We start from the raw sequence: 56,802 nt of genomic DNA, 5'->3' as shown, positions 1-56,802 counted from the left end.
CCTGCGTGATCGCCCTGGGCGGCGGCGTGGTCGGCGATCTCGCCGGGTTCGCCGCGGCCTGCTGGATGCGCGGGATCGATTTCATCCAGGTGCCGACCACGCTGCTGGCGATGGTGGACTCGTCGGTAGGCGGCAAGACCGGCGTGAACCTGCCCGTGGGCAAGAACCTCGCTGGCGCGTTCCACCAGCCGCGCGCGGTGGTAGCCGACACCGACCTGCTCGCGACCCTGCCCCAGCGCGAATACCTCGCCGGCGTGGCCGAGATCGTCAAGGGCGCGGCCATCGGCGACCTGCCGTTCTTCGAATGGCTGGAGACGAACGCGGACGCGCTCGCACGCCGCGAGAGCGGCGTGCTCGTGGAGGCCATCGCGCGCAAGTGCCGCTACAAGGCGGGCGTGGTGGCCCGCGACGAAACAGAACAGGGCGAGCGCGCGTTGCTCAACCTCGGCCACACGTTCGGCCACGCGCTGGAAACGGCAGGCAACTACAGCGAGATCCTGCACGGCGAAGGCGTCGCCATCGGCATGGTGCTGGCGGCCCGCCTGTCGGAACGCCTGGGCATGGCGCCGGAGGCGGATACGCGTCGTCTCGTCGCCCTGCTCGAACGGCTGGATCTGCCGGTGGCGCCGTCGAAGGTGCATACCGCGAGCCGCCTGCTCGACCTGATGCGCCTGGACAAGAAGAACACGGCCGGGACATTGCGTCTGATCCTGTGGCGCGGCATCGGCAAGGCGGAGATCGTGTCGGGCGTGAGGGACGACGACGTGCTCGGTGTGCTGGGGGCCTGAGAGCCGTAGCGACACGTTCGCCTGACCGAATGCCCGGCGCTGGATCCCGGCGTACGCCGGGATGACGATGAGGCAATCCATGACGTCGCGCCGTCGGCGCGCGTGCGGGGCCATCGAGCGTGCGGCGTGATCTACTCCCTCAAGCGCAGGGGATGTATCCGAAACCTCACGTCGTTCCCGCGCACGCGGGACCCGGGGAGGGCATGCGGTTTTCGCCGGGACGACACACGGAAATGCCCTACAATGGCGGGCCCTGCGCCAGCGCGGATCGCCCGATGCGGATTTACCTGCAAACCATGCCCGAAGCCGGGAACGAAGCCCCCCGCTTCGTCCAGATCACCCTCGAGCAGGATCTGTTCGGCGGTTGGACGCTCTACCGCGAGAGCGGCGTGCAGGGTGGCAAGACCACGCTCAAGCGCGAGGTTTTCCTCGAACGGGACAAGGCCCTGGACGCTTTCACCAAGGCACGCGACGCGCAGACCAAGAAGGGGTTCAAGGTGATGTTCTCGCAAGGCCAGGAGTCCGCGCATGGCCGCTGATGTCCTTCGCAACGATCGCTTCCTGCGCGCCCTGCGCCGCGAGGCCACCGACACCACGCCGATCTGGGTGATGCGCCAGGCCGGCCGTTACCTGCCGGAATACCGTGCCACGCGCAGCAAGGCCGGCAGCTTCATGGGCCTGGCGACGAATCCGGCATTCGCCTGCGAGGTCACGTTGCAGCCGCTCGAACGCTTCGAGCTCGATGCCGCGATCCTCTTTTCCGACATCCTCACCATTCCCGACGCGATGGGCCTGGGCCTGTCGTTCGCGCAGGGCGAAGGCCCGCGCTTCGCGCATCCGGTTCGCGACGCGGCCGCCATCGAACGCCTTGCCGTCCCCGACATGGACGGCGAACTGCGCTACGTGATGGATGCCGTGCGCCTGATCCGCAAGGAACTGGACGGCCGCGTGCCGCTCATCGGCTTTTCCGGCAGCCCCTGGACGCTCGCCTGCTACATGGTCGAAGGCGAGGGCTCGCGCGATTTCGCGCGGGTGAAGGCCCTGGCCTGGAACGACCCCGCCCTGGCCCACCGCCTGCTCGACACGATCGCGCGTTCGGTGGCGGCGTACCTGATCGCCCAGGCTCATGCCGGTGCGCAGGCCTTGATGGTGTTCGACACCTGGGGCGGCCTGCTCGGCCCCGCGTCGTTCCGCGAGTTCTCGCTGCGCTACATGGCGCAAGTGGTCGAGGCATTGAAGGCCGACGCGGCCAGCCGCGACCTGCCCGTGATCCTCTTTTCGAAGGGAGCCAACGGGCACCTCGAGTCCATCGCCGACACCGGTTGCGACGGCGTGGGACTGGACTGGACCATCGACATCGGCGAGGCGCGCCGCCGCATCGGCGAGCGCGTGGCGTTGCAGGGCAATCTCGATCCGTCGGTGCTGCGCGCATCCCCCGACGTGGTGCGGCGTGAAGCGCGCGCCGTGCTGGATGCCTTCGGCAACCACCCAGGGCACGTATTCAATCTGGGCCACGGCATCACGCCGGAGGTGGACCCGGAGAACGTGAAGGTGCTGGTGGATACCGTGCACGAGCACGGTCGGGTGATTCGGGGCGGCTGAGGCCAGCCCCTTTCGCCGATACGATCGGCTCCCACACCTTCGGTAGCAACCTCACCGGGTTGAACCGACAGCATTGCCCACCCTTCCGTTAGCTAGCTCTATCGGAGGGGTGGGAGCCGATCGCATCGGCGAATCAAGGCATCAGAAGCGATTGGGACCCGCGATGTGGCATTTGCCCAATTCGGAGCGCGCGGCCATCGCGCCGGTCTGGTCGTTGGCGACCATGCGCATTTCGTACACCGTCTGCCAGTTGCGCGCGCACAGGCTGCCCGACTTCGGGCCCATCTCGAACGATTGCTTCGCGAGCTTCTCGGCCGACGCGTAGTCCTGCTTGCGTACCGCGACTTCGGCGCGGTCCTGGATGAGTTCCGGCGCCTCGGGCGCGAGCTTCAACGCCTGTACGAGCTTGGCGTCGGCGTCGTCGTACTTGCCGGCTTTCTCGTCGGTCATCGCCGACTTTTCCAGACCCTGCACGCCCGGATCGCGAAGCGGCGCGACCTCGATGGCCGACTTCTCGCGTTCGCCCGCGGCGCGGATCTGCGCAACGATGTCGTAGGCGGGTTGGGTGGGACGGGTGGCCTGCGGCGGGGCGGGCTGGCTGCAGGCGGCGACGAGCGCAATGGCGGCGATGGCGCAAAAACGAAGGCGATGCATGGGTCAATCCGTAGGATTACTGGGAACGGCCGGCGCGGGTTCCGCGTCGCCGCTGCCGAAAATACCCTTGATTCGTTGCCAGAAACAGCCCTCTTCGCTTTCCGGTACGTAACCCGATGCAAACGGGAACTGCCGCGCGCCCTCGCAGGAGGGGTCGGTGCGCTTGCCCGACTGTGGATCGACGAACGCCATTTCCAGACCCTCGCCCAGCGTAGGCGACAGCGGCCGGGTGGGCAATTTGCGGAAGAGTTCCTGCCAGATGCGCATGCTGCCCGTGGCGCCATAGAGCCCCGTGGGCTTGTTGTCGTCGCGGCCCATCCAGACGACGGCCAGGTGCTCGCCGGTGAATCCGGCGAACCAGCTGTCGCGCTGGCTGTCGCTGGTGCCGGTCTTGCCGGCCGCGTGCAGCCAGGACAGGCCGGAGTTGCCGATGGCCGCGGCGGTACCGCTGTTGACCACCTGCTGCATCGCCCAGGTGGTGAGACGCGTGGCCGTCTGGTATTCGCCCTCGCCTCCCTTCACCTGGTAGCGCTTGATGGTCTGGCCCTTGGCATCGACCACACCGCGCACCGCCACGAGCGGCAGCGCATGGCCGTCGGCGGCGATGTATTCGTAGAGCTGGGCCACCTGGAACGGGGAAAGATCCACCGCGCCCAGCAGCAGCGACGGGCTGGGGTTGACGTTCTGCAGGCCGAACGACTCGAGGAAGCCCTTGATCTTCGCCACGCCCACCTGCATGCCCAGGTTCACCGTGGCGAGGTTCCACGAATGCACCAGGGCGTCGAGCATCGGCACCTGGCCGTGGATCTGGCGGTCGTCGTTCTGCGGCGTCCACGGCGTGCCGTCGGGCTGGCGCATGTTGATCGGCGAATCGTCGACGATCGAGGCCAGCGACCATTTCGAGGGCTGCGCCAGCGCCACGAGGTAGACCAGCGGCTTCACCAGCGAGCCGATCGGCCGACGCGCGTCGAGCGCGCGGTTGAAGCCCTGCTCCCCCGGTTCGCGTGAGCCGACCATCGCCAGCACGCTGCCGTCGGCGGTGTCGGTGACCACGGCGGCGGCCTGCGCGGCCGCCCCGCGCTTGCCCAGCGCCTTGGTGGTGGTGAGGATGGCCTGCTCAGTGTAGAGCTGCGCGGCGGGATCGAGCGTGGTGAACACGCTGAAGCTGCCGTCGCGCAAGGCCGCTTCGTCGAAGTCGGCGGTGATCTGCGCGCGCACGAGCTGCATGAAGGCCGGGAAGCGGTTGTGCGGCAACTGCGCGTTGGCGGCGATGCCCAGCGGCGAGGCCTGGGCGGCCTTCATCTTCGCGTCGTCGAGCAGGCCCGTCTCGTTGAATTGCTGAAGCACGAGGTTGCGCCGCGCCAGCGCCCGGTCGGGATAGCGACGCGGATCGTAGTAGCTGGGACCCTTGACCAGTCCGATCAGCAGCGCGATTTCCTGCGGGCGGAGATCCTCGAGCCGCCGGCCGAAGAAGAACTCCGCGCCGGCGGCGAAACCGTGCACCGCCTGGTTGCCCTGCTGGCCGAGGAACACCTCGTTGACGTAAGCCTCGAGGATGCGGCTCTTCGGGTAATGCGCTTCCATCAACAGCGAGAGGATCGCCTCGTTCACCTTGCGCAGCATGTTCTGGCTGCGGTCGAGGAAGAGGTTGCGCACGAGCTGCTGGGTGAGCGTGGAGCCGCCCTGCACCGTGTGGCCCGCGCGCAGGTTGGCGAACGAGGCGCGGGCGATCGCGGAGAAGTCCAGACCGATGTGGTTCTTGAAATCGCGGTCTTCGACGGCCTGCAGCCCCTGCACGAGCAACGGCGGCACGTTGTCCAGGCGCACGATGCGGCGCTCTTCCTGGGCGGCGCCATAGAAGGTGGCGATGCGCGCCGGGTCGAGATGGATCGACTTAATCTCCTTGTTGTTGGTGTCGTCGACCACCGAGGTGACCTGGCCGTTGCCCAGCGCGACGCGGATGCGATGCGGCAGTTCGCCGCCATCGGGGCCCGAGTAGCCGTGCGAGGCGATGACGAAGCGCGAGCCGTTCTTCGAGTAGCTGCCCTGCACCTTGCCGCCGCCCTCGGGCGTGTAGCCGGCGAAGGTGAGTTCCAGTTCCAGCGCCGCGGGCGTCATCGCGCGTCCCGGCTCCAGCAGCAGCGGGCGCGCGTAGACGCGGGTGGGCACCGCGAAGACCAGGTCGTTGAAGCGATCCTGCAGGCGGGCGTTGAGGATGAGCGTGTAAGGCAACAGGAAGCCGAACAGCAGCCCCATCACCAGCCAGAAGGGGATGCGCAGCCAGGGCCATGCGCTACGCAGGAGGGCACCGAGACGGGTCAGGAAAGCCAACGCGGAAGAATCCTGGGGAAGAAGAGGGCTGCGGGGATGATAGGGGCAGCGGCGGGCGCCCATCTGAACGGACGCTGGCGGATCGATGACGCGACCGTGTCAGCCCGGGCGGCGCCAGGTGGAGGGGTCGGGCCGAAAGGGGCGGGGATGGACCTCGAGAAGACTCTCCAGGTCGGTATTGTCGGCGATCAGGTCGCTATCGAGTCGGCCGACCGAGCCCTTGATCCGGGGCCATGCCAGCGCGGCCAGGCCAAGGAACACGCGCGGCAACGGGAGGGGCAAGGTCATCGTGCCCACGCTGCGATGCACGCGGCGGAACATTTCCGTCGCCGTGAAGCGGTCGCCGCCGCCGATGGGAAAGACATGGCCTCGGGCGCGCGCGCATCCCAGGGCGGCGAACATCGCCTGGGCGATATCCTCGGCATGCACGGGCTGACGCCTGCCCTTGCCCATCGGGTAGGGGAAAATCCGGCGCCGGGCACCGCCCCGCACCATCGGCGTGAGGCTCTGGTCCATGCCCGCCCCGTAGACCAGCGTGGGCCGGAACACCGTCCAGGGCATGCCTCTCGAGGCGCAGGTGGCGGTCAGCACGGTTTCCGCATCGCGCAGCACCTGCGCCAGCTCGCGCTCGGCCGGCACATCGGAATGGCGCTTGGTCTCCGCGCTCATCGACGAGGTGGCGATCACGTGGGGATGGCCCTTCAGGTGCGTGGCGGAGAGCCACGCCGCCAGGCAGTTCAGCGGACCGGCGCAGAGGATGGCGTCCAGGCGCGGCAGCTCGGGCATCGCGTCGGGCAAGCCGCCGCGAATCCACGAGGGATCGCCGGCCGGGGGATTCCGGCTGAGCAGGAGCATGTCGATGCCCGCATCGCGCAGCCGGGGGAGCAGGAAGTGACCGATCTGGCTGGTGGCGCCGATGACAAGAACCGTCATGCCGCGCTCAGCGCCCCGTCGCGATGCGTTCGTAGGTGCTTTGCAGGCGCGGATCGTCGGGCACGTAGCGGCGGGCGTGGTCGAGCGACTGGAAGGCACCCTGGCGATCGCCCTGCGAGGCGCGTTGCAAGGCGTTGTCGATCCACGCGCTGCCCAGGCGGTGGCGCATGTCGCCTTGCGAGGCGTCGCCCGGCGCGAGATCGGACAGCGTGGCATAGAGGTTTTCGGCGCGGCCGACGTTGCCGCTGGCCACGGCCTGGGTCATGAGTTTCTCGACCTGCGCCGGCAAGGCCTGCAAGCCGGCCCGGGCGGTGGGATCGTTGCCGTCGATGGAGAGCGCGTTGCGATAGAGGTCGTAGGCGCTGTCTCCGGGGGGATCCATGATGTCGCCACGCGAGGCGGCCTGCTGGGCGCGACGCACGAGGTCGGCCACGCGGGCCTTCTGCGCGGGGCTCACCGCCAGCGACGCTTCGGCGTCGTCGTCGCCCCCATCGCTCGCGCGGGCGACGGGCGATGGCGTGGACGAGGCAAGCCGTGCCCCCGCATCGGCCCCACCGGCGATACGAGCCCGCGCCGCGGCCAGTTCGGCCGACTTGGGCGCGAGCTTGGCGGCTTCGTCGAGCAGGCGCGCGGCGTGGTCGTCGTCTTCGCTGTCGATGGCCGCGTTGGCCTGGACGATCAGGGCCTGGGCCACCTGTCCCAGCCCCGCCTTGGCATCGGCGTTGTCGGGGTCGGCCGCGAGCGCGGCGCGGAAACGGGCCAGGGCCGTGTCGTCGCCGTCGCCGGTGAAGCGGCCCGCGCGCATGGCCTCGTTGCCCTGCTGGACGAGCGCGGCGACCGCCTGATCGTCCTGCTTGCGGCTCTCGGCGAGCGCGGCGCGCAGCGACGGGAGGTCGCCGTCGTTGGGTACCAGGATGGCGATGCGGTCGACCAACGCATTGGCCTTGGCCTTGTCGTTGGCCGCTATGGCCTGGCGCGCCTGGGCGGCCAGGCCGTCGCCGACCTTGTCCAGCCCGCGGGCGGCCACCGCGTTGCCCTTGTCGGCGTCGAGCGCGCGGCGGAAAAGCGGACCGGCGCCGTCGTCGCCATCCAGGCGGCCGGCGGCGAGGGCGTCTTGCGCCTGGCCGATCCACGCTTCGGTCTGGGACTGCGGATTGCGCGCCTTCGACAGGCGCTGGCCGAGCTGCTCCACGTCGGCGCCTCCGCCGAGGAGTTCGCGGGCGACGTTGAGCGCGGCCTCGGCCTCGTCGAGACGGCCGGCCGTGAGCGCGGCGTCCGCCCTGGCCACTTCGGCTTGCCCCACCCGGCGAAGTCCCTCGCGGGCCGGGTCGCTGTCCGGCTGCTGGTCACGGGCCTTTTCAAAGAGTTCGCGGGCGCTGTCGCCGTTGGTGCCGTCGAGCTTGCCGGCCTGGAGTGCCTGGTTGGCCTGGGCGAGCAGATCGTTGAGCTCGGTGCGCGGCACCATGGTGCGCAGCCGATCCTGCTGCAGGTACAGCGCCGTGGCCGCGCCGATGAGCACGAGCACCAGCACGGGGATGAGCCAGCCACGTTTGCGCGGCTGGGGGCCGCGCGAGCGCGGCGGCGGCATGGCGGCGCGACGGCGCGGCTCGTCCACCACGATGTGCGGCAAGCCGTCATCGACAGGCGCCTGCGCGGGTGCGTCGAGGTCGTCGATCCGTCCGAGGGTCGGTTCGGTGCGTCCGTGATGGTCGTGCGTGTCTTTGCGTCCGCTCATGGGGTTGCGTCGTCCATAGCTGTGCCCGAGGTTAACCATTCGGGCGTGAACGGGTCTTGAGGGCTTCCGCGAGAAGGCCTCAGAGTTCCACGCGGATGCGGCTGGCCGCCCGTTTGGCTTTCTCCAGCGCCTCGTCCACCGTGACCCCTCGCGCGAGCGTCACCGCCATGCGGCGACGGCCGCGCACCTCGGGCTTGCCGAAGATACGGAGCATGGTGCCGGTTTCGGCGAGCGCCTCCGCGATGCCGTGGTAGGTCGGCGCGCTGCCCTCACCTTCCACGAGCACGGCGCACGATGCCGCCGGGGCGAACGCATGGATCTCCGGCACCGGCAATCCGAGGATCGCTCGCGCATGCAACGCGAATTCCGAGAGATCCTGCGAAATCAGCGTGACCAGGCCGGTATCGTGCGGCCGCGGGCTCACTTCGGAAAAGATGACCTCGTCGCCACGCACGAAGAATTCCACGCCGAACACGCCCCAGCCGCCCAGGGCGGCCGTGATGGCGTCGGCCTGGCGTTCGGCGGAGGCCCGTGCGGCCGCGCTCATCGGCTGCGGCTGCCACGATTCGCGGTAATCGCCGTCTTCCTGGCGATGGCCGATGGGGGCGCAGAACGACACGCCGTCGCGATGGCGCACCGTGAGCAGCGTGATCTCGTAATCGAAGTCGATGAAGCCCTCGACGATGACACGCCCCCGCCCGGCGCGACCGCCCGACTGCGCGTATTCCCACGCGGCGTCGGCGTCTTCCGCGCGGCGAACCACGCTCTGGCCCTTCCCCGACGAACTCATCACCGGCTTCACGACGCAAGGCGTGCCCAGTTCGGCCACGGCGGTGAGAAAGGCCTCGCGCGTGTCGCAGAAGCGGTAGGGCGACGTCGGCAGGCCCAGTTCCTCGGCGGCGAGACGGCGGATGCCTTCGCGGTCCATGGTGAGCCAGGCGGCCCGCGCGGTGGGGATCACCTTCAGGCCCTGCTTCTCCAGTTCCACCAGCGTGGGCGTGTGGATCGCCTCGATCTCGGGCACCACCAGATGGGGTTTCTCCTTCTCGATGAGCGCGCGCAACGCGGCGCCGTCGAGCATGTCGATCACGTGGCTGCGATGCGCCACCTGCATCGCGGGTGCGTTGGCATAGCGATCGACGGCAACCACCTCGACGGCGAAGCGCTGCAGTTCGATCGCCACCTCCTTGCCGAGTTCGCCCGAGCCGAGCAGGAGCACCTTGAGGGCGTTGGAAGCGTGTGGCGTGCCGAAGGTATGCATGGAAGAGGTCCTGGGAAGAAGCGGACATTGTAGCCCGCGCCCGGCGGGTCGCCGGACGGCATCGGCCATGACGGCACTTGACTCCGCCGATGAACGTGGTGTGATGCGGTTGTCCCCATCCAACCCGGACGTACGCCCATGAGACGCTGCCTGGTCGTTCTCGCCGTACTGTCGTGCCTGGTCGCCGCCCCCGCGTCGGCCGAACGGCGCTGGATGACCGTGCTGCTCGACGGGCGCAAGGTCGGCAGCCTGCAGATCGACCGCGACCTGGGCGACGAAGGCGTGACCACGACGCAGACGCTCGATCTTCGCCTCACCCGCATCAAGACGCCCCTGCAACTGCGCACCACGGTAAAGACCGTGGAGTCCCCCGACGGGGCGCCCCTGGCCTTTTATGCGAGCAGCAACATGTCGTCGAAGGAAAACCTCGTCGAAGGCCGCGTGCGGCCCGACGGTGCGTTCCAGGTGGCCAACACCGTCGGCGGACAGTCGAAGGTCAACCTGCTGATCTGGCCCAGCGGTGCCTCGCTGGTCGAAGGCCAGCGGCTTGCCACCCTGGCGCACGGCTTCAAGCCCGGCACCACGTACCAGGTGCGCAATTTCGATTCGGTGAAGCAGCAGGTCGCCAACGTGCAGGTCGACGTGATCGGCGACGAAATCATCGAGATGCCCGACCAGAGCCGCGAAACGCTGCATCACCTGCGCCAGTCCCTGGTCAACGTGGAGGGCGCGCATCCGGTCGACGTCTGGGTCGACGACCACGGTTATGTCCGTCGTGGCATCTCGCCGCTGCTGGGCTTTCGCCTGGAGATGGCCTCGTGCAGCGAGTCCTGCGCCAAGGCGCCCGACCAGGACGTCGACGTGCTACGCGCCGCCATGATCGATTCGCCGCGCCCGCTCACGCCGAATTTCCGCGTGGCGCCGATGCGCTACACCCTGACCGTCAAAGGGGGTTTCCCGCATCCCTTCGTCGACACCGACGAGCAGCACGTGACCTCGCTGGGCGACGGCATCTTCGTCGTCGACGTGGGCTTCGCTCGCCGCGGCAAGGAAAGCGTGCCATCCGGTGACGACACCGCACCGAGCCCCTGGGTGCAATCCGATTCCCCGCGCGTCGTCGAACTCGCGCGTTCGGTGGTCGGCGATGCGCGCAACGACCTGCAACGCATGCGCCGCCTTCGTGCCTGGCTATCGGATTACATCGATCGCAAGGGCCTCGACGTGGGCTACGCATCGGCCCTGGAAACCCTCGACAGCCGGACGGGCGACTGCACCGAACACGCCGTGCTGCTCACCGCGCTCGCCCGTTCGCTGGGAATTCCCGCACGCGTCGTCACCGGCGTCGTCTACGTCGACCGCCTGGGCGGCGCATCCCGCGTGTTCGTCCCGCATGCGTGGTCGCAGGCTTTCGTCGATGGACGCTGGATCAGCTTCGATTCCGCCCAGCGTCGCTTCGACTCGACGCACATCGCACTGGGCACCGGCAACGGCGACCCATGGCGCTTCTTCGCCGCGATGAGCACGCTGGGTCACATCCGGATCGACCGGGCCGTGCCCGCCTCGACCATGTTCGACCTGCCGCCGCCCTCCGGTGACGGCGGCGGCTTCGTCGGCGCGGCCGGCTCCGGCCCGGGACGCTGATCAGCCCGCGTCGCGCCCCCGGATCAGCGCCCCGCCGAGCGCCAGCCATCCGGCAATGAAGCAGAGCCCGCCGAACGGCGTAATCGCGCCCGTCCACCGCGGCGCACCCAGCGCCAGGGCGTAGAGGCTCCCCGAGAACAACAGGATGCCCAGCGGAAAGAGCGCCAGCGCCGCCTTTCGCCACCGGCCTTCGGGCAAGCCCACCGCCGCCACGAACAGCGCGAGGGCGTGCCAGAAATGGTATTCGACGCCGGTATGCCATACGGCCAGCGCATCCGCGCCGATGCGCGTGCGCAGGGCATGGGCACCGAAGGCGCCGAAGGCCACGGCCGTGGCGCCGGTGACGGCGACGAGGAAGGCGATGGCGCCCGGGACACGTTGTCGCATCGGAAAGGATTCCCGTGGTTCGGCGTATGCTTCGAAAGGATATTTTGCGGAGTGTCGCATGAAGCCGTCTCTTTTCCGCCGGGTGACGCTGGCCCTGCTCGCTTTCGTTGCCGTGGCCTGCATGGCCGGGTGCCAGCGCGAACCGCAGCCCGAGTGGCGGCTCAACGACGTGTCCGGCCACCTGCCCGACCTCGACTTCCACCTCGTGGACGACCACGGCAAGGCCGTGACCGGCGCGGACTACAAGGGCAAGGTCGCGGTACTTTACTTCGGCTATACGCACTGCCCCGACGTGTGCCCGCTCACGCTCACACAGCTGCACGTGGTGCTCGGCAGGCTCGGTCCCGCCGCGGAGAAGGTGCGCATCCTCTTCGTCAGTGTCGATCCCAAGCGCGACACGCCTGCCGTGATGCACGACTACGTCCATGCCTTCGACCCGCGCGCGGTCGGGCTGAGCGGCACCGATGCGGAACTGGAAAAACTCGCCAAGCGCTACCGTTCGGCGTTCAGCCGCGAACCGGATCGCGGCGACGGCAACTACGAAGTGAGCCACAGCTCGGCGATCTACGTCTTCGACACGCAGGGCAAGGCCCGCCTGCTCGCCACGCCCTCCGCCTCGCAGGACGACATCGTCCACGACCTCACCCTGCTGACTACGCTGGAGCCGCGCTCGTGACGATACGCTCGCTTGCCTTCGCCCTGACCCTCGTTCTCGCGGCGGGCGCCGCCCGGGCCGCCGACACGGCGCCGGTGAAAGCGGCCGACGGATGGCTGCGCGTGCTGCCCGGCAGCCTGCCCGCGGGTGGTTACGTGACGTTCGAGAACACCTCCGATCGCGCGCTGTCGATCGTCTCGGCGCAGAGCGGGGATTACGCCGACGCGATGATCCACCGCAGCAGCACCGAAGGCGGCATGGGCCGCATGGAGATGGTGGACAGCGTGCCGTTGCCGCCGAAGGCGACAGTGGCCTTCGCGCCGGGGGGTTACCACGTGATGCTGATGCAGCCGAAGCATTCGGTGAAGCCGGGCGATACGGTCACCGTGACGTTCACGCTGTCGGACGGCGAAACGCTCCCGGTGAAGCTGCTGGCGCGGCCGGCGAATGCGAACGGGCCGAAGGACTGAGCCTGTCGCCCGCGTGATTCGCCGATACGATCGGCTCCCACCCCTCCGGTAGCGGCCTGACCACCAACGGGGCGGGGCCGATGCGATCGGCGAATGTCACTTCACGAGAAAATCCGAAGGCGCATCGTGCGCGCCGATGTCCTCGCGAAACAGTTCCTCGACCGTCGCCGAGGGCGGCCCGTCGTGCAGCCATGCGTCGAGTTCGTCGAGGGCTTTCGCCTCGCCGTAGGCCAGCACCTCCACGCTGCCGTCGATCAGGTTGCGCGCGTGTCCGGTGATCCCGAGCGCTACCGCCATCCCACGCGTGGACGCACGGAAAAACACGCCCTGCACCCTGCCCCTGACGATGAAGCGCACGGCGTTCATGTCATTTTCCCGCGGCGATGGCGTCGCCCAGTTTCTTGCCGTCCACGCCACCGACGAAACGCTTGGCGACATGACCGTCTGGCGCGATGAGGAAGGTGGTGGGGAGACCCTTCGGCGCACCGAAATCCTTCGGCGGCTCGGTGGGATCGAGCTGGGCGATCGGGTAGACGACCTTGTGCGCCTCGAGGAAGGTCTTCACGTCGGCCACGTCGGTGTCCTCGAAGGCCAGGCCGATCGCCGTGACGTCCTTGCGCGACTTCACGAAGTTCGAGATGTCGGGCATTTCCTTGATGCAGGGCACGCACCAGGTGGCCCAGTAGTTCACGATCACCCATTTGCCGCGCTGGGCGGCGAGGTCGAACGCCTTGCCGTCGAGCGTGGTGACCTTCAGTTCCGGCATGGCTTCGGAAGCCAGTGCGGGAACGGCGGCGAAAGCGAGAGTCACGGCGGCGATCAGGCGCGAAATCATGCGGGGGTGTCCTCGGCGGGGGAACGCACGGTGGGGGGAGGAAAAAGTGTATCCAGTCGCGCACCCAGCGTCTCGTCCAGGGCCTGGGCGAGGCGATCCATCTGTTCGAGCAGGTCGGCGGGCAGATCGATACCCAGGCGCGTTACCTGTTCGCGCGGATGCAGCGGCAGGCGATAGTGCGTGCAACGGTACACCCGCAGCAGTTCGGTGGCGTCGAGACTGCGACTGAGCAGCCACCCCGTCTCGCCGCGCTGGATCATGTCGGCTTTCTGCAGGTCTTCGAAATAGGTGGCGATGTCCTTCGCCGGAAGGTAGGGCTCTCCAAGCCGCACGGCCGCCGGCTCCACGCATTCGCCCGTGCGCTGGGCGTCGACGAAGTGACGCAACACCACGAGCAGGCCGATGAACTCGGCTCCTTCGGGCAAGGCCTCGTGCGGCTTGACGTAGTCGAACGCGGAGATCGACGCCGCGATGGATGCGCCGAGGATCACGATGATCCAGGAGAGGTATATCCACAACAGGAAGATGGGGATGGCCGCGAGCGCGCCGTAGATCTCTTCGTAATTGGGCGAGCGGCGGATGAACTGGGTGAAGCCCCAGCGGCCGATCTCGAACAGGATGGCGCCGAGCAAGGCGCCGATGGCCGCGTGCCGCCACGACACCCGCCGGTTGGGCACCATCGTGTACATCAGCATCAGCGTGACGAAGGTGATCACGAAGGGCAGCACGTTGAGCAGGCCGGAACCCGTCGCCAACTGGTCGGCCGCCTGCTGGAGCATGGGCATGGCCGTGAGATAGGAGGACAGCACCAGGCCGCCGACGACGAGGATCGGGCCCAGGGTGAGCGCGGCCCAGTACAACAGGAGCCGCGAAGTCCAGCCGCGCGACTGGCGCACGCGCCAGATGCGGTTGAGGCGATCCTCGATGCTGATCATCATCGACACGGCGCTGAACAGCATCACCAGCACGGAAATGCCCGTGAGCTGGCTGGCCTTGTCGGCGAAGGCGAGCATGTATTCCTGGATCTTCGCTCCCGTGGCGGGCACGAAGTTCTGGAAGGCGTAATCGGCGAGGCTGCCGCGCCACTCGGCGAACACGGGAAAGGCCGAGAGGATGGCGAACACGGCCACCGTCAACGGCACCAGCGAGACCAGCGTGGTGTAGGAGAGCGCGCCGGCGGTCTCGAAGCACTTGTCGTCGACGAAGCGCTGCCAGGTGAAACGGGTGAAACTCAGGGCGCGGTCGCGATCGAAGCGCAGCGGCATGGCATCCTTCTTTTTCCCGACCGATTGGGAACAGGGGGCGTGTTCTGCGAGACTTGGCGCCATTCGCAAACGGCGGCCATCCATGTCCCACGACGTTCTCGTACTCTACTACAGCCGCAACGGCCACACGGCCCAACTCGCCCGCCTCGTCGCCCGCGGCGTCGAAGAGGTGCCCGGCATGCGCGCCCGGCTGCGCCAGGTGCCCCCCGTGGCGCCGGTCACCGAAACGGCCATGCCCCCGGAACCGGAGGAAGGCGCGCCGTACGTTACCCGCGACGACCTCGCCGAGTGCGTAGCCCTCGCCATGGGCAGCCCCACCCGCTTCGGCAACATGGCCGCGCCGCTGAAGCACTTCCTCGATACCACGGGCGCGGAATGGGCCTCGGGTGCGCTGGCGGGCAAGCCCGCCGCGCTGTTCACTTCCACCAGCACGATGCACGGCGGCCAGGAATCCACGCTGCTGTCGATGGCCTTGCCACTGCTCCACCACGGCATGCTGCTGGTCGGCATTCCGTTCACGGAGCCCGCCCTCAGCAGCACCGTCAGCGGCGGCACGCCGTATGGCGCCAGCCACGTTGCCGGCCATCGCGGCGACCAGGCCATCACCGATCACGAGCGCGAACTGGCCCGCGCGCTCGGCAAGCGGCTGGCCGACGTGGCGCGACGGCTGGGCACCCCCGCATGACACCGATGCAGAAGACCGGCCTGGCCGCCTGGGCCGGCCTGCTGGCCGTGCAGGTGCTCTGGTATTCGCTCTACGCGCCCGTATCGATCCCGCGCTGGGTGGCCTTCGCGCTCACCGTGCCGCCGCTCCTGCTGCCGCTGCTCTCGCTGCCGCGGATCAACCGCGTGTTGCTGTGGGTGGGAATTCTTTCGTTGTTCTACTTCTGCCATGGGGTATCGGAGGCGTGGAGTTCCACCGGAGATCGGTGGCTGGCCTGGCTGGAGATTCTTTGCACGCTGTTGTTGATCGGTGCGTTGGGGGCGAGCGTTCGGCGTAGGGGGTAGATCGCTTCCCCGAACGCGAGGCCAAGAAATGCACCGGCGCGCATAAACCATGGTTGCTGCGAAAGAAGGAGCCCGACGCCTTGCACGTGGTTTTCGCAACGATGACCATGCGGCTCTTGGCAATAACCTCCCGACAGGCGCACGCTTACGGCGACCACCGGAATCGAGAGGACGCCCATGGCCTTCCTGCAGGAGTCGCCGCGACTGGCACATCCGTTCCATACCGACCGGGTGCTAGGCGCATGGCTGTCGAACGTGCTGCCGCGGGAGCGCCTCGCCGCCGCCACGCCCGACCTCGCCGCCCTCGGCGACTACGCCGTCGATGCCTGGGAACGCCGCCAGCGCACGCCTCGTACGGAGCCCATCCTCACCCAATGGGACGCCTGGGGCGCCCGCGTCGATCGCATCGCCCTGACGCCCGCCTGGGACGACGGCCCCCACGTCACCACGCGCCACGCCGTGCTCGCCGCCGGCCATGACGCCTCTCCGCATGCCCGCGTCGAACAGTTCGCCCGGGTCTACCTCTATCACGTCGCCAGCGAGTTCTACTGCTGTCCCCTGGCGATGACCGACGGCGCGGCCACGGCGATACGCGCTTCCGGCAACGCCGCGCTGATGGAACGCGCCCTGCCCCGCTTCCTCAGCCGCGACGCATCCACCTTCTGGCTTTCCGGCCAGTGGATGACCGAAACGCCCGGCGGTTCCGACGTGGGGCGCACCGAAACCGTGGCCCGTCGCGACGACGATGGGCAGTGGCGCCTGCACGGCCGCAAGTGGTTCAGCTCGGCCGTGGTCGGCGAGGCCGCCCTCGCCCTCGCGCGCCCGGAAGGCGCCGGGCCGGGCACCTCGGCGCTCGCGCTGTTCTACGTCGAAACCAGGGACGCGCAGGGGCGCTGGCAAGGCGTGACCATCGACCGGCTGAAGAAGAAACTCGGCACACACGAATTGCCCACCGCCGAAATCCACCTCGACGGCCTGCCCGCCACCCCGCTGGGCGAACTCGCCCATGGCGTGCGCCAGGTGGCGCCCATGCTCAACATCACGCGCACATGGAACGCGGTGTGCGCCGTCGCCAGCATGGCGCGCGCCATCGCGCTCGCACGCGATTACGCCACGCGACGCAGCGCGTTCGGCACCCGGCTCGCCGAGCAGCCGTTGCATCTGCGCACGCTGGCCGACATGCAGGCCGAATTCGAAGCGGCTTTTTCGCTCACCTTCCACGTGGCCGGCCTGCTGGGCCGCGTCGAACAAGGCGAAGCCGCTCCGCACGACACGGCCTTGCTTCGCCTGCTCACGCCGCTGGCCAAGCTATGGACGGCCAAGGTGTCGATCCGGATCACCTCCGAAGCGCTCGAATGCTTCGGGGGCGCGGGCTACATCGAAGATACCGGTCTGCCCCAGTTATTGCGCGACGCGCAGGTCTACGCGATATGGGAAGGCACCACCAACGTGCTTTCCCTCGACATGCTGCGCGCGCTCGGCGCCACCGGCGTCGAACCGCTGCGCCAGGCGGTGGATACGCTCGTTCCGGCGAGCGCTCCCGAACGGCGCGCCATCGTCGCGGCACTCGATGCCACCGAGGCTTTGCTCGGCGAGGTCTCGGCCGACCGCGCGGCGCTCGAAGCCTCGGCGCGCGGCATCGCCTTCACCCTGGCGCGCACGATGGCCGCGGCGCTCCTCGTGCGCTCGGCCGGCTGGAGCCTGTCGGCGGGCGATCCGACGCCCGCGGCGGCGTGCCGCCGGTTCCTCGCCCGCGGCCTCGACCGCCTGGCCTTGCCCGCCGGAGACGACGATGCGCTGCTGGCGGGGTGAGGTCGGGTAGACTATCGCCCCCCGCTACGCCCATCCCCGGATCGCCCATGCAGAACCTCACCATCGTCACCACCGGCGGCACGATCGACAAGGTCTACTTCGACGACAAGTCGGACTACCAGATCGGTGCGCCGCAGATCGGCGAGATCCTCGAGCAGCTGGGCGTGGCGTTTCGCTTCGACGTGATTCCCATCCTGCGCAAGGACAGCCTGCACGTCACCGACGACGACCGGGCGCTCATCCGCAGCACCATCGAAGCCCAACCGCATCGCCACGTGCTGGTCACGCACGGCACCGACACCATGGTGGAAACCGCGCGCGTGCTCGACGGCATTCCCGGCAAGGTGATCGTGCTCACCGGCGCGCTGAACCCGGCGCGGTTCCAGGGTTCCGACGCCGTGTTCAACATCGGCTGCGCCGTCGGCGCGGTGCAGACGCTGGCCGACGGCGTCTACATCGCCATGAACGGCCGCGTGTGGGATCCGAAAACGGTGCGCAAGAACCGCGACGCGAACCGCTTCGAAGCCGTCTGAGCCCGCTCGGCGGCTAGCGCACTTCGTTGCGGCGCGCGAGGTCTTCCGCCACCGCGTCCACCGTGGCGCCCGCATCCATCACGCCCGCGCCGCATCCCTTCGGGCAGCGCCCCTGTAGCGGACGCGCATTGTCCACGAGCTGCCGGGCGATCTCGTCCACCGTGATGTCCGGATCCACCGAGCGCATCAGGGCCACCAGCCCGGCCACGAGGGGCGCGGCCATCGACGTTCCCGACGCGTAGCCGAAGGCCGCGCGCAAGCGCTGACGATCGCCCGAGTCGACCGTGGAAAGGATGTCGTTCGCCTGCACGCCCGAGCCCGAGCCGCCCGGCGCGGAGAGCGTCAGGCCGTCGCCATGGTTGGAATACCATGCCTGCGCGCCGTCATGCGCCAGCGCTCCCACGGAAATCACGCCGGGACAATTGGCGGGCGACGACGCCGACGCCTTGATGCCCTCGTTGCCGCCCGCGGCCACCACGGCGGTACCGCGCCGACGCGCGCCGTCGATGGCGTCGGCCATCGACGCGCCACAGGCGGAGATGCCGCCCAGGCTGAGATTGATCACGTCGGCGCGACGCTCGGGCGGTGCGACACCCGGAACGCTGCCGCCCGAGGCCCAGGTGATGGCGTCGATCACGTCGGATTCCCAGGCGCCACAACGGCCCAGCACGCGCACCGGCAGCAGCATGGCCTCCGGGGCGACACCGGCGATGCCCTCGCGGTTGTTCGCCGCCGCCAAAGCGAGGCCGGCCACGTGGGTGCCATGCCAGGAGGATTTCCTGGCCAGCGCTCCGACGCACTGGCCAGGCTCGATCCAGTCGCCCTCGTCGGTGGGGTCGTCGTCGCGTCCGTCGCCATCTCGTGCCTCCTCGGCGTCCGACAGGAAGTCGTAACCCGGGAGCAGGCGGCCATCGAACTCCGCGTGCGGGACGATGCCGGTATCGAGCACGGCGACCACCGCATCGGCACCTCGCGTGTATTTCCAGGCCACCTCGGCATCGACGCCATAACGCGGATGATGCAGGTACCACTGGCGCTTCCACAGCGGATCGGACACCGCCATGGGATAAAGGCGCCTGTCTTCCTCGACGCGGAGCACGCCCGGAAGTGCCGCGAGCGATTCCGCGGTGGCACCGTGCAGTTCGAACAAGGCATCGCCCGTGGCCAGGCGGCGGATCATGCGCATGGGGCCCGGCGCAGAGCGACGGGCGCGCGGCGAATGCGGCGTCGGCGAAGGCGCGTAGCCCTCGGCGAAACGGACGATGTAACGGGTGGCGGCGTGACTGGTCAGCGAGCACGCCAGAAGACCGAGGAATAGGGGAAACGATACGGAACGATGCATCAGACCGACCTTCGATGACGCGGCTTCGCCGCAGGTCGGGTCACGGTAGGCAGCATCGTTTTACGCAGCCAGACTCAACCGCCCGATGGATCTTGCCAGCATTCGAAGCGATCGCCGCGCAGGTATCGCGGACACGGCCCGCTTCCGCTCCTCCGATAGGCGAGGTGCCGAGAAATCCATTGGCCTGAAACGAGAAACCCTCCGGTAGCCACGCTACCGGAGGGCGGGGAGCCGATCGTATCGGCGATGCTTACTGCGTGGCTTTCACGCTGACGCCCGAGTACGACGAGTAACCGCGCACCTGCACGTAGTACGTGCCGGCGGTCGTGACGTTGATGGTGCACGTCTCGTTGTTGCCGGTGAGGTACGGACGGCAGTCGTAGGCCGTCGTGGTCGGGGCGGAGCCCTTGCGCACGTAGAGGTCGGCATCGCCGGTGCCGCCGCTCATCGTCACGGTGAGCGTCTTGTTCGCCGCGGCCGAGAGGGTGAAGTTCTGCACGCTGCCGCTCGCGCCGGACAACCCGGTCTTGTTCAACAGCACCGTGCCGCCACCACCGCCCGAGCAGCTCACGCCGACCGTGCTGAACGCGGAGACGACATCCGCCGAGCTGAAGCCGAGGTCGGTGGCCGCCGTGGCGACGCCGCACGAGCCGCTGTTGAACGTGGAGTTGGCCTGCCAGTAAAGCGCATTGGCGCGGGCGAACGCCTGGAACGCCTTCTGCGTGTTCCAGCCCGATTTGTGCGCCAGCAGGTAGAACGCCCGGTTATACACGCCCGAGGAATAATGCACGTCCAGGCCGTTGTAGTACTGGCTCGCGTTGTCGATCGACGCGCCGTCCTGCGAGGGCGTCTGCATGTAGCGCAGCGCGCCGTTGCCCTTGAAGATTTCCGGGCCGACGAGGAAGTCGTTGCTGCCCCGGTCGTAATACTCGGCCGCTTCACCGGCGATGTCCGAATAGGCCTCGTTCATGCCGCCCGACTGGCCGCTGTAGGTGAGGTTCGAGTGCTGCTCGGTGTAGCCGTGGCTGATTTCGTGCGAGGTCACGTCCAGCGCCACCAGCGGGTAGAAGGTGGTCGCGCCGTCGCCGAAGGTCATCGAGGTGCCGTCCCAGAAGGCGTTCTCGTAGTTGTTGCCGTAGTGCACCTTCATGAGCAGCACCTGGTTCAGCGGCGCCGCGCCCGTGTAGGCCACGTACATGTCGTGCACCACGCCACCGAAGTGGTGGGCGTCGTTGATGGGGCCATAGGCGCCGTTGACCGCGTCGCCGCTGGAGTTGCCCACGGGGGCGCTACTGTTCGGGCACGAGAACGTCCACAGCGTGCCGCTGCCCGACGTGGCGTGGTTCATGTTGTAGGTACGCACGTAGGTGTTCTGCATCGTGCAGCTGCTGCCCGACTTGGTGACGTCCAGGTATGGCAGGCTGTTCGCGCCCCAGGTGTACTGCCCGACCTTCTGGTTACCGCCCGGGCCGGTCGCGCTCGCGTAGGCGAGGCCGTCCCACTGGTCGACGATTTCGCCGGTGTTGGCATCGATGATCGCCGTCGGCCGGGTCGGATGATCGCCGCCGGAGAAGAACGAGGTCAGGTACACCAGGCGTGCCGGCGCGCCGTCCTGCGGGTAGACGTAGAGTTCCGCCTTGGCGTTTTCCGGCTTCACCAGGCCCTTCACGAATGAACTCGACTGCTTGGTGAGCAAGGCCAGCGCCTGGTCCTGTCCGAAGCGCGGCGTGACCGAGGCGATGTCCACCTGCAGGTCGGCCGAGACCACGCCGTTGGCGACGAGGGCATTGCCCTGCGCATCCTGTTCCACGGCGACGGTGTGACCGAAGACGGGCACGCCCTTGAAGGTCTGCTGCATGCGCACCGTGGTGGTGCCACGGACCGTGGGGGCCGACGCCGTCGCGACGAAGCCGTTATCGGCCGACAGGCCGAGCCGCGCGCTCAGCTGCGACACCGGCGCACTGCCCAGGCTCTGCGAACGCAGCGCCTGCTGGGTGGCGGCCGAGGCGACCGAGGTGGCCGCGATGGCCAGGGATGCGACGAGGAGTTTCAAGCGAAGATGACTTGCCATGACGTTCTCTCCCGGGAACGAGCCGCACGACGCCATTGCAGTCGTGACGACCACATTCCTTATCGTTATGAAGTCGCGCCGGAGCGCGATGCCCGTAGTGTTCGATCGACCCGCGGCCTCCCCGCCGCGAGTCATGGCGAACCTAGCGCAAGTCTTCGCGACGCACTACCTAGGGATTTCCCTAGATCGCCGAAAAAGGCGATGCTACGCACGAAAATCGGGGGATCGACTTGCCGAAAGGGGGCGTAACTTCATGACCGACGCTGCGGTCCACGACATCGACGCGAGCATCGACCTGCACGCTCCGCGCGTGCGGGCATCGTTCCGGCTCACCTCCGAACGGCACCTGCTCGACGGCCTTCGGGACGAACTGGCCATCGACGGCGCATTGAGCTGGCAGAAGGGCGATCCCGACGCCTCCCGCGGCCAGCAACGGCGCATGCACGGCTGGAGCCTGACGTTGCCGGACGCCCCGAGCTATTCGGCCGATACGGCGCTTTCCGAATTGCTCCTGGCATTGGCGCCGAAGCGCGAGGAGATCGTCCACGCCATCCGCTCGATGGAGCTGGATGCGCGCGTGTGCATCGAGGTGAGCATGACGGCGGGGCACCCGCCAGTGTTGCACTGCACGCCGGCGACGATCGGAGCGATCGCTTCGTATGGGGCGGCGGTGAGCGTGGTTTTCGAATAAGCGCGTTCGCCTGCCTGAGCGTCTAGGCGCTGGATTCCTTCGTGCGCAGGAACGACGTGAGGTTGCTTTCGACGCAACCGGCCATCTCGTAGCCCTGGGTTGCCGCGTACGCAGGAACCCACGGCGATGAGACAGGGGATCGCGTCAGAGCATCCCCGTCTCGAGCTTCGCCGCGTCCGACATCATCGAATGGTTCCACGGCGGATCGAACACGAGGTCGACGTCGGCTTCCATGACCGTCGGAATCATCTCCAGCTTGGTGCGCACGTCGTCGACGAGGATGTCGCCCATCCCGCAGCCCGGGGCGGTCAGCGTCATCTTGACGTAGGCCTTGCGGCCCCCTTCCTCACCGGATTCCAGGCTCACGTCGTAGACCAGGCCCAGCTCCACCACGTTGATGGGAATCTCCGGATCGAAGCAGGTGCGCAGCTGCTGCCAGACCAGCTTCTCCACGTCGTCGTCCGACGCGTTTTCCGGCAACTCGATGGGCCGGGGCGGCTCCTTGCCCAGCGCGTCGGCATCGTTGCCGGCGATGCGGAACAGGTTGCCCTCCACATACACCGTGAAGCTGCCGCCGAGGGCCTGGGTGATGTAGCCGATCTGCCCGGCCGGGAGCGTCACCGTCTCGCCCTGCGGCACCATGACCGCCTGGCAGTCGCGCTCGAGGGTGAAGGGTTCGCTGCTGAGGCTGAAGCCGCTCATGGATATCCTGTGGATGGCCGCCCGCGGCCGCAAAGTCGTCGATTATGCGCCCGCGGCCGCGCGCGGTTAAGTATTTTCCCAAGGTCGGGGCACCAGGGCCACGCCTCAAGGGCGCCAGGGTCTATGATGGGTGCTTTGCGTCGTTGCCTGCCCCATTCATGCCCGAGCGCCTTCGCCGTCTCCTGAACCTCCTGTTCGGCCTCCTGTCTTCCGCGATGTTCGGTCTCGCGGCGGGCGCCTTCTGGGTGTTGCCCACCCTGTTCACCGGCCGCTCGATACCCGCCCTGGCCCTTCCGATCGGCTGGCTGCTGGGCATCACGGTGCGCCGCTGGCTTCGCTACGACGGCTGGACCGGTGCCGCACTGGCCGCCCTGGCGACGCTGGTGGCGGCGATCTACGCCGCCTGCCTGACGGTGGGCGCCATGCTGTCGGGCGCGATGAGCATCGGCTTCGCCCAGGCGCTGGTCGACGCCGGCACCGACATGCTGCTGGAACTGGCCCGCCTGGCCCAGGGACCCAGCGACATCGCCCTCTACATCGCGGGCGCGCTGCTCGCCGCGATGACGGCGCTGCCCGTCGGCCGCGGGCTTCATCGTTCATAAATGCCGAAAACCACACCATCCCCGCAAGAAATCCCGTCAACCGGGACCCGTCGATCGCGTTTAGCGGAGTGAACCGAAGGTCGTATGGAGCACGAGGATGGCAAGAACGACGAAGCGGAGGATGCCGTGAGCGGCTCGCTCGCGCTCGACACCGCCTCGCTGGACGATGCGCGGGACGTTCCGGCGAACATGGACGCCTTTCTGGCGGCCATCGAGCGGCGCGCCTGGCGCATGGCCGAAATCCACCTGGGCAACCGTGAGGACGCGCTCGACGCCGTGCAGGACGCCATGCTGCGCTTGGTGCGGCACTACGGCGGCAAGCCGGCAGCCGAGTGGACGCCGCTGTTCTGGGGCATCCTGCGTCGCCGCATCGTCGACCTGCAGCGCCGCCGCAAGGTGCGCTCGATCGTGGTGGGCTGGATCGGCGGCGGTCGCGACGACGACGGTGACGAACTGCCCAGCTGGGATCCCGCCGACGACGCGCCCGACCCCTCGGCCCGCCTGCAGGATTCGCAGGCCTACGGCGATATCGTCGAGGCGCTTCGCCGGCTGCCGAGGCGGCAGCGCGAGGCCTTCACCCTTCGCATGATGGAAGGCCTCGACGTCGCCGAGACCGCCGCCGCGATGGGCTGTTCCGACGGTAGCGTGAAAACCCACCTTTCGCGCGCGATGCATGCGCTGCGCGACCAACTGGAGGCATGGCGATGAGCCAGAACGATCGACACATCGAGCGTCGCGCACGGGAGCTCTACGTGCGCGCCAGCCGCGACGTGGATCCGGTCACCGCCGGCCGCCTGCGCGCCGCACGGCGTACCGCGCTGGCATCCCCGCGCGACTCCCTCGTGCGCCGCCTGGCGATTCCCGCCGGTGCCTTCGCGATGATCGCCCTGGCCACGCTCATGGTCTGGCAGCCTGGCGGCTCCCCGTCCACGCCGACCGCCTTCGGCGAGCACGTGGTGGACACCGAACCCAACGACCTCCCGCCGGATGCCGACAGCGCCGACCCGGCGCTCTACCAGGACCTCCAGTTCTACAGCTGGCTGGCCTACAACGACACGAAGCCCTCTTCCCGGGAATGATCCGCATGCGCCGCCACCGTGCCGTCTTCGCCCTGATGCTCGCCCTCGCGATGCCGCTGGCCGCGACCGCGCAGGATCATCGCGCGCCGCCTCCACCCGCCGGCGAGGAGGGCCCCCTGCCCCCGCCGCGTCCGTGGAAGCAGCTCACGCCCGACGAGCAGGACATCCTCGCCCCCCTGGCATCCGACTGGGACACCTTTCCCGCCGCCCGCCAGTCGCGCATGCTGGAAAAAGCCCAGCGCTGGCGTGGCCTGCCTCCCGAGCGCCGGGCACAGATCCGCGAACGTATCGAGCGCTGGCAGCACATGACGCCCGAGGAGCGCGCGCAGGCGCGTGCCAACCGGCAGAAATTCCAGGACCTCAGCCCCGAACAGCGCGACAAGCTGCATGACGCCTTCGAGCGCTTCCGCAACCTGCCTCCCGAGCAGCGCCGGGCGCTGATGGACAAGTGGCGCGACCAGACGCCCGAGCAGCACCGCCAGTGGGTCGACAACCTGGGGCCGAACGACGCCGTCCCTCCCCCGCCGCCGCCGGGGCATTGACACCGGGAGTAAGATGGGCGGATGAGCCCATCCCCCCTCGACATCCTCAATAATCGCCGCTCGGTGCCTTCGCGCCAGCTCGGCGAACCCGGTCCCGACGACGCCACGTTGCGCCGCCTCATCGAGGCGGCCATCCGCGTGCCCGACCACGGCAAGCTCGAACCGTTCCGTATCCGCGTCTTGCGCGGCGACGCCAAGCGCGAGTTCGGCCGCAAGCTGGCGAAGCTCGCGGTGGAGGCCAACCCCGACCTGTCCGATGCCAAGCGCGACAAAGAGCGCAATCGCTACGAACACGCGCCGCTGGTGCTGGTCGTCTCGGCGAAGATCGACGGCGACAGCAAGGTCCCCGAGATCGAGCAGACCGTCACCGCCGGCTGCGTGGCGTACAACCTGTTGCTCGGCGCCCAGGCGCTCGGCTTCGGCGCGCAGTGGCTCACCGGCTGGGCCGCCTACGATCGCCAGGTGGCGAAGCTGCTCGACATGAAGAAGAGCGAGCATATCGTCGGCTTCCTGCACGTGGGCACGCCCACCATGGAAGCGCCCGAACGCGAACGGCCGTCGTACGACGACATCGTGAGCGTATGGGCGCCGTGAGCGGGGCCGACACCGTCCACCTCGTGGACGGCAGCCTTTACGTGTTTCGCGCGTGGCATTCGATGCCCGACGAATTCCATGACCACGACGGGCATCCGGTCAACGCGGTGCACGGGTTTACCCGGTTTCTCTGCGAGCTGCTCGAGCGCAGCCGCGCCGAGCACATCGCGGTGGCCTTCGACGCCTCGCTCACCACGTCCTTCCGCAACGCGATCTACCCTGCGTACAAGGCCAACCGTGACCTGCCGCCGCCCCAGCTGGAGCGGCAGTTCGCGCTATGCCGCGAGATATCCGCGGCACTGGGCCTCACCGTACTCAACGACCACCGCTACGAGGCCGACGACCTGATCGGCAGCGCCTTGTGGGGACTGCGCAGTCATGGCTTCCGCGGCGTGATCGTGTCGGCCGACAAGGATTTCGGCCAGCTCATCGGCGAACACGACGAGCAGTGGGATTTCGCGAAGAACCTGCGCTGGGGGCCGTCCGGCGTGTTCGAACGCATGGGCGTGCACCCGCACCAGGTGGCCGATTACCTCGCCCTGTGCGGCGACGCGGTCGACAACATCCCCGGCGTGCCGGGGATCGGCGCGAAAACCGCCGCCGCCCTGCTCGCCCATTTCGGCAGCCTCGACGCCATCCTCGAGCGCATCGATGAGGTGGCCTTCCTGCGCATCCGCGGCGCGGCCTCCTGCGCGGCGAAGCTGCGCGAACACGCCGACCAGGCGTTGCTGTGCCGGCGCCTCACGCGCATCGCGCTGGATATCGCCGTGGCGGAAACGGCCGATGCGTTGAGCCGTCGGCAGGGCCATGCCTCCACGGTGGACGATCTGTGCGAGCGCATCCGCTTCGGGCCGATGACGCGGTCGCGACTTCGGGCACTGCTGTAATCCCGTTCGCCGATACGATCGGCTCCCACCCCTTCGGTAGGAAGGCTGCTACCGGAGGGGTGGGAATCCAGGTGGCGCCACGGCAGGGTAGGCGTCCGTCACATCGCCGAGCTACCCTCGGAGGATACTTTCGCGCCTCGACAAGGAATCCCGCCATGCCCCACGCCTCCACCATCCCCGACGACGTCCACCTCGACGAACAGACCCTGCACCGGGGCAAGTGGCTCACCCTGAAGCAGCGCGGGCGCTGGGAATACGTGGAACGCAACACCACCGGCGGCGCGGTGATCATCCTGGCGGTCACGCCGGACGACAAGGTGCTTTTCGTCGAGCAGTACCGCGTCTCGATCCTGAAGAACACCATCGAGATGCCCGCCGGGCTCGTCGGCGACCTCGCCGATGCGGCGGACGAGGACGTGCTGGTGGCGGCCCGCCGCGAACTGGAGGAGGAGACGGGCTACGCCTGCGACGACATCCGGTTCGTTCACGAAGGCCCGTCGTCGGCCGGCATGAGCACCGAGATGATCGCGTTCGCCCGTGCGACGGGACTGCGCAGGGTGGGCGCCGGCGGTGGCGACGAGACCGAAAACATCATCGTGCACGAGGTACCTCGCGCCGAGGCCGGTCGCTGGCTGTTCGACCGCGCCGCGGAGGGGTTTTCGATCGATCCGAAGCTGTTCGCGGGGCTGTGGTTCATCGAGCATCCGGAGGCGCACGAGCGCTGAAGGGAACCCGCCCCTTCGCCCTGGGCTCCTGCGAAAGCAGGAGCCCAGCGCCCCGGTCCACAGGGCATCCGGCACGTCGAACCGGCTTTTCGCCCCTGTCAATTCTTGCCCCGGCACCCCCTGCCGGTTAGCCTTTCCGATGGCCTAACCAGGCACCGCCGCATGTCCGTCCGCTTCGCCCATCTCCACCTGCACAGCGAATACTCGCTGGTCGACTCCACCATCCGCATCAAGCAATTGATCGCGGCGTGTTCGCGTGCCGGCATGCCGGCGGTGGCGCTCACCGACGACAGCAACCTGTTCGGCCTGGTGAAGTTCTACAAGCAATGCACGGCGGCGGGCATCAAGCCCATCGGCGGCTGCGACATCTGGGTATCGAGCCCCGACGATCCGCGCCCCTGGCGGCTCACCCTGATCTGCCAGAACCGCGACGGTTACCTCAACCTCTCCCGGCTGGTGTCGCGCGCGTGGCGCGAAGGCCAGGGCAGCGGGCGGCCGCTGGTGGACGCCACCTGGATGACGCCGGACACCGTGCACGGCCTGATCGCCATCGCCGGTCGCGAAAGCGAAGTGGCCCGCGTGGCGCTGGGTGCCGGCGTGGTCGCCGCGGGCGCCCGGCTGGCCACGCTGCGCCGCCTGTTCCCCGAACGCCTCTACCTCGAACTGACGCGCACGAACCGCGAAAACGAGGAACACTGGATCCGCGCCGCGCTGGCGCTGGCCGGCGAGTACGAACTGCCCGTCATCGCCAGCAACGACGTGCGCTTCCTCGAGCGCGAGGGTTTCGAATCGCACGAAGCGCGCACCTGCATCAACCAGGGCCGCGTGCTCGCCGATCCCAAGCGTCCGCGCGACTTCAGCGAGGAACAGTTCTTCAAGTCGGCCGAGGACATGGCCGAGCTGTTCGCCGACATCCCCGAGGCGCTGGAAAACACCGTCGAACTGGCCCGGCGCTGCAACCTCGAACTCACCTTCGGCACGTATTACCTGCCGAACTTCCCCGTGCCCGAAGGCCATACCCTCGACACCTTCATCCGCGAGCAGGCGCAGAACGGCCTGGAAGAACGCCTCGCCACCAACCCGCTCGCACCGGGCAAAACCCGCGAGGAATACCAGGCGCGCCTCGACCGCGAGGTCGACGTCATCATCCGCATGGGCTTCCCCGGCTACTTCCTGATCGTGGCCGACTTCATCAACTGGGGTAAGCAGAACGGTATCCCGGTGGGCCCGGGACGCGGTTCGGGCGCGGGCTCGCTGGTGGCGTGGGTGCTCAAGATCACCGACCTCGACCCGCTGAAGTTCGACCTGCTTTTCGAGCGATTCCTCAATCCCGAACGCGTGTCGATGCCCGACTTCGACATCGACTTCTGCATGGATCGCCGCGACGAGGTGATCGACTACGTGTCGCGCAAATACGGGCGCGACCACGTCAGCCAGATCATCACCTACGGTTCGATGGCCGCGAAAGCGGTGCTGCGCGACTCCGGCCGCGTGCTCGGCATGGGTTACGGCCAGGTCGACCGCCTCGCCAAGCTCATCCCCGCGCGCCCGCTCGACCTCACGCTCTCATGCGCGCTGGGCCGTTCGGAAAAGGCGAAGAAGGAACCCGAGCGCGTCGTCCGCGAATTCTGCGACATCTACGAAAACGAGGAAGAATCGCGCACGCTGATCGACCTCGCGCTCAGCCTCGAAGGCCTCACCCGCAACGCCGGCAAGCACGCCGGCGGCGTGGTGATCGCGCCCACGCCGCTCACCGACTTCGCCCCGCTCTACTGCGAACCCAGCGGCGAAGGCGTGGTCACGCAATACGACAAGGACGACGTCGAAGCCGTGGGCCTGGTGAAGTTCGACTTCCTCGGCCTGCGCACGCTCACGATCATCGACTGGGCGGTGAAGGCGATCAACAAGCGCCGCGCCGTCGAAGGCGTGGAGCCGCTGAACATCGACACGTTGCCGCTGGACGATCCGAAGGTCTACGACCTGCTCAAGAAGGCGCAGACCGTCGCCGTCTTCCAGCTCGAATCGCGCGGCATGCAGGGCATGCTCAAGGACGCCCAGGCCGACCGCTTCGAGGACATCATCGCGCTGGTGGCGTTGTATCGCCCCGGCCCCATGGACCTCATCCCCAGCTTCTGCGCGCGAAAGCACGGCAAGGAAGCGGTGGAATACCCCGATCCGCGCGTCGAGCCCATCCTGAAAGAGACCTACGGCATCATGGTCTACCAGGAGCAGGTGATGCAGATGGCGCAGATCGTGGGTGGCTACACCCTCGGCGGCGCCGATCTGCTTCGCCGCGCCATGGGCAAGAAAAAAGCCGAGGAGATGGTGAAGCACCGCGCGACCTTCCGCGAAGGTGCCGCGAAGGACGGCATCGACGGCGACAAGGCCGATGCCATCTTCGACCTCATGGAGAAGTTCGCCGGCTACGGCTTCAACAAGTCGCACGCCGCCGCCTATGCGCTGGTCTCCTACCAGACCGCCTGGCTCAAGGCGCATTACCCCGCCGAGTTCATGGCCGCGACCATCTCCTCGGACATGGACAACACCGAGAAGGTGGTCACCTTCCTCGACGAGACGCGCGCCATCGGCATCAAGGTGCTGCCGCCCGACGTCAACGCCTCCGAATGGATGTTCGAGGCCGTGGAACCGCGCGTGGTGCGTTACGGCCTGGGCGCCATCAAGGGCGTGGGCCAGGGCATCTGCGAGGAAATCGCGGCCGAGCGCAAGGCCCGCGGCCCGTTCCGCGGGCTGGTCGATTTCTGCCAGCGCATCGGCTCCAACAAGCTCAACAAGCGCGTGATGGAAGCCCTGGTGCAGTCCGGCGCACTCGATGCGCTGGGCGAAAACCGCGCCACGCTGCTGATGCACATTCCCGAAGCGATGCGCGCCGCCGACCAGGAAGCCAAGAACCGCGCTTCCGGCCAGGTGGACATCTTCGGCAACGCCTTCGGCGCGGCCGAGGCGCCGAGCATCATCGAGCTGTCGGGCTCGGTGCCCGAGTGGCCGCTCGAACAGTTGCTGCAGGGTGAGCACGATACGCTCGGCCATTACCTGTCGGGCCATCCCACCGATCCGTGGCAGGCCGAGCTCGCACAGCTGTCGAGTTGCCCCATCGGCGAGATTCCCCAGCGTTACCAGCCGCCGAAGCCGCGTCGCAACGACGACGAGGAAGGCAGCCGCTTCCGCCGCGGCCCCGAAACGCCCTGGACCGTCGCCGGCATGGTGGTGGGCATGCGCAAGCGCGGCGACAGCGACGCCTTCGTGCAGATCGAGGACGCCACGGGCCTGCTCGAGACCAGCTTCTTCCGCGAGGTGTTCACCGAGGCCGCGCCGCTGCTCACCCGCGGCAACATGATCGTGATCGAAGGCGGCCTGCGCATCGACGACTTCGCCGGCGGCTACCAATTGCGCGCGCGCAAGGCGTATTCGCTGTCCGACGCGATGGAGCACTTCACCCGCCTGCTCACGCTGCGCCTCAATGGCGTGGGCCCCGATTTTCCGCAACACCTCAAGCAGGCGCTGATGGGTTATCGCGGCGGCCGCACCACGTTGATGCTGTCCGGCTACCGCAACACCGTGGCCCAGGCCAGCATGGAACTGGGCGACGCCTGGCGCGTACGCGCCCTGCCCGATCTCGTGCGCACGCTTCGCACCCTGCCGGGCGTGCTCGGCACCGAACTGCGCCTCGTACGCCCGGCGGACTGAGACGGGCTCAGCCGTCGTCCCGCGACAGCTCGACGGGCAACCGGCTGGTCGCGCTGCGCACGAGAACCACATCGTCCACGATCACCGGAACCGAGCCTGCCCCGGCCCGGATGGCGACGCCGATGCGGCTGGCCCGGGTACCGGCAGGTACCCGCAATGTCGCCACGAGTTCATCGCCAGGGCCATCGACGGTGGTCGTCTGCGCTTCCTCGACCACGTCGTGTTCGGGCCATCCGTCGGGAAGACGCAGCTGGATGGCCACCCGGGCCTGCCCGCCGGTCGAAGCGACATGGGCGTGCACGACGAAGTACGAGTCGTGCGGGCGGTCCGGGGTCAGCGGTATCCATTGATACACGTGATCGCTCGGCCGCCAGAGCGTGAGGCGCAGGTCCTGCGCGGGCCGTTCGAGATACGTGGCGACACCTCGTGAGGCGTATATCCAGGGTTGCAGGTGCGCGCGCACGGAATGCACGCCGCCGAAAAAACCGGCGAAGCTGGAGGTGCCGTGGTAATAGCCGTCGCCGTCGCCGCCGCTGAAATCGCCGTTGGGAAGATCGACCCGGCATGTGCGGTAGAGATCGACCTTCGCGCAGGAAGGCAGCTCGTGCAGCAAGGAATGACCCGCTATCGATCCGGACGCGGGGGACACCGGCGCGAACGCGGCCAGGCAGGCGACGATGGCCGTGCCGATCGTTTTTCCGTTCATGGTTCTTCGCCCTCGCGTCACCATGCCGGAACCAGTTCGGGCAGTGCATCTCCCACGGGCGTGCGCACGACGAAGACGTCGTCGACTACCACCTCGCTGCTGTCCCCCAACGCGGCGATCGCAAAACCGATGCGTTCGGCCGTCGAATCGGCCGGCACCGTGAGGGAAGTCACCAGTTCGCGGCGCGGCACGCCCAGAGACCGGGACTGGCTTTCCGCGGTGGCCTGGATGCCGTCTTCGCCGTATTCGGGCACCGCCACGTGAATGGCCGCCTTGGCCATGCCGCCGGTCGACCCGATGTGGGCGTGGATAGTGAACACCGTGTCCGCGTCACGGCCCGGGGTCAGCTTCATCCACTGGAACACGCGATCGCGTGGGGACTTGAGGAGCAATTGCGTCGACAACGCCGGCTTGTCCAGGTGCGCGCCGTCGACTTCCGTAAGGTAGGTCCATGGCTTGAGGTGGGCACCCATCGGGTGGGTCCGGGGCACCAGTTGCCCCCAGCTGAAAGTGCCATGGTAGAAGTCGTCGCCCGCAGGGCCGCTGAAGTCGCCGTTGGGCAGGTCGAGGCGGCAGCGCTCGCGCAAGGAGACATCGGCGCAATCGGGGAGCGCGTCCAGCGCCGCATGACCGGGTACCGAGGTGGCGAGGGCCGCGGGCGCGTGGGCGAGGCCGAGGCAAACGGCCAGGATGGCCGCGGCGTGCAGTTTCATATCCATGAGGTGTCCTCGTTCGATCCATGACAAGGGCGGCACCACTGCCGCCGACCCGCATTCAAGCAGATTCGCGAAAGCACAAGGGCGCCGCCTACACATGCCGAGGCAACCGCCTACACCTTGCCAATTCAAATACTTACGAGAGTGAGCCGATCCGTACGCCCGCGCACACCCACGACGGGGCTCCCCCGGTATAATGAACGGTCTTGTCCGGATGCTCCGTATTCATGAATCCCAACTTCCTCGATTTCGAACAACCCATTGCCGAACTGGAAGCGAAGATCGAAGAACTCCGCCATGCCAGCAGCGGGCAGGCGTTCAACATCGACGAGGAAGTGGGCCGCCTCCGTGAAAAGCTCAAGCTGAAGACCGCCGAGATCTTCCGCAACCTCACGCCGTGGCAGATCAGCCAGCTCTCGCGCCACCCGGCGCGCCCGTACACGCTCGACTACATCCAGGGCATGTGCGAGGAGTTCCACGAGCTCAAGGGCGATCGCATGTTCGCCGACGACCAGGCCATCGTGGGTGGCCTCGCCCGCATCAACGGCCGTTCGATCATGATCGTGGGCCACCAGAAGGGCCGTGATACCAAGTCGAAGGTCAAGCGCAACTTCGGCATGCCGCGTCCCGAGGGGTATCGCAAGGCGCTGCGCCTGTTCAAGACGGCCGAGCGCTTCGGCATTCCCGTATTCACCTTCATCGATACCGCCGGCGCCTGGCCGGGCATCAACGCCGAGGAGCGCGGCCAGTCCGAGGCCATCGCGCGCAACCTGCTCGAAATGGCCGAGCTGCGCGTACCGGTGATCTGCACCGTCACCGGCGAAGGCGGCTCGGGCGGCGCCCTGGCCATCGGCGTGGGCGATCGCACGCTCATGCTGCAGTACTCCACCTATTCGGTCATCACGCCCGAGGGCTGCGCGTCCATCCTGTGGAAGAGCGCCGACAAGGCGAAGGACGCCGCCGAGGTCATGGGCCTCACGGCCACGCGCCTGCTCGAGAACGGCCTCATCGACAAGATCGTCCGCGAGCCGCTGGGCGGCGCCCACCGCAACCCGCAGTCGATGGCCGTACGCCTGAAGGCCGTGCTGCTCAACCAGCTCGACGCGCTGGAGACCCAGCCCATCGACACCCTGCTCGAAAACCGCTACCACCGCCTGCGCGGATACGGGGCGTTCACCGAGTAACCACCCATGAGGTCGGCCACGGATTGACGCTCCATCGCGTCGACCATGCTCGGGTACCATCGACGCATTCCCAAGGGTGGAGTGCGCCATGGCCAACGACGTCACCGACAAGCTCGCCGTGCTGATCGATGCCGATAACGCGCGACCGGCCATCGTGGATGGACTGCTCGCCGAGGTGGCCAAGTACGGCACGGCGCACGTCAAGCGCATCTACGGCGACTGGACGGCTCCCAACCTCAACGGCTGGAAGAGTGCGCTGCTCGATCATTCCATCCAGCCGATGCAGCAGTTCGCCTATACCTCGGGCAAGAACGCCACCGACTCGGCGATGATCATCGATGCCATGGACCTGCTCTATTCGGAGCGGTTCGACGGCTTCTGCATCGTCTCCAGCGACAGCGACTTCACCCGGCTCGCATCACGCATCCGCGAAGCGGGGCTCATGGTTTATGGCTTCGGCGAAACGAAGACGCCGAAAGCCTTCGTGTCTGCCTGCGACAAGTTCATCTACACCGAGGTGCTCGTGGGCACCGAGGCCGACGAGGACGAGGTCGCACCCGCCCCCCGTTCGGCCAACGAATTGCGCGGCGACACGCGTCTGGTCAACCTCCTGCGCAACGCCATCCGGGCCGCGTCGGACGAGCATGGCTGGGCAGCACTGGGCGGCGTGGGCAGCATCCTCAGCAAGCGCTCCCCGGATTTCGATTCACGCAACTACGGTTATCCCAAGCTCAGCGGCCTCATCCAGGGCATTGGTCTGTTCGATATCGAAGAACGCCAGTTCGGCAACGCGAAACACATGTACGTGAGCCTGCGCGGCAAGGGCAAATGAGCCGCACGTTGTCCGAACACCTCCTCGCCGCCTTCGACGGCGAGACCGACGCCCCTCTCGTGGTGGCGTACAGCGGCGGCCCGGATTCCACCGCCCTGCTCCATGCCCTCGCCACGCTGCCGCGCCGCCCGTCGCTGCGTGCCGTACACGTGGATCACGGCCTCCATGCCGAAAGCGGTTTGTGGGCGATGCATTGCCGCCGCTTCTGCGAATCGCTCGACGTGCCGCTCGAGGTGGTGCGCGTCAGTGTCGACCTCAGTCGCGGCGAAGGCATGGAGGCTGCCGCGCGCCGTGCCCGGCGGGCCGCGTTCGTGGCCCAGCTCAGGCCGGGCGAACGCCTGGTGCTGGCCCACCACCGCGACGACCAGGTGGAGACCGTCCTGCTCAAGCTGCTGCGCGGTGCCGGGCCGGAAGGCCTCGGCGGCATGCGCGAACGGCGCCCCCTGGGGGCAGGCGAGCAATGGCGCCCGCTGCTCGATCTGCCGCGCGAGGCGCTGGCCGCGCATGTGGCGCGGCACGCGCTCGATACCGTGCACGACCCCTCCAACGACGATCCGCGCGTGGCGCGGGCGTTCCTGCGCGCCAGCGTGATGCCCGCACTGGCCGAACTCTGGCCGCAGGCGTCGCGAAGCATCGTGCACAGCGCACGGCTGTGCCGCGAGGCCGCGGATACGCTGCGCGAGGCCTGGACGCCCGCGCTCGCCGAGCTGAAAGCACGCGACGGCAGCCTCGACGCCACCGGCTGGCTGTCGCTTCCCGAGGCGCTGCGCTGGCCGGTGCTCGACCAATGGCTGCACGATGCCGGCCTGCAGGCACCCACCGGCGCCCAGCGCGATGCGCTTGAGAGGCAGGTGCGTGAAGCCGGCGCCGACCGGCTTCCGCAAATGGGCTGGCTCGATACCGAGGTGCGCCTGTGGCGAGGGCGGCTCTGGGCTCTGGCCCGGCTGTCGCCGTTCGCGGGGGACGGTGACATCCGCTGGCACGGCGAGCCGATCGACTTGCCGGGGGGAGGAACCCTGTCGCTGGGGGAAGCCCGCCTGGGCCATCCGCTCGTGGTGCGCTATCGCCGGGGTGGCGAGACGCTTCGACCCGCGGGCGACCGCCATACGCGCGAACTGCGCGACCTGTTCCAGCGGGGCGGCGTGCCGCCGTGGGAGCGACCGCGCGTGCCCATCGTGACTGGCGAAGACGGCCGGATCCTGGCCGTCGGCGATCGGTGGCTGAGCGAGGAGGCCGTGGGGATGTTCGAGGCGGTCGGGGGGTGGCTTCGTTGGACGCGCTAGGCCTCTCACCGAGCTAGCCAGCGTGTCGCGAATCCTTCGCCGATGCGATCGGCTCCCACCCCTTCGGTAGGCGGATTCCCGCCACTTCGCCACCGAAGGGGCGGGAGCTGTCGCCAGGCCGATTCCCGCAGCCTTGCTACCGAAGGGGTGGGAGCCGATCGTATCGGCGAACCCTACGGAGCGATCAATATTCGGGCTTCTCGCCCTTCTCCGGAACGAACGTCGGCGTGCCCTTCACCCCCGAATAGGTGATCACCAGCACCGCCGGCTCATCACCGGTGACGCCGCGGTGCACCTGCCCCACCTCCTCCGCGAACGCCTCGCCCGCATGGAACGCCTGCTTCTTCCCCGACGCCTTGTCTTCCACGGTAATCGAGCCGGAGAGCACGTAGGCCGCGTTCGGATTCGGATGGGTATGCCAGGGCAACGCCGTGTGCGCGGGGATGGTCATCTTCAGCATGGTCAGCTCGGGACGGCCGCCCGAATACGACGTATAGGGAACGCCGTTCCAGGACGACTCGGCCTTGACCAGGGTGTCGGCTTTCGCCGAGGAGGTCTGCTGGGCGTGGGCGGAGGCGGCGACGAGAGCCAGCGTCAGCGACGCCAGGGCGGTCTTCGGATTCATCGGCATTCGGTCCGGTGGCAAGTCATGCGCAAGCATAGTCACCCCGGCCGTGGCGGCGGCATGACGGCGCTCGCACATCCGCACGATATTCCTTTCGCATTCAAACATATGGGTCTCTCCCGGCTGTCCGGGAGATTGATCGAAAGCGCCATGTGAGCTAGTTTGCGCGCATGCCGAAGTCCTCCGACACCCCCGTACCCGCGTCGTCCATCGCCGAGTTCGAGCACTCGCTCGACGAGCTCGAACAACTGGTCACGCGCATGGAGGGTGGGGAACTCAGCCTCGACGAGTCGCTGAAGTCGTTCGAGCGCGGCATCGGCCTCTATCGCCACTGCCAGACGGCATTGGAGCAGGCCGAGTTGCGCGTGCGCCTGCTGCTCGACCCCGAATCCCCCGATAGCGCAGCCCCCTTTGATTCCTCCCCCACCGACTGACCTGCCGGCCCATCTCAAGGCGCTGGCCGGCCGTGCCGATGACGCGCTCGCGCGCGCGCTGCCCGGCGAAAACGATCCCCCCGTCGAACTGCACCGTGCCATGCGCTACGCCGTGCTCGGCGGCGGTAAGCGCATACGCCCCTTGCTGGTCTACGCGGCGGGCCACGCCCTGGGCATCGACGATGCACGCCTGGATGCGCCGGCCTGCGCCGTGGAGATCATCCACGCCTATTCGCTCGTCCACGACGACCTGCCCGCGATGGACGACGACGCCCTGCGGCGCGGGCGCCCCACCTGCCACATCGTGTTCGGCGAGGCCATGGCCATCCTGGCGGGCGACGCCCTGCAAGCGCTGGCCTTCGAAATCCTGGCGCACGACGAAGCGGGTATCGATGCCCATGCGCGCATCGCGATGCTGCGTGCGCTGGGCGCCGCCTGCGGCGCGGAGGGCATGGCCGGCGGCCAGGCCTTCGACCTTTCCGCGGTGGGCAAGCGCCTGACGCTGGCCGAACTGGAGCGGATGCACGCCTACAAGACCGGCGCGCTGATCCGCGCCTCGGTCAAGCTGGGTGCGCTGGCGGCGGGGTGCCGGGACGACGATCTCCTGAGCCGGCTCGACCGCTACGGCCATGCCGTGGGGCTGGCCTTCCAGGTACGCGACGACATCCTCGACATCGAGGGCGAGTCGTCGGTGATCGGCAAGACGGCGGGCAAGGACGCCGCGGCGGACAAACCGACCTTTCCCTCGATCATCGGACTGGAGCCGTCACGGGCGCGCCTGGATGCGCTCGTGGCCGACGCGCTCGATGCCATCGCGCCGTGGGGCGAGCGGGGGGAATGGCTAGCCGAATTGGCCCGCTATTCGGCGACGCGCGGGCACTAGGGATCGCCGATGAATCGGCTCCTGCCGAGCGGATGGCGCCATCCTGCTCGGCCTCGCCTGGTAGGAGCCGCCGAAGCCGTGAAGCGGTGACTCAGCTCACCAGCCGAAGCGCGAACGGATACCGGTAGCTCCCGTCCGAACTCACCTTCACCGCCGCGACGATGCAGAAGATGAGGTTGGCCAGCCAAAGCAGCGGCGTGAGGAACGCGCCGATGAGGATGAAGGTGAGGATCCAGCAGATCACGTAACCGATGAGCACGGTGAGCTGGAAGTTGAGGGCCTCCTTGGCTTCGGTGACCAGGTAGGCCTTGTCCGCACGGTCTTTATGGATGAGCCAGACGATCAGCGGCACGATCACGCTGAAGATGATGCCCGACAGGTGCGTGAGCATGGCCAGGTTCTTGTCGTCGGTGTTCGAGGCGGGAGGAACCGGCTCGTAAGGCGGCGGCGAGGGCGGCGGCGGAGGCGGGAACGAATCGGACGGCGTACTCATCTGGGCACTGCTCCGTGGGCGATGTCGGGCCTACTGTCCGATTCGCCCACGGCGCCTGTCAATCCGCCGAAGGTCACTCCCCGGCGATGGTCATCTTCTCGACGAGCCAGGAACCGGTCAGCACGTGGGACCGGTGGTCGACGTCGCTGCCCACGGCCACCAGGTTGGCGTACATGTCGCGCAGGTTCGCCGCGATGGTGATCTCTTCCACCGGGTAGGCGATACGGCCGTTTTCGACCCAGAAGCCCGAGGCGCCACGCGAGTAGTCGCCGGTGACGATGGATACGCCCTGCCCCATCACCTCGGTGACCAGCAGCCCGGTGCCGAGCTTGCCCAGCATGTCGGCGAAGTCGCCGCCGTTGGCCTTCACGTAGAGATTGTGGATGCCGCCCGCGTTGCCGGTGCTGGTGAGGCCCAGCTTGCGTGCCGAATAACTGCCCAGCACGTAGCGCTCGAGCACGCCATCGACCACCAGCGGCGATTCGACGGTGGCGACGCCCTCCGCGTCGAACACGGATGAACCCATGCCACGCGGCACCAGCGGCTTTTCGTCGATGCGGAACCAGGAGGGCAGGATCTGCTTGCCCGCGTGGTCGACCAGGAAGCTCGAACGCCGATACAGCGACCCGCCGCTCACCGCGCCGAGCAGGTGGCCGAGCAGCGAACGGGACACGTCGGGCGAGAACAGCACCGGCGCCTGGCGCGTGCCGAGGCGGCGGGCACCGAGGCGTGACAGCGTGCGCTCGGCCGCCTTGCGGCCCAGTTCGCCGGCGTCCATGAATTCGCGGGCATCGCGCACCGTGTCGTACCAGTAGTCGCGCTGCATGCCCTCGTCGTCGCCGGCGATCAGCGCCACCGACAGCGAGTGGCGGGTGCCGCGCTCGCGACCGACGAAGCCGTGCGAGTTGGCATACACCGAGAGGCTCTGGCCGGCGTTCACGCTGGCGCCGTCGGAGTTGGTGATGCCCGCCATGGCGCGGCCGGCGTCCTCGATGTCGCGGCCCAGCGCGATGGCTCGATCCACGTCGAGATCCCACGGATGCCACAGGTCGAGGTCGGGGAAGACGGTGGCCATGCGATCGGCGTCGGCGAGGCCGGCGGCCGGGTCTTCCTCGGTGAACCGGGCGATCGCGCATGCCTGGTCGATGGTGGCCTGGATGGAGTCGGGGTTGAGGTCGGCCGTGCTGGCCGAGCCCTTGCGCTGACCGACATAGACCGTGAGCGAGAAGCCGCGGTCGCGGGTGTGCTCGACGGTCTCCACCTCGCCCAGGCGCACGTTGACGTTCAGGCCCACGTCGATGCTGGCCGAGACTTCCGCCTGGCTGGCACCGGCCGCCCTGGCGCGGCGGATGGTGTCCTCGGCCAGTTCGGCGAGGCGGTCGAGGTCCTGGTGGCTGCTATCGAGGGTGGAAACGTGGCTCACGTGGGCTTCCCGGGGGCTCAGGGTTACAATATCGGGTCACAAGGCGACCTGCCCCATTCAGATGGGGGCGCGCCGCCCGATCAAAAGCAATGCACCGCCCATGGTGCCATGGAATCCATATGAGCATCCGTGTCGGCTACTACCGCCACTACAAAGGCATGCCTTACCGCGTGCTGGGCATCGCCCACGATGGCGATACCCTCGAAGAACTGGTGGCCTACAAGCCGCTTTATGGCGGACACGGGCTGTCCGTGCGGCCGCTGAGCAAGTTCACCGACATGGTCGAGCGCGACGGCCGGCTGCAGCCTCGCTTCGCTTTCGAGCGCGAGGCCGAAGACGTCCTCACGCCCTTCATGGAGCAGATATCGTGAAGCCGTTCGACCAAGCCCCCCGCGACGACGACGAAGAAGACTTCGGCCCGAGCCGCAGCGAGTTGCGCCGCAACGCGCTGGACATGCTGAAGCTGGCCAACCAGCTCGTCGAGTTGCCGCCGACGCGCATCCCCAAGCTCGGCCTGCCCGAAGACATCGTCGACGAGATCGGCCGCACACGAAAGGTCACCTCGCATATCGCGCGCAAGCGGCAGATGGCGTATCTCGCCAAGCAGATGCGTCGGCACGGCGACGAGGCGTTCGTGAACGCGCGTGCCGCCCTGGGCGAAGATCGCGATCGCCAGCGCCAGGAAGCCGCGCACATGCATCGCCTGGAGGCGGCGCGCGAGAAGTTGCTGGAAGGAGGCGACGTGGCGCTGGGCGAGCTGTTCGACAAGCATCCGGACCTGGATCGCCAGCATCTTCGCTCGCTCGTGCGCCAGGCCCGCGCGGAGCGCGAGGCGAACAAGCCGTTGCACGCGTTCCGGGAGATCTACCGGATCCTCAAGGAACTCGAAGCGGGCGAGTGACCGCACCGCGAGGCGCTGGGTTCTTGCATGGCCGGAACGACGAGCGACGAAATCCATCGTTGCCGAACGATCGCTTCACGTCGTTCCTGCGCACGCAGGAACCCCGCGCCTCGAGCATGGTTTTCGCGATCGCGGCCGTACGGCTTTTGTATCGGACCGTATCCGGAAGCCGGTAGATACAAAACGTTTCATACCCGCAAAAAACCGACACATCGCCACCCAACGCGGTTCCTAGACTGTGCCTCCACACAGTCCCGAACCCCGATGGAGAACGACCATGTCATCCGCCTACGCCCCGCCCTCTTCCCGCGCATCCATCGCCCGGCACGCCCTCGCCATCGCACTCGGCTTCGCCCTGCTGGGCCCGGCGGTCCATGCCCAGGCGGCCGACGCGGTGGCCGTCGCCGCCACGACCACCAAGGTCGACGAAAGCATCCGGCCCTTCCACGTGCACGTACCGCAGGAACAGCTCGACGACCTGCGCCGCCGCATCGCCGATACCCGCTGGCCCGACAAGGAGACCGTCAACGACGAATCCCAGGGCATCCAGCTCGCCCGCGTGCAGGAACTGGTGAAGTACTGGGGCAACGGATACGACTGGCGCAAGGCCGAGGCCCGGCTCAACGCCCTGCCCCAATTCGTGACGACCATCGACGGCGTGGACATCCAGTTCATCCACGTGCGCTCGCGCCATCCGCATGCCCTGCCCGTGCTCCTGACGCACGGCTGGCCCGGCTCGACGTTCGAGTTTCTCAAGACCATCGGCCCGCTCACCGACCCGACCGCGTACGGCGGTCGCGCGGAAGATGCCTTCGACGTGATCATCCCCTCCATTCCCGGTTACGGTTTCTCCGGCAAGCCCACCGACCTGGGCTGGGGTCCGGAGCGGACCGCCAGGGCCTGGGACGTGCTGATGAAGCGGCTGGGCTACACGCACTACGTATCGCAAGGCGGTGACCACGGCTCGGTCATTTCCGACGCGCTCGCGCGACAGGCGCCGAAGGGCCTGCTCGCCATCCATCTCAACATGCCGGCGACCGTTCCCGGCGACCTCGTCAAACCGATCAACGCCGGCGATCCGGCCCCGGCCGGCCTGAAACCCGACGAACGCGCCGCCTACCAGTCGCTGAGCACGTTCTTCGGCCGCAACGCCGCTTATGGCGCCCTGATGGTCACCCGCCCGCAGACCATCGGTTACTCGCTGTCGGATTCGCCGGCGGGACTCGCCGCATGGATGTACGAGAAGTTCGCCCAGTGGAGCGATAGCGACGGCGTGCCGGAACGCGTTCTGTCGCGCGACGAGATGCTCGACGACATCACACTGTACTGGCTGACCAATACCGGCGCGTCATCGTCGCGGTTCTACTGGGAAAACAACAACAATAACTTCAGCGCCGTGGCGCAGAAGACGCGCGACATCAAGGTTCCCGTCGCGATCAGCGTCTTTCCGAAGGAAATCTACCGCGCGCCGAAGAGCTGGAGCGAGCAGGCTTACCCCAGCCTGTATTACTACCACCAGGTGGCCAAGGGCGGGCATTTCGCCGCGTGGGAGCAACCGCAGGCCTTTGCCGAGGAATTGCGTGCGGCGTTCAGGTCGGTGCGCTGAGCCGGTGACGTCGCCGCCTCGCGCGGCGACGTCATGTCGCGCCCTGCGACTCCAGGATGCGCCGGGCGTGCATGCCGGGGGAATGGTTTCCCCCATAGCAGGCCTCGACCAGCTTCCAGACGTCGTCCTCTTTCTGGACGCCACGCGATTTCAGTTCATTGCGAAGTCGCAGCCATCGCTTGGCAACGGGCATCGAACGCCACTGGTCGGACAGGTATTGATCGTTGCTCCACCACACGCCGTAGAGGCTCATCAGCAGGTCGGCGATGGATTCGAACTTGTGCCTGTTCTGGAAGTCGCCGGCTCGCTTGGACACGAAGACCTCCAGCGCCCTCATTCCTCCCTCCGGGACGCCTAGACGCCGGCGCAGTTCGCTGGCCGGAAGCACCCTTCCGCCACGCGCCTTGTTGATGGCGCTCATGTGGTCGGTGTAGCTCACCAGGGAATGATCGATGACCTTTTTCTTCAACGTGTCGATGTGGGGCTGACGCAGGCCATACTGATCGGATGCCGCATGCACGTCCACGTTGATCGAGCGTAGGCCATCGCCTCCGAAGCGCTCGGGCGTCGCCGCGGTGGCGAACTCCACGTAATCCTCGGCGGGAATCGCATACTGCCGGATGATCGCCTGCCCCCCGGTGGCGTTGTACTTCTCGAGCCATTTGAGGGCTCGCAACGGCTGGCCGATGCTGACGAAGAAAATGCCGACGTAGTCCATCTTTTCGCCGTCGCGTCCCTCGTAGATCTGCACCTTGCCATCCTGGCCCTGTTGAACGTCCTTGAACTTGGCCGCGGCGCCGGCTTTCTCGTTCCAATTCGAGTCCGGATTTTCCCTGAAGACCGTGGTGTAGCACTGCACCACCTGCCTGCCGTCGAGCACCTCCCAGTCCATCGCGCCGTGATTGATCAGGATGGGGGTCGCACCGGGCTGCCTTTCCGTGGGCGGTTTGAACACCGGAGTGAGGTAGGTGATCCGGCTGCTGCCCGACGCCGACCCGCTGAAGGATCGTTGCACGGCGCTATCGAACGCTTTGGAGAGCGTATTCGACATCGTGTCGTAATCCGTCGCGATGGTCTGTGAAATGCGTGCCTGCGTGGCCCATGGCGCGACCACCTTGTCGATGAAGTCGTGCAGTTGAAGGAAGCTCTGGATAGCGTCTTTGCTCGATCCGATCTCGGGGGCTGGCATGGCGTTCGATCCGACGACGTCGTCTATTTCGGGTGGATCATCCTGCCCTCGCCCCGAGGTCCGCTTCTTTTACAAAACAGGCCTTCTTATGCGGTTATGTGACGGGGGTCGCACCAAACGAAAAAGGGCGGTGGATCGCTCCACCGCCCTTCTTCGTTTTTCACCTCACGGCATCGCTTACCAGCCGATGCCGATGTCCATGTGCTCCGGCTGCGGATCGGCGAGCAGCGACTCCTGGTCGTTGACGTCGTCGTACGCGAAGCCGTAGGCCTTCTGATCCACGCCATGGACATGCCAGAAGCGCGAATAGTAGTTGGCCGGGGCCTGCTGGTAGTACGCGGACGGGTCCTTCCACTTCGTGGTGTCTTCCATCACGTGGCGATTGAACGCCGCGCAGATCTGCGCCTCGAGCTGGCTTTCGAAGCCCCACGGGTCGTGGCCGCTGGCGAGGGCGTCCTTGCACTCGAACACGGCCTGCGTCGTCGGCTTGGACACGTTGAAGGCCATGCCTTCCGGCTCGTCGCCGTTGTGACCGTCGGCCCAGTTGGTGTGGTGGAACACCAGCGTGCCGTCGACCACCGTGCCTTCGAACACCTGGTTGCCGATGTTCATCGTCAGGGTGTGGTCCGTGTAATGGCTCCACACCTGGTCGATGTACGCATCGAAGTAGTGCGCCTGCGGCTTGCCGCTGTCGAACGCGTCCTTGCCCGGAGCGAGGATGCGAAGGGCATTCGTATCCGCGATCTGGAACTCGGCAGGCACTTCCTGGTTGTACTCGCTGAAGATCTGCGCACGCGTCTGGGTGATGCCCGAGTTGGCGTGGCGGGTCTTGTTACCGCTGTAAAGGTCGAGCGACAGCGGCAGCGAGAACTGGTCGACCTGCGTCGTGTTGACGAAGATCGCATCCTTGTTCCAGGTGTATTCCATCCAGTCGTAGGTCACGCCCAGGTTCGGGTCGGTACCGTTGAGCGGGTTGGGACCGGCGATGCCGATCGTGCCGTCGGCGGCCTCGAGCACCTTCATGTACATCGGCTCACCGACGGACACGTAGATGCGACCCGAATCCATCATCGGCAGCTTGGCCAGCTTGGCCTGGGCAAGCGTGAAGAAGTAGTTCGGGTAGTTCTGGCCGTTCTTGGTCAGATGGTTCGATGCGTCGTTGTCTTCCACCTTCATCGCGGTGAGCGTGCCGTCGGGTTTGACCCACGAGAACACGTTCTGCCCCGTCGCATCCGTCTTCGACGGATCGCGGCCGAGCACGGCGATGAAGATCTGGTCGTCACGCCACTTGCCGTTGGTGGCATTGCGCAGCGTCGTGCCGATGAAGCCCGGATACACGTCGTAGTCGAAGCCGGTCGTCGGGTCGTTGGTGGACGGATCCGTGGGCTGGCCGCCCGAGGTGTCGTCACCGCCCGAGCCGTAGACTTCGAACGACCACAGCGAGTAACCGTACTGGGTGCTGCGGTGTCCGCCATGCATGCGCACGTAGCGCGCCTGCTTGTCCGGGAACGTCAGCGTTTCCACGCCGCCCTGGCTTCCCGCCTTCGAGAAGGCCGTCTGCCAGGTGCTGCCGTCGACCGACACCTCGATCAGGTAATCGGTGGCATGCGCGTTCTCCCAGCTCAGCACGACCTTGTTCACGGTCTTGACCGAACCGAGGTCGACGCGGATCCACTGGTCGTCCGTGAAGCCCGACGACCAGCGCGTGCCGGCGTCGCCGTCGTTGGCGTTGGACGCCTTGAAGGCCACCGGGTTCTCCTCGTCCGAGGCGAGCACCGGACGGTTCAGGGCGAGGTCGCCGTTGGACGAACCCGTGCCCGACCCGTTGGAACCGCCGTCCGTCGGCTGCTGCTGCACCGGCTGCACGGCGAGGGTCGCCGCGTTGCTGGTCACGCTGTTGCCATTGGCATCGGACACCACGACGTCGTAGCTGCCGGCGTCGGCCAGCTTGGCGGCGAAGGTGAGGGTGCCCTGGGTGGCGTTGGCGATGGCGGTGCCGTCGTGGCGCCACTGGAAGCCGACATTACCGGCGGCCTGCGTACCCACCGTGAAGGTGGCCGTCTGGCCCTCGGTGAGGCTCTGCGACTGCGGCTGGCCCACGATCTGGATCGCCGGGGCGTACACCTCGAACTCGAACATCGAGTTGCCGTAGTCCGTGTTGCGCGCTTCGCTGTTCATACGCACGTAACGCTTGGTCACCGCGGCGAACTTCTGCGTCTCCACGCCGCCGTGGCCTTCGATCGGGCCCGCGACGGTCGTCCAGGCCTTGCCGTCGTCGGACACGTCGATCGTGTACCTGGCCGAGGACGCGTTCTCCCAACGCTCGATCACGTGGTCGAAGGTCTTCGGCGTGCCGAAGTCCACGGCCAGGTCGGCGGGATCCACCTTCGGGGTGGACGACCAGCGGCTGGTCATGTCGCCGTCGATGGCGGCCGAGGCACTCAGGTCGCCACGTTCGAAGCCGACGGACGAGAATGCCGTCGCACCGTGGGTGATCGTCTTGCCGCCCTTGCCGTCGGTACCCGGCTGGCTGCCGCCGGTCTGGTCGCCACCGGTGTTGCCACCGTTGTTGCCGCCGTCATTGCCGTTGCCCGGCTGTTGCGGAGCGGCACCACCGAAATCCGGATCGAACCCGGTGTTGGAGCCGTCCACGGTCAGCCTGATGTCGCGACTGGCCGTGAGCAGCCCCTTGGCACTGATCACGTTGACCCGGATGACGGTGCCGTTCTGCGCCGCCGTGAGGGCCTTCGTGTGATAGCTGCCATCCGGCGTGCTTTCCAGCGAGTTCAGCACGTCCTGGCCGTTGGCGTCCGTGGTGACCGTGTACCAGTCGTAGGTGAGCGGACCGTCGCCCGTCGCCGCGACGTCGAAGTGCGCGGAGCGGCCCACGCCAGCGGTCTGGTCGGTGGGCTGGGCCGTGATCGTCGGCGCCTTGACCTCGGCGCCGCGCACGCACACCACGTTGCCGGGGAAGTTGTCGAGTACCTGGGTCGACTTCGAGCCGTCCGATCCCACGATGGTGGCGAAGGTCGGATTGTTCGGATCGTTGCCCGCCGTCCAGGTTCTCCACGAACCGGGGAACGCCGACGTCGAGTTGTTGGTGCCGGCGATGGCCACCGCTTCGTCGATCGACGGCAGGCGCGCATTGACGGCGGTACAGGCCTTGATCGCCTCCAGCTGCGTGAACTGGGCGCCCTGGTCGGCGAAGCCACGCTGGAACTGATCCCACACCAGGCCGCTCAGGTTGTCCGTCACCAACTTGTTGGTCGCGTCGACCGAGTAGCGGTCGGCGGCAGTGCAGCAGCTGGGCGTGTTGTACACCTGGAACTCGTAAAGCGAGTAGCCGTAATCCGTATGGCGCTTGATGCCCTTCATGCGGACGTAGCGACCCTTCACCGGGGTATCGAAGGTGCGGTCGTCGGTGCCGCCACTGCCGTCGGTGACGTGCAGCGCGTCCTTGAAGCTCGCATCGTCGAGCGAATCGGAGTACTGGATCGCGTATTCGTCGGCGTAGGCGTTTTCCCACTTCAGCACGACGCGGTTGAAGGTGCGCGACGAACCGAGGTCGACGGTCATCGACTCGTCGTTCTCGTGCGCCGAGCCCCAACGGGTGGTGTCGTCGCCGTCCACGGCATGCCACGCCGCGAGGCCGACGTTGTCTTCCAGCGCCGTCGAGGTGGTCACCTTCTGCAGGGCGAGGTTGGCGCCCGGCGGAGCCAGGGTCAGCTGCGCGGACACCGGCGCCGCGGTACCGGCGATGTTGCTCACCTCGACCGAGTAGGTACCGACGTCACCCTGACGCACCGCCTGGATGGTCAGCTTGGGGCTGTCGCCACCGACGGGCACGCCGTCGTGCGACCACTTGTAGTGGAACGGCGAGCTGCCGGCCACGAGGTTGGTCGCGTCGAACGTCGCGGGCTGGCCCGGATTCGCGCGAACGCTGGCCAGCGTGTTGCTGACGACCGGCGGACGGGCGGCGTTCACCGTGAGGGTCACGGCCACCGAAGGCTCGCTGCTCTGCTGGTTGCTGACGACGACGGAATACTGCGCGCCGTTGTCGTTCGTCGAAAGCACCGGCGTGTCGTAGGTCGGGCCGTTGGCGCCCGCGATGGCGTCCGAACCCTTCATCCACTGGTACTTGATGGTGGGCGAACCCGAGGCCGTCACCGCGAAGTGGGCGGTCTGGCCCGCGTCGACGTTGACCGCCACCGGCTGCTTCGTAACGTGCACGGGCGCGAACGACACCACGCTCAACACCGCCGGCTGCGATTCCGGCGAGGCATCCTCACCGTGCACCACCACCGTGTACTTCGTGTTGTTGTCGGCCAGCGTCAGCGCCGGGGTGTCGAAGCTCGGACCCGTGGCCCCGGCGATCTCCACGCCATCCTTCTTCCATGTATAGGTCACCGCGTGGGAGCTGGAAGCCACCACCGTGAAGTGCGCATGGTCGCCCGTGCTCAGGCTCTGGCTGGTCGGGTTGGCGATGATCTGCGTACCGCCGGCCGCCGGGGGCGCCGGGATCGGAGCGATGGTGAACGACACCACGCCCGGCTTCAGGCCGGCCGACGTGGCGCTCACCGTCACCGTGCCCGGCGTGAACTTCGAACGCAGCGCGATCTTCTGCAAACCGCCCTCGAACTTCAGCTCGTGCGAACCCGGCGAATGGTAGTAGTGGTTCGGTTCCGGCATCGGGCCGTTGCGGTCGGTGACGACCACGCCCTGCCAGTCCACCAGCTGCTGCGTGCCACCGTTGAACGTCACCAGCGATTCGCCGCTGTCGACGTTGAAGGTCACCAGCTGTGAGGCGTCCGGCACGCGCACGCCATTGGCGTCCACGACCTTGGCGACGATGAACGTCGCGTCCGAACCGTTCGCGGTGACCTGGAACACCGAACCGTCGGGCTTGACGATCGGATCGGCCGTGTTGACCACGGTCAGCTCGATGTGGTCGGCCGCACCGGCGGTCTTCAACGTGTCGGCGACGTCCGCGCCGTTCTTCTGCACCACGAGACCGTCGGTGCCGATGCATTGCGCCACGGCCGAACCGGCCTGCCAGGTGACGTTCCAGTGGACCTGGCCCGGCAGCTTGGTGGTGGCCTGGGCGGTAGCCACGCCCTGGATGTGACCGGTGTCCTCGCTGACCGGACCGTTCAGCGCGTTGAACGCCGCGTCGTCGATCGAATCCCACGAGTTCGGCACTTGATCGGTACCCTGCTGCACGCCGTTGACGAGCAGGCGCACGGCCGGGCAGTTGCTGAAGGCGCTGACCGTGATGTCACCCGAACGGTTCCAGGTGTTGGCCAGCTTCACCATCGGCTTGACTTCGAACGGCGTCCACACCGATTCGTAGATGTAATACAGCATGCGCGGGAAACGGTTCGCGTCAGCCATCGACGCGTTGTTGCCGCGGGCATTGTGGGTGAAGTCCTTCACCTGCTTGCCATCGGGATGGAACGTCGGGTTGCCCTTGTCGTCGTGATGGAAAACCCAATGGTCGTCTTCCGTGCCGTCGACCAGCTCGATGACCTCGCCCGGGGTGTCGGCGAAATACCACTGCGCCATGCCGAAGGTACCCACCTTGCGGGCCTGCGACCACGGCGTGAGGTAGTTCAGCGCGAACGCCAGTTCGGTGTCGTAGCCTTCACGCTTGCCGCCCGGACCCCAGTATTCCGCGCCCCAGGCGGGCTTGTTCGGAAAATCCACCTGGTGCACGTGGGTTTCGCAACCGGCCTTCGAGCAGCTGAGGATGTCGCCGTTGGCCGCCTTCGGGGTACGGTCCGCGATGGCACGCGGGGCGATGTTGTCCCAATCCTTGGAGTTCTGGCCCAGTTCCTGCGCGAACGGCGTGTCCATCGTGCCGTTGTTGATTTCCCACGCCAGGATCGACGGGTGGCTGCGATCGCGGATCACCGTATCGCGCTGCACTTCGCGCTTGATCGTCCACATGTCGTTGCAGGCGCCGTCGCCGGCGGCGCAGGTATTGCCGAAGCCGCCCTCGCCGTCGCCGCTGGGCTGCACGAGGAACACGCCCAGCGCGTCCGCCGCCGCCACGAATTCGGGACTGGGCAGCGAGTGACCCACGCGGAAGAGATTGCCGCCCATCGCGGCCATGTCCTTCAGGTCACGCCACTGCTGTTCCTCGGGCACGGACGAACCCAGGCCCGGGTAGTCGTAGCGGCTCGAACCACCGTAGACGTATTGCTTCTTGCCGTTGACGTAGAGGAAGTCCTTGTCCCACGTCAGCATGCGGATGCCGAGCGTGCTCTGCTTGGCGTCCACCACCACGCCGTTGATGCTGACGGTGTGGAACACGCGGTAGAGGTACGGCTTGCCTTCCGTGCTGTTGTTCGGATACCAGAGCGTCGGGTTGTTCACCGTCAGCGTCTCGTCGAACACCGGCGTCTGGTCGCTCGGGATCACGTGCGGGGCCAGCGTCCTGTCCTGCTGGTCGCGCGCGACTTCGTTGCCGTTGGCGTCGACGATCTGCGTGACGAGGGTGACCGTCTGCGGCGTGTCGGTCTCGTTGACCACGTTGGTCTGGACTTCGACGGTGGCGGCCTTGAGGTCGGTGCTCAGCGACTTCGTGCCGACGTACGTACCCCAGGTGTTCTGGCCGGCGTAGACGTTCTCCGGGATGTGCACGAGGTTGGTCACGTGCAGGTAGGCCGGACGGAAAATGCCCGCCTCGGACTGTCCGAAGCGGAACGAGCCGGAGAAGCCCGGATCCTCGAAGAAACCGCCGCCGCTGCGGCTGACCTTCACCGCGATCACGTCGGTACCGTCGTAGCGCAGGTACGGCGTGAGGTCGACGATATGGGGGATGAAGCCGATGACGTGGGTGGCCTGCGCATCGGGCTGGCCGGGCTGGTTCAGCACGCCGGTGCCGGGAATGAACTGGCCGTTGACGTACACGCGGTCGCCCGTGTGCGCGCCTTCCAGCTCGAGCATCACCTTTTTGCCCTTCATCGACGCGGAGTCGGTCAGGCGGTTGCGATACCAGCTGGTTTCGCCGTCCAGGCTGCCCTGGCCACCGCCGGACTCCTGGTTGATGAAGGTGGTGAAGTCGTTCGCCGCGTGCGGCAGGCCGACGGTCAGCCACTTGCTGTCGTCGAAGTTGACCGCCGCGCCGGCGTCACCGTTGGGAACGTCCGCGTAGACCACGGGGTCGTTCGGGTTGGTGATGTGCTGCTTGGTGTACTTCCACGGCCGGGCGCCGATGTTGATGTCCTGGCGATCCGACGGAGCGAGCGTCACGGCCTGCGCCGAGACCGCCACGCCCATCAGGACCAGGGCGGCGACGGAAGCCAGTGGTTTCCGCCGCGTCCTGCTTGGGGGTGATGCGGGATGCTTCATTGGGTTTTCCCCTGGTTGAAGTCGATATCGGACAGGGGATGTCCCGAGCACACGACACGCCGCAGGCCGGTGAACGTGCCACCGGCCCTTGCCTTCGAATGCTTTCAAAAGAAGCGAATGAACCCGCTACGCCTGGATCAGACGTCCATACCCTGTCTTCGGCACGGATCATCCACGCAGTAAATGACCATCACAATACTAAATAGGGGTAGACGCGCGTCCCGCAGGGTGACGATTTTGCAATCCGTGATGGGCGTCGTGTTTAGGGGCGGCTGGATAGTTTTGGGCAAGACGCTCAGGCGGCCGTGCCGCCCACCGTCATGCCGTCGACGCGAAGCGTCGGCTGGCCCACGCCCACCGGCACGCTCTGCCCATCCTTGCCACACACGCCCACGCCTTCGTCCAGCGCGAGGTCGTTGCCGATCATCGAGACGCGGGTGAGCACCTCGGGACCGGAACCCACCAGGGTGGCGCCCTTCACCGGCGCGGTGATCTTGCCGTCCTCGATGAGGTAGGCCTCGCTCGCCGAGAACACGAACTTGCCGTTGGTGATGTCGACCTGGCCGCCGCCGAAGTTCACGGCATACAGGCCGTTCTTCACCGAGCGGATGATCTCTTCGGGTTCGCGCTGGCCGGCCAGCATGTAGGTATTGGTCATGCGCGGCATCGGCAGTTGGGCGAAGGATTCACGGCGGCCGTTGCCGGTGGGCTTCACGCCCATCAGCCGGGCGTTGAGCTTGTCCTGCATGTAGCCCTTGAGGATGCCGTTTTCGATGAGCGTGGTGCACTCGGTCCGCGTGCCCTCGTCGTCGATGTTGAGCGAGCCGCGGCGTCCCGGCAGGGTGCCGTCGTCCACCACCGTCACGCCCTCGGCGGCCACGCGCTGGCCGATGCGCCCGGCGAAGGCCGAGCTGCCCTTGCGGTTGAAGTCGCCTTCGAGGCCATGGCCGATGGCTTCGTGCAGCAGCACGCCGGGCCAGCCCGGACCGAGCACGACGGTCATGGTGCCGGCGGGGGCATCCACCGCGTCGAGATTGACCAGGGCCTGCCGAACGGCTTCCTCGGCGAAGGCATGGGCGCGACCGTTCGCGATCAGCTCGCGGTAGCCGTACCGCCCGCCGCCCCCGGCATGGCCCTGCTCGCGACGGCCGTTCTGTTCGGCGATCACCTGCACGTTGAGCCGTACCAGCGGCCGCACGTCGGCCGCCAGGGTGCCGTCGGAGCCCGCCACGAGGACGGTATCGAGCGTGGCCGAGAGACTCACCACCACCTGCTTCACCCTGGGATCGCGCGAGCGCGCATAGGCGTCCACCTCGCGCAGCAGGGCGATCTTCTCTTCGTTGGGCAGGCTCTCCACCGGATCGATGGCCGGATACAGGGCCCGTCCCGTCGCCAGCGACAGCGGCTTGCCCGCACCGGCACCGCCCTGGGCGATGGCCCGCGCGGCGCGGGAGGCTTCCAGGAGCTGCGGTAGCACGATTTCGTCGGAGTAGGAAAAGCCGGTCTTCTCACCGGAAATGGCCCGCACGCCCACGCCCTGCTCGATCGAGTGGTTGCCGTCCTTCACGATGCCCTCCTCCAGCAGCCAGGATTCGCTGCGCGAATGCTGGAAATAGAGGTCGGCCGCGTCGATGGAGGGGCCCATCAGCTGCGAAAACACGCGATCCAGGTCGGAAGCGGCCAAACCGCCCGGGGTGAGGAGGCGACGTTCGGCGAGGGTGATCAGGGAATCCATGGAGGCTACCGGTAACGGGTGACAGGCTCCGAGATGGGGCCCGAAACCGCCAGCTTAAACCCTTGGGAGGGTTTGGCGAAAACCGGATGCCTCGACGTAAGCGCCGCCCCCGAGAGGGGCGGCGCGGAAGGCGACGCGCCCCCTCCGTCACCAGGCCCTCCCCGGCCCCGGACCGTCAACGCACCATGGCTGGCCCGAGGCTCGCCTCCTGCCGCTGCGCCTGAAGCTGCGCGAGTTCCTGCATCTGCTGCCGGTCGAAGGACTGCACGCGCTCGAGGCTCTCCTGCTCGGCGGGACGCTGGAGAAGGTCGACATCCGCGTAGCCCGTGAGCGCCCCGAACACCTCGATCCTGTCATCCTTGATCTCGAACGTTCCGATCCGGCCCGGCTTGATGCCGCCTTCGTAGCAGGCCGCCGTTATCTGGGCGACACGATCCTCCTTCGTCTTTTCGGGCAGCATCCGCTTGAGCTCGCGATAGAGCGCGTTTTGTGGATGCTTCGGATCGCTGAATCGCATTGGCTCGGGCTCCGGTGGGGCGAGCGACGGCTGCCGCTGCGCCCGAGGTGCCGGATCGGCCCACGGCGTCGGTTCGACGACCGGCGCCTGCGGCAACTGCTTCAACTCGGCGATGAACGCCTGGCCGTGAAGCAGGGAACGCGTCCGCTCGTCGGGCTGCCCCGTAACCTCAAGCCCCTGTGTGCGTTGGAACCGCGCCACCGCTGCCTGCGTGGATATGTCGTAAACGCCGTGAACCTCGAGGGGCTCGCCTTTCATGTCGGCGATGCCGAGGGTATTGAGGTTCTGCTGCAAACTGCGGATCAATGCATCATCGGTGACCGCCAGGCCGGGAACAGGCCCAGGCGCAAACGAGCGATACATAGACATGGCCGTATCCGGCTCTCCCTGCCGCAGGTAGGGCGCGTCAGGCAGTCCGAAAGACCGACGTTTCGTTTCGACCGCTTCGCGTACCACCGCCTGTACGCTCGGGTCCGCCCGGCCATTCACCGTGAGCCCGTGATCGCGCTGGAACTTTTCCACGGCCGCTCGGGTATTGACTCCGTCGTCGCCGTCAACCGTCAGCGCCCTGTTATGTTTGTCGGTGTAACCAAGCTCGTTCAAGTTCTGCTGAACTTGCATCAGTTCAGGGGAATGGCCCGAATGCGCTACAACATCGAAGTCCGTTTCGATCTGCGCGAGTTGCTCCGCACTTATGGCCCCACTTCGTATATCTCGGATGAGATCTTCGGTAAGGATGCTAGCCCACTGTCGGCCCGCGACATACCGTTCATTCTCGCCATTCTTCCCGCCGTTTAGCTTAGCTCCAACCGAAATGGCATCTTTGAATCGGCCAAGCCTGTTCTCCCTCCAGAACAACAAGGATATTTTCGCTGCATTTTTTGGATCGGCGGCAGCATCGGGATTGGAAATCAAGTCCACGCCAATCAAGCCACCATAGACTCGATAGTTGTGTCTACCCGTCAGCTGGAAATATCCACGCCCACGGAATTTCCAACCATCTCCCGGCTCGGAATTCTCCAAGCTCGGTCTCCGCTCATACATGACCGTTGCAATCCTTCGGGGATCGCGGCTATCGATGGCGCTTTGAATTTCCTCACGAGTGAAACGTTCGATCGCAGAACTGGCAGCGCTCAGCAGCCTGTCGACGCTCGCATATCCGAATGACTCGTGCATAACCGAAAATTTTCGCGTTTCGACAGACGCGTTCGCCATAAGATTAGCCAGCTCGACGGGAGACGTGATGCCGGACTCTATTGCCTCTCTCAGTAAGAAAGCGGCCGATTCATTAAGTCGTGGCACGCATCACTCCTTATCTACTTTTCGTGCGATGCTTGCTTATCGTTCCGGCCATCCAGACCGGATCAAGATCCTCCATGGGAATCAGCCCGAAGTCCTTCGGAAAAGAAGCCTCCTCCGTAGTGAAAACCAAGTAGCCTTCATCATCCGTCTCATTAAAGTGGTACTCGGCTTTCGCCGAAGACACGAGCCACTTGCCACTATTGAGAAAAAACGAGTAGCTGAACCAGCCTGCAGCAGTGCTGTTGGAATAGTTCTTGAATGTGATCATTCCCGAAGAGAGATCGAGGTTCTCATCCAACTCACGGTATCCGGCACGTTTATTCCTATTATTTCCATCACAATTGACGGCCCCTCGGCTTCGACCCTTAATCGTCGCATGGCCTTCGATCACGTCAATGACGACGAGTTCGCAAGCGAACTCCGCCTTCCACACGTAGTCAGGATCGGATGTCGCTGGCCCTTTGGTCTGAGTACGAGTCACCAGGGCTACAGTCTTGCCTCGCCCGTCATCGCTATCGACCGCCTGATAGGCGATGACCACCTGGTCATTACCGATCACAGAACGAACGCTCTTCGGAATGTCCCTGCTCGAACTTGCAGGCTTCTCGACTGCCAAAGCGGGCTGACTCAAAGAGAGCCCTAGCGTGGCCGCCATGGCGATGCGTGTTGGATTCATATCGTTGCACTCATGGATTTCATTTCCGGATGACCGGGCTATCTGTTCAAGCCTCGGTTTACGTTTTGGCTCGACAGGAGCAGTTTGGTGCGGTCGTGGCCCAAGCTCCCATTCGGTCCTTTCGTTGATGATCGCCAAGTCCCGCAGAAGCTGGAGCTCATGCAGCGGATCAGGGCGGGTCAACTTGTGGACCGGCTGAAGCGATGAGGCTGGGGTGTCGTCGTCTTCCTTACTCATATCGCCTCCTTTGGTTTGCTTCAGTCTTCAGTGAGCAGGCGAAGACCATTGGGGCTTGCCGCTTTCATCGTGGGTTTCGAAGGCGCGCTTTGCTTCGACGCCATGACAAGCCCCGGAATCGCCACCTTCGGCCTCAGCCGCCTGGTGAAGAAACCATCCTTGTAGTAGCGGATCTTTCGGCATCGCACCGGATGCGGCAGGCCTTCGTAGAGAAACACTTCGTCGTCCGCTCCCATGGCCTTCAATTCCTGGGGAAGCATCAGGGCGCGCCGTTCTTCGCTTTCGGTGCGGCTGATGTCCCGCCCGCGGGTGACGCTCTCCCTGCGTAACGTGGTGTAGCCGAGCATCTCCGAGTAGTCGTTGGCGTCCTGTTGTTCGCGCGGTGCGTAGATGATCTGGAGGGCGTGGTTGGTCATCAACGTGCGGGCTTCGTCACGGCCATACGTGGCGTCGAGCTGGGCCATGCTCTGGATGATGGGAAGCAGGCGCAAGTTGTAGCCGGCCATATAGCTGACCGCGGTCGCGATGATGTCCACGCGGCCGATGCTCGTGAATTCATCCATCAGGAGCAGGCACTGGTGCTTCAGCTCCGGGTTCGTGCCCGGCATCTCCTTCGTATTGACGTTGATGAGCTGACTGAAGAACAGGTTCACGAGAACGCGGCTCTCGGCGAGCTTGTTCGGCAGGATGCCGATGTAGATCGTCATCTTCTTCTTTCGAACGTCCCTGAGATCGAAGTCGTTGCCGCTGGTGGCCGCGTCGAGCACCGGATTGATGAAGGCGTTCAATGGCTCCTTGAAGCTGCCCAGGATGGAGTTGAAGGTCTCTTCCGCCTGCGAGGTCAGGTTGGCGAAAGCCGTCTTGGCATGACTGCTCAGGTATCCCTCCTCGGCCAGTTCAAGAAGATATGGCTTCAGGTCGCCGCCATTGCCGGAAGACAGGCGATAGATCTGGCCGAGCGTCGGCGTTTCCCCACCGCGCTCGAACAAATAGAGCGCAAAGGCCATGAAGGCGTTGCGCGACTGGCTCACCCAGAACTTCTGGTCGCCCGAGCCATCGGGCCAGAGCATGGCGGCAATGGCCTGGAGATCGGAGATACGGAAATCCGGATCGTTCGACACGTAGCTCAGCGGATTCCAGCGGTGCGTCCGGCGGTCTTCGGCAAACGGGTTGAACAGATAGATCTCCTGGCCCTGGCTGGCCCGCCAGCCGCTGGTCAGTTCGAAGTTCTCCTGTTTGATGTCGAGGACGACCGTCGAATCGTCGTAAGTGAGCAGGTTGGGAATGACCACGCCCACGCCTTTGCCCGACCGCGTGGGTGCCGCGAGGATGACGAATTGCTGGCCGGGCATGCGGATCAGGCGTCGACCCATTTTTCCGATGACGATGCCTTGTGGCGACGACGCGAAGAGGCCGGCCTTGCGCAGGTCCGAGGGCTTGGCGAAGCGCGCGTCTCCGTGCGTGGACCGGGGCTTCCCGCGTCGATGGAGGCCCATGAGCAGACCGACCAGCGCCAAGCCGGGAACACCGATGCCGATACCGCCCGCGGCATGGATACGCCACGCGAAGGGCACATAGGCGGGCTGATCGGCCCCCTGGAAGTAGCGCCACCACGTATTCCACGAAGGGCTGTGCTGGAAGCCGAGCAAAAAATGAGTGAGATACGCCGATCCGTAAAGCGCGGCCACGAGGGCCACCACGCACGCCGTCATCCCGACGGCGATCTTTCCAAGAGGCATGCAACGAACGTCCTGTCGAACCACAACGATGAGGTTATGTTTTGGTTTTCGACGCCCGCTTTGCAAACCGGCGTGAGCGGATTCGGCATCGGTGACGGGATGATGCGGGGTTCGTCGA

49 protein-coding genes and 1 pseudogene (1 of these 50 only partly in view) are annotated in these 56,802 nt (G+C 66.8%); 27 read left to right on the top strand and 23 right to left on the bottom strand.

All coding sequences use genetic code 11. The features are described 5' to 3' along the window. The 3 genes from aroB to hemE all read left to right on the top strand — a co-directional run. On the top strand, positions 1–788 hold the 3' portion of the coding sequence (gene aroB / locus JNG39_RS13205; RefSeq protein ID WP_368312014.1) for a 3-dehydroquinate synthase. The gene continues 283 nt to the left of window position 1, outside the view; only the last 788 of its 1,071 coding nucleotides appear in the window; its start codon lies beyond the left edge, outside the window; its stop codon occupies positions 786–788. 275 nt (positions 789–1,063) lie between these two features. Further along, positions 1,064–1,327 carry a hypothetical protein gene (locus JNG39_RS13200; protein ID WP_368312013.1) on the top strand — a complete coding sequence of 88 codons (264 nt, stop codon included), beginning with the start codon at positions 1,064–1,066 and terminating at the stop codon, positions 1,325–1,327. Then, positions 1,317–2,390, top strand: a complete 1,074-nt coding sequence (hemE, locus tag JNG39_RS13195; RefSeq protein WP_368312012.1) for a uroporphyrinogen decarboxylase — start codon at positions 1,317–1,319, stop codon at positions 2,388–2,390. The genes JNG39_RS13200 and hemE overlap by 11 nt, the downstream gene beginning before the upstream one ends. A gap of 141 nt (positions 2,391–2,531) precedes the next feature. Here hemE and JNG39_RS13190 read toward each other — a convergent pair whose 3' ends face one another. The 5 genes from JNG39_RS13190 to purT form a co-directional block, all read right to left on the bottom strand. After that, positions 2,532–3,044 (bottom strand): tetratricopeptide repeat protein, encoded by a 513-nt coding sequence (locus JNG39_RS13190; RefSeq protein WP_368312010.1) that lies wholly within the window; start codon positions 3,042–3,044, stop codon positions 2,532–2,534. Positions 3,045–3,047: 3 nt separating this feature from the next. Next, positions 3,048–5,375: a penicillin-binding protein 1B gene (mrcB, locus tag JNG39_RS13185; protein WP_368312009.1), complete on the bottom strand. Its 2,328-nt coding sequence runs from the start codon at positions 5,373–5,375 to the stop codon at positions 3,048–3,050. A gap of 99 nt (positions 5,376–5,474) precedes the next feature. Continuing rightward, positions 5,475–6,308 (bottom strand): SDR family oxidoreductase, encoded by an 834-nt coding sequence (locus JNG39_RS13180; protein ID WP_368312008.1) that lies wholly within the window; start codon positions 6,306–6,308, stop codon positions 5,475–5,477. 7 nt (positions 6,309–6,315) lie between these two features. Further along, positions 6,316–8,043 carry a hypothetical protein gene (locus tag JNG39_RS13175; RefSeq protein ID WP_368312006.1) on the bottom strand — a complete coding sequence of 576 codons (1,728 nt, stop codon included), beginning with the start codon at positions 8,041–8,043 and terminating at the stop codon, positions 6,316–6,318. Between the two features lie 79 nt (positions 8,044–8,122). Continuing rightward, complete coding sequence (gene purT / locus JNG39_RS13170) at positions 8,123–9,304, bottom strand: formate-dependent phosphoribosylglycinamide formyltransferase (RefSeq protein ID WP_368312005.1); 1,182 nt, start codon at positions 9,302–9,304, stop codon at positions 8,123–8,125. A gap of 138 nt (positions 9,305–9,442) precedes the next feature. Here purT and JNG39_RS13165 point away from each other — a divergent pair, with 138 nt between their 5' ends. After that, a complete protein-coding gene (locus JNG39_RS13165) occupies positions 9,443–10,945 on the top strand; it encodes a transglutaminase family protein (RefSeq protein ID WP_368312003.1) in 1,503 nt (500 codons plus the stop codon). Here the strand turns inward: JNG39_RS13165 and JNG39_RS13160 are convergent, their stop codons facing one another. After that, positions 10,946–11,332: a DUF423 domain-containing protein gene (locus JNG39_RS13160; RefSeq protein WP_368312002.1), complete on the bottom strand. Its 387-nt coding sequence runs from the start codon at positions 11,330–11,332 to the stop codon at positions 10,946–10,948. Between the two features lie 58 nt (positions 11,333–11,390). On the opposite strand from JNG39_RS13160, the gene JNG39_RS13155 reads away from it, so the two are divergent. Next, the gene (locus JNG39_RS13155) at positions 11,391–12,008 is read left to right on the top strand and encodes an SCO family protein (RefSeq protein ID WP_368312000.1); all 618 of its coding nucleotides are present in this window, start codon (positions 11,391–11,393) and stop codon (positions 12,006–12,008) included. Further along, positions 12,005–12,457 carry a copper chaperone PCu(A)C gene (locus tag JNG39_RS13150; protein ID WP_368311998.1) on the top strand — a complete coding sequence of 151 codons (453 nt, stop codon included), beginning with the start codon at positions 12,005–12,007 and terminating at the stop codon, positions 12,455–12,457. Before JNG39_RS13155 ends, JNG39_RS13150 begins: the two co-directional genes overlap by 4 nt. Positions 12,458–12,553: 96 nt before the next feature. Here the strand turns inward: JNG39_RS13150 and JNG39_RS13145 are convergent, their stop codons facing one another. From JNG39_RS13145 to JNG39_RS13135, 3 genes are read right to left on the bottom strand one after another with little or no spacing between them, the layout of a single operon-like run. After that, positions 12,554–12,823, bottom strand: coding sequence for an acylphosphatase (locus JNG39_RS13145; RefSeq protein WP_368311997.1), 270 nt, complete (start codon positions 12,821–12,823; stop codon positions 12,554–12,556). Between the two features lies 1 nt (position 12,824). Beyond that, a complete protein-coding gene (locus tag JNG39_RS13140) occupies positions 12,825–13,292 on the bottom strand; it encodes a TlpA family protein disulfide reductase (RefSeq protein ID WP_368311994.1) in 468 nt (155 codons plus the stop codon). After that, a complete protein-coding gene (locus JNG39_RS13135; protein ID WP_368311993.1) occupies positions 13,289–14,557 on the bottom strand; it encodes a YihY family inner membrane protein in 1,269 nt (422 codons plus the stop codon). The genes JNG39_RS13140 and JNG39_RS13135 overlap by 4 nt, the downstream gene beginning before the upstream one ends. A gap of 82 nt (positions 14,558–14,639) precedes the next feature. Between JNG39_RS13135 and wrbA the strand changes: the two genes are divergently transcribed. The 4 genes from wrbA to JNG39_RS13115 all read left to right on the top strand — a co-directional run bounded on the left by wrbA (position 14,640) and on the right by JNG39_RS13115 (position 17,910). Continuing rightward, positions 14,640–15,242, top strand: a complete 603-nt coding sequence (gene wrbA, locus JNG39_RS13130; RefSeq protein ID WP_368311992.1) for an NAD(P)H:quinone oxidoreductase — start codon at positions 14,640–14,642, stop codon at positions 15,240–15,242. Further along, positions 15,239–15,565 carry a DUF2069 domain-containing protein gene (locus JNG39_RS13125; RefSeq protein WP_368311990.1) on the top strand — a complete coding sequence of 109 codons (327 nt, stop codon included), beginning with the start codon at positions 15,239–15,241 and terminating at the stop codon, positions 15,563–15,565. Before wrbA ends, JNG39_RS13125 begins: the two co-directional genes overlap by 4 nt. A 177-nt stretch (positions 15,566–15,742) precedes the next feature. Beyond that, positions 15,743–17,377: an acyl-CoA dehydrogenase family protein gene (locus JNG39_RS13120; RefSeq protein ID WP_368311989.1), complete on the top strand. Its 1,635-nt coding sequence runs from the start codon at positions 15,743–15,745 to the stop codon at positions 17,375–17,377. Positions 17,378–17,424: 47 nt separating this feature from the next. Continuing rightward, complete coding sequence (locus JNG39_RS13115) at positions 17,425–17,910, top strand: asparaginase domain-containing protein (protein ID WP_368311987.1); 486 nt, start codon at positions 17,425–17,427, stop codon at positions 17,908–17,910. Positions 17,911–17,923: 13 nt separating this feature from the next. On the opposite strand, the gene JNG39_RS13110 is transcribed toward JNG39_RS13115, so the two are convergent. Together JNG39_RS13110 and JNG39_RS13105 are read right to left on the bottom strand one after the other, a co-directional pair. Next, complete coding sequence (locus JNG39_RS13110) at positions 17,924–19,252, bottom strand: S8 family serine peptidase (RefSeq protein ID WP_368311985.1); 1,329 nt, start codon at positions 19,250–19,252, stop codon at positions 17,924–17,926. Between the two features lie 250 nt (positions 19,253–19,502). Beyond that, positions 19,503–21,323: a M4 family metallopeptidase gene (locus tag JNG39_RS13105; protein WP_368311983.1), complete on the bottom strand. Its 1,821-nt coding sequence runs from the start codon at positions 21,321–21,323 to the stop codon at positions 19,503–19,505. 253 nt (positions 21,324–21,576) lie between these two features. Here JNG39_RS13105 and JNG39_RS13100 point away from each other — a divergent pair, with 253 nt between their 5' ends. Continuing rightward, a complete protein-coding gene (locus JNG39_RS13100; protein ID WP_368311981.1) occupies positions 21,577–22,014 on the top strand; it encodes a DUF4279 domain-containing protein in 438 nt (145 codons plus the stop codon). Positions 22,015–22,158: 144 nt separating this feature from the next. Here JNG39_RS13100 and sufT read toward each other — a convergent pair whose 3' ends face one another. Further along, positions 22,159–22,716 carry a putative Fe-S cluster assembly protein SufT gene (gene sufT / locus JNG39_RS13095; RefSeq protein ID WP_247369155.1) on the bottom strand — a complete coding sequence of 186 codons (558 nt, stop codon included), beginning with the start codon at positions 22,714–22,716 and terminating at the stop codon, positions 22,159–22,161. 158 nt (positions 22,717–22,874) lie between these two features. Here sufT and JNG39_RS13090 point away from each other — a divergent pair, with 158 nt between their 5' ends. The 8 genes from JNG39_RS13090 to dnaE all read left to right on the top strand — a co-directional run bounded on the left by JNG39_RS13090 (position 22,875) and on the right by dnaE (position 30,850). Then, positions 22,875–23,318 (top strand): hypothetical protein, encoded by a 444-nt coding sequence (locus tag JNG39_RS13090; protein WP_368311979.1) that lies wholly within the window; start codon positions 22,875–22,877, stop codon positions 23,316–23,318. Between the two features lie 84 nt (positions 23,319–23,402). Continuing rightward, positions 23,403–24,026, top strand: coding sequence for an RNA polymerase sigma factor (locus JNG39_RS13085; protein WP_368311977.1), 624 nt, complete (start codon positions 23,403–23,405; stop codon positions 24,024–24,026). Next, positions 24,023–24,397, top strand: a complete 375-nt coding sequence (locus JNG39_RS13080) for a hypothetical protein (protein WP_368311976.1) — start codon at positions 24,023–24,025, stop codon at positions 24,395–24,397. The genes JNG39_RS13085 and JNG39_RS13080 overlap by 4 nt, the downstream gene beginning before the upstream one ends. Positions 24,398–24,402: 5 nt before the next feature. Then, complete coding sequence (locus tag JNG39_RS13075) at positions 24,403–24,939, top strand: DUF3106 domain-containing protein (protein ID WP_368311974.1); 537 nt, start codon at positions 24,403–24,405, stop codon at positions 24,937–24,939. A gap of 21 nt (positions 24,940–24,960) precedes the next feature. Next, a complete protein-coding gene (locus JNG39_RS13070) occupies positions 24,961–25,533 on the top strand; it encodes a nitroreductase (protein WP_368311972.1) in 573 nt (190 codons plus the stop codon). Further along, complete coding sequence (locus JNG39_RS13065; RefSeq protein ID WP_368311969.1) at positions 25,530–26,420, top strand: 5'-3' exonuclease H3TH domain-containing protein; 891 nt, start codon at positions 25,530–25,532, stop codon at positions 26,418–26,420. The genes JNG39_RS13070 and JNG39_RS13065 overlap by 4 nt, the downstream gene beginning before the upstream one ends. A 155-nt stretch (positions 26,421–26,575) precedes the next feature. Next, a complete protein-coding gene (locus tag JNG39_RS13060; RefSeq protein WP_368311967.1) occupies positions 26,576–27,145 on the top strand; it encodes an NUDIX hydrolase in 570 nt (189 codons plus the stop codon). Between the two features lie 162 nt (positions 27,146–27,307). After that, positions 27,308–30,850: a DNA polymerase III subunit alpha gene (gene dnaE / locus JNG39_RS13055; protein ID WP_368311966.1), complete on the top strand. Its 3,543-nt coding sequence runs from the start codon at positions 27,308–27,310 to the stop codon at positions 30,848–30,850. Between the two features lie 7 nt (positions 30,851–30,857). On the opposite strand, the gene JNG39_RS13050 is transcribed toward dnaE, so the two are convergent. Together JNG39_RS13050 and JNG39_RS13045 are read right to left on the bottom strand one after the other, a co-directional pair. Further along, positions 30,858–31,556, bottom strand: coding sequence for a hypothetical protein (locus JNG39_RS13050; RefSeq protein ID WP_368311964.1), 699 nt, complete (start codon positions 31,554–31,556; stop codon positions 30,858–30,860). Between the two features lie 17 nt (positions 31,557–31,573). Further along, positions 31,574–32,275 (bottom strand): hypothetical protein, encoded by a 702-nt coding sequence (locus JNG39_RS13045; protein WP_368311962.1) that lies wholly within the window; start codon positions 32,273–32,275, stop codon positions 31,574–31,576. Between the two features lie 224 nt (positions 32,276–32,499). Between JNG39_RS13045 and JNG39_RS13040 the strand changes: the two genes are divergently transcribed. The 3 genes from JNG39_RS13040 to tilS all read left to right on the top strand — a co-directional run bounded on the left by JNG39_RS13040 (position 32,500) and on the right by tilS (position 35,571). Further along, positions 32,500–33,456 (top strand): acetyl-CoA carboxylase carboxyltransferase subunit alpha, encoded by a 957-nt coding sequence (locus JNG39_RS13040; RefSeq protein ID WP_368311961.1) that lies wholly within the window; start codon positions 32,500–32,502, stop codon positions 33,454–33,456. 88 nt (positions 33,457–33,544) lie between these two features. Next, positions 33,545–34,288, top strand: coding sequence for an NYN domain-containing protein (locus JNG39_RS13035; protein ID WP_144909524.1), 744 nt, complete (start codon positions 33,545–33,547; stop codon positions 34,286–34,288). Then, a complete protein-coding gene (tilS, locus tag JNG39_RS13030) occupies positions 34,285–35,571 on the top strand; it encodes a tRNA lysidine(34) synthetase TilS (RefSeq protein WP_368311959.1) in 1,287 nt (428 codons plus the stop codon). The genes JNG39_RS13035 and tilS overlap by 4 nt, the downstream gene beginning before the upstream one ends. A 184-nt stretch (positions 35,572–35,755) precedes the next feature. On the opposite strand, the gene JNG39_RS13025 is transcribed toward tilS, so the two are convergent. Further along, the gene (locus tag JNG39_RS13025; protein WP_368311957.1) at positions 35,756–36,196 is read right to left on the bottom strand and encodes a cupin domain-containing protein; all 441 of its coding nucleotides are present in this window, start codon (positions 36,194–36,196) and stop codon (positions 35,756–35,758) included. Between the two features lie 170 nt (positions 36,197–36,366). Here JNG39_RS13025 and JNG39_RS13020 point away from each other — a divergent pair, with 170 nt between their 5' ends. Both JNG39_RS13020 and JNG39_RS13015 read left to right on the top strand, forming a co-directional pair. Next, the gene (locus JNG39_RS13020; RefSeq protein ID WP_368311955.1) at positions 36,367–36,630 is read left to right on the top strand and encodes an exodeoxyribonuclease VII small subunit; all 264 of its coding nucleotides are present in this window, start codon (positions 36,367–36,369) and stop codon (positions 36,628–36,630) included. After that, the gene (locus JNG39_RS13015; RefSeq protein WP_368311953.1) at positions 36,608–37,513 is read left to right on the top strand and encodes a polyprenyl synthetase family protein; all 906 of its coding nucleotides are present in this window, start codon (positions 36,608–36,610) and stop codon (positions 37,511–37,513) included. Before JNG39_RS13020 ends, JNG39_RS13015 begins: the two co-directional genes overlap by 23 nt. Positions 37,514–37,604: 91 nt before the next feature. Here the strand turns inward: JNG39_RS13015 and JNG39_RS13010 are convergent, their stop codons facing one another. Both JNG39_RS13010 and pmbA read right to left on the bottom strand, forming a co-directional pair. Next, positions 37,605–38,006: a DUF4870 domain-containing protein gene (locus JNG39_RS13010; protein WP_368311952.1), complete on the bottom strand. Its 402-nt coding sequence runs from the start codon at positions 38,004–38,006 to the stop codon at positions 37,605–37,607. Between the two features lie 73 nt (positions 38,007–38,079). Beyond that, positions 38,080–39,429 (bottom strand): metalloprotease PmbA, encoded by a 1,350-nt coding sequence (gene pmbA, locus JNG39_RS13005; protein WP_368311950.1) that lies wholly within the window; start codon positions 39,427–39,429, stop codon positions 38,080–38,082. A 119-nt stretch (positions 39,430–39,548) separates the two neighbouring features. Between pmbA and JNG39_RS13000 the strand changes: the two genes are divergently transcribed. The 3 genes from JNG39_RS13000 to JNG39_RS12990 all read left to right on the top strand — a co-directional run bounded on the left by JNG39_RS13000 (position 39,549) and on the right by JNG39_RS12990 (position 41,936). Beyond that, entirely contained in the window at positions 39,549–39,800 is a 252-nt protein-coding gene (locus JNG39_RS13000) for a DUF1653 domain-containing protein (protein WP_144909512.1), read from the top strand. Beyond that, entirely contained in the window at positions 39,797–40,330 is a 534-nt protein-coding gene (yjgA, locus tag JNG39_RS12995; protein WP_247369244.1) for a ribosome biogenesis factor YjgA, read from the top strand. Before JNG39_RS13000 ends, yjgA begins: the two co-directional genes overlap by 4 nt. A gap of 277 nt (positions 40,331–40,607) precedes the next feature. Next, positions 40,608–41,936, top strand: coding sequence for an epoxide hydrolase family protein (locus tag JNG39_RS12990; RefSeq protein WP_368311948.1), 1,329 nt, complete (start codon positions 40,608–40,610; stop codon positions 41,934–41,936). Between the two features lie 31 nt (positions 41,937–41,967). Here JNG39_RS12990 and JNG39_RS12985 read toward each other — a convergent pair whose 3' ends face one another. From JNG39_RS12985 to JNG39_RS12960, 6 genes and pseudogenes are all read right to left on the bottom strand, one after another. Further along, a complete protein-coding gene (locus JNG39_RS12985) occupies positions 41,968–43,125 on the bottom strand; it encodes a hypothetical protein (protein ID WP_368311947.1) in 1,158 nt (385 codons plus the stop codon). 177 nt (positions 43,126–43,302) lie between these two features. Then, entirely contained in the window at positions 43,303–50,478 is a 7,176-nt protein-coding gene (locus JNG39_RS12980; protein WP_368311946.1) for a beta-1,3-glucanase family protein, read from the bottom strand. A gap of 295 nt (positions 50,479–50,773) precedes the next feature. Next, positions 50,774–52,213: a metalloprotease TldD gene (tldD, locus tag JNG39_RS12975; RefSeq protein WP_368311945.1), complete on the bottom strand. Its 1,440-nt coding sequence runs from the start codon at positions 52,211–52,213 to the stop codon at positions 50,774–50,776. A gap of 175 nt (positions 52,214–52,388) precedes the next feature. Further along, positions 52,389–54,032, bottom strand: a complete 1,644-nt coding sequence (locus JNG39_RS12970; RefSeq protein ID WP_368311944.1) for a peptidoglycan-binding protein — start codon at positions 54,030–54,032, stop codon at positions 52,389–52,391. Between the two features lie 10 nt (positions 54,033–54,042). Next, entirely contained in the window at positions 54,043–54,945 is a 903-nt protein-coding gene (locus tag JNG39_RS12965) for a hypothetical protein (protein ID WP_368311942.1), read from the bottom strand. Between the two features lie 125 nt (positions 54,946–55,070). After that, positions 55,071–56,684, bottom strand: a pseudogene (locus tag JNG39_RS12960) (type IV secretory system conjugative DNA transfer family protein); the annotation flags it as partial. Positions 56,685–56,802 lie beyond the last annotated feature (118 nt).

This window comes from Luteibacter sp. CQ10 (genome assembly GCF_040900725.1).
Taxonomy (GTDB): Bacteria; Pseudomonadota; Gammaproteobacteria; order Xanthomonadales; family Rhodanobacteraceae; genus Luteibacter.
This window is presented reverse-complemented; position numbering and strand designations above follow the sequence as displayed.

Excerpts from the sequence above, each read along its gene's own strand:
- JNG39_RS13200 (WP_368312013.1), top strand. The coding sequence starts at position 1,064 with ATGCGGATTTACCTGCAAACCATGCCCGAAGCCGGGAACGAAGCCCCC.
- hemE (WP_368312012.1), top strand. The coding sequence starts at position 1,317 with ATGGCCGCTGATGTCCTTCGCAACGATCGCTTCCTGCGCGCCCTGCGC.
- JNG39_RS13190 (WP_368312010.1), bottom strand. The coding sequence starts at position 3,044 with ATGCATCGCCTTCGTTTTTGCGCCATCGCCGCCATTGCGCTCGTCGCC.
- JNG39_RS13180 (WP_368312008.1), bottom strand. The coding sequence starts at position 6,308 with ATGACGGTTCTTGTCATCGGCGCCACCAGCCAGATCGGTCACTTCCTG.
- JNG39_RS13175 (WP_368312006.1), bottom strand. The coding sequence starts at position 8,043 with ATGAGCGGACGCAAAGACACGCACGACCATCACGGACGCACCGAACCG.
- purT (WP_368312005.1), bottom strand. The coding sequence starts at position 9,304 with ATGCATACCTTCGGCACGCCACACGCTTCCAACGCCCTCAAGGTGCTC.
- JNG39_RS13165 (WP_368312003.1), top strand. The coding sequence starts at position 9,443 with ATGAGACGCTGCCTGGTCGTTCTCGCCGTACTGTCGTGCCTGGTCGCC.
- JNG39_RS13160 (WP_368312002.1), bottom strand. The coding sequence starts at position 11,332 with ATGCGACAACGTGTCCCGGGCGCCATCGCCTTCCTCGTCGCCGTCACC.
- JNG39_RS13155 (WP_368312000.1), top strand. The coding sequence starts at position 11,391 with ATGAAGCCGTCTCTTTTCCGCCGGGTGACGCTGGCCCTGCTCGCTTTC.
- JNG39_RS13145 (WP_368311997.1), bottom strand. The coding sequence starts at position 12,823 with ATGAACGCCGTGCGCTTCATCGTCAGGGGCAGGGTGCAGGGCGTGTTT.
- JNG39_RS13140 (WP_368311994.1), bottom strand. The coding sequence starts at position 13,292 with ATGATTTCGCGCCTGATCGCCGCCGTGACTCTCGCTTTCGCCGCCGTT.
- JNG39_RS13135 (WP_368311993.1), bottom strand. The coding sequence starts at position 14,557 with ATGCCGCTGCGCTTCGATCGCGACCGCGCCCTGAGTTTCACCCGTTTC.
- wrbA (WP_368311992.1), top strand. The coding sequence starts at position 14,640 with ATGTCCCACGACGTTCTCGTACTCTACTACAGCCGCAACGGCCACACG.
- JNG39_RS13125 (WP_368311990.1), top strand. The coding sequence starts at position 15,239 with ATGACACCGATGCAGAAGACCGGCCTGGCCGCCTGGGCCGGCCTGCTG.
- JNG39_RS13120 (WP_368311989.1), top strand. The coding sequence starts at position 15,743 with ATGGCCTTCCTGCAGGAGTCGCCGCGACTGGCACATCCGTTCCATACC.
- JNG39_RS13115 (WP_368311987.1), top strand. The coding sequence starts at position 17,425 with ATGCAGAACCTCACCATCGTCACCACCGGCGGCACGATCGACAAGGTC.
- JNG39_RS13110 (WP_368311985.1), bottom strand. The coding sequence starts at position 19,252 with ATGCATCGTTCCGTATCGTTTCCCCTATTCCTCGGTCTTCTGGCGTGC.
- JNG39_RS13105 (WP_368311983.1), bottom strand. The coding sequence starts at position 21,323 with ATGGCAAGTCATCTTCGCTTGAAACTCCTCGTCGCATCCCTGGCCATC.
- JNG39_RS13100 (WP_368311981.1), top strand. The coding sequence starts at position 21,577 with ATGACCGACGCTGCGGTCCACGACATCGACGCGAGCATCGACCTGCAC.
- sufT (WP_247369155.1), bottom strand. The coding sequence starts at position 22,716 with ATGAGCGGCTTCAGCCTCAGCAGCGAACCCTTCACCCTCGAGCGCGAC.
- JNG39_RS13090 (WP_368311979.1), top strand. The coding sequence starts at position 22,875 with ATGCCCGAGCGCCTTCGCCGTCTCCTGAACCTCCTGTTCGGCCTCCTG.
- JNG39_RS13085 (WP_368311977.1), top strand. The coding sequence starts at position 23,403 with ATGGAGCACGAGGATGGCAAGAACGACGAAGCGGAGGATGCCGTGAGC.
- JNG39_RS13080 (WP_368311976.1), top strand. The coding sequence starts at position 24,023 with ATGAGCCAGAACGATCGACACATCGAGCGTCGCGCACGGGAGCTCTAC.
- JNG39_RS13075 (WP_368311974.1), top strand. The coding sequence starts at position 24,403 with ATGCGCCGCCACCGTGCCGTCTTCGCCCTGATGCTCGCCCTCGCGATG.
- JNG39_RS13070 (WP_368311972.1), top strand. The coding sequence starts at position 24,961 with ATGAGCCCATCCCCCCTCGACATCCTCAATAATCGCCGCTCGGTGCCT.
- JNG39_RS13060 (WP_368311967.1), top strand. The coding sequence starts at position 26,576 with ATGCCCCACGCCTCCACCATCCCCGACGACGTCCACCTCGACGAACAG.
- dnaE (WP_368311966.1), top strand. The coding sequence starts at position 27,308 with ATGTCCGTCCGCTTCGCCCATCTCCACCTGCACAGCGAATACTCGCTG.
- JNG39_RS13050 (WP_368311964.1), bottom strand. The coding sequence starts at position 31,556 with ATGAACGGAAAAACGATCGGCACGGCCATCGTCGCCTGCCTGGCCGCG.
- JNG39_RS13045 (WP_368311962.1), bottom strand. The coding sequence starts at position 32,275 with ATGGATATGAAACTGCACGCCGCGGCCATCCTGGCCGTTTGCCTCGGC.
- JNG39_RS13040 (WP_368311961.1), top strand. The coding sequence starts at position 32,500 with ATGAATCCCAACTTCCTCGATTTCGAACAACCCATTGCCGAACTGGAA.
- JNG39_RS13035 (WP_144909524.1), top strand. The coding sequence starts at position 33,545 with ATGGCCAACGACGTCACCGACAAGCTCGCCGTGCTGATCGATGCCGAT.
- tilS (WP_368311959.1), top strand. The coding sequence starts at position 34,285 with ATGAGCCGCACGTTGTCCGAACACCTCCTCGCCGCCTTCGACGGCGAG.
- JNG39_RS13025 (WP_368311957.1), bottom strand. The coding sequence starts at position 36,196 with ATGAATCCGAAGACCGCCCTGGCGTCGCTGACGCTGGCTCTCGTCGCC.
- JNG39_RS13020 (WP_368311955.1), top strand. The coding sequence starts at position 36,367 with ATGCCGAAGTCCTCCGACACCCCCGTACCCGCGTCGTCCATCGCCGAG.
- JNG39_RS13010 (WP_368311952.1), bottom strand. The coding sequence starts at position 38,006 with ATGAGTACGCCGTCCGATTCGTTCCCGCCTCCGCCGCCGCCCTCGCCG.
- JNG39_RS13000 (WP_144909512.1), top strand. The coding sequence starts at position 39,549 with ATGAGCATCCGTGTCGGCTACTACCGCCACTACAAAGGCATGCCTTAC.
- JNG39_RS12990 (WP_368311948.1), top strand. The coding sequence starts at position 40,608 with ATGTCATCCGCCTACGCCCCGCCCTCTTCCCGCGCATCCATCGCCCGG.
- JNG39_RS12985 (WP_368311947.1), bottom strand. The coding sequence starts at position 43,125 with ATGCCAGCCCCCGAGATCGGATCGAGCAAAGACGCTATCCAGAGCTTC.
- JNG39_RS12980 (WP_368311946.1), bottom strand. The coding sequence starts at position 50,478 with ATGAAGCATCCCGCATCACCCCCAAGCAGGACGCGGCGGAAACCACTG.
- tldD (WP_368311945.1), bottom strand. The coding sequence starts at position 52,213 with ATGGATTCCCTGATCACCCTCGCCGAACGTCGCCTCCTCACCCCGGGC.
- JNG39_RS12965 (WP_368311942.1), bottom strand. The coding sequence starts at position 54,945 with ATGAGTAAGGAAGACGACGACACCCCAGCCTCATCGCTTCAGCCGGTC.